This window comes from Chryseobacterium phocaeense (assembly GCF_900169075.1).
In the GTDB taxonomy this organism is placed as follows: Bacteria; Bacteroidota; Bacteroidia; order Flavobacteriales; family Weeksellaceae; genus Chryseobacterium; species Chryseobacterium phocaeense.
Window position 1 is genome coordinate 275225 of the sequence record NZ_LT827013.1, and the last position, 55618, is coordinate 330842.

A 55618-nucleotide genomic window follows, 5' to 3' on the forward strand; every position below is an offset into this window, starting at 1 on the left:
TTCAGATCCTTTTCAGTGGCTTCCCTCGTAATCATTATTGTAACAGACGGTTTATGGTTTCTTGAATTTCCGGATCTTCCGGTGAAATAGCGTAATATTTTGCGATCGAGGATTTTTGATCAATCACCATATATCTCGGGATCCAGTTGAGGTCAATATAATTGTTGAAATCGTTTTTCCATCCGGAAGCAAACCAGTAATTGTCCTTGTCTTTCATCTGGAACCGGTCAAGGCTTTTATCAAAACCATCTTTGGATCTTTCCAGGGAAAGGAATATAAAATCTACATTGGGATTGTTTCTTTCAAGTTCTCCGGCTTTCGGAAGCGCTTTTAAGCAGTCTCTGCACCATCCCGCCCAGAAATCAATTACCAGAACTTTTCCTTTATGGTGATCGAGAATCTGCTGAATTGTGATGCTTTTTCCTTCCTCATCTTCCAGCTTTTGCCCCAGAGCTTCTTTTGAGAAACCGGTTTTAAGAACTTTCGGCTGCTCCTGCGAATAACCCAGTGCGAAAATACTTAGTGTAAAAATTAATGCCAGCTTTTTCATTCTTCTATTTCATTTCTACAAATCTAAACAATGAAATACAATTGAAGCCTGATTTTTTATGAATTAGGAAAAATTTATGAATTGAAAAATTCTATAAACTTAGGTGTAATTTTTAACCAGACCTTTAACCACCGCAATCACATTCGGCATGGCTTTATTGGCGGCATTCAGAACTTCTTCGTGGGAAACGGCCAGCGCAATATCAGGTCCGCCAAGGTCTGTAATAACGGAGATGCAGAAAACATCCATATCCATATGTCTGGCAACAATCACTTCGGGAACGGTACTCATGCCCACCATATCGCCTCCGATGGCTTTGATCATGCCATATTCCGCAGGCGTTTCGAAGGTCGGCCCCTGTAAGGCCACATAAACTCCCTGATGAATCCTGATCTGATTTTCAGCTGCTGCTTTTTCAGCGGTTTCAATCATTTTTTTATTGTAGGGCTCGCTCATATCCACAAAACGCGGCCCGAACGATTCAATATTTTTTCCACGGAGCGGATGTTCAGGCATCATATTGATATGATCCTTTAAAATAACAATATCTGCAACGTTATAGGCAGGATTTACGCCGCCGCATGCATTGGAAAGAATAAGATTTTTAATCCCCAGAAGATGGAAGACCCTGATCGGAAAAGTCACTGTTTCCATGGAATGGCCTTCGTAATAATGAAAGCGTCCGCTCATCATCAGCACTTTTTTGCCTTCAAGGATTCCGTAAATCAGCTTTCCTCCGTGCCCGGTAACAGTTGTTTGCGGAAAATTGGGGATTTCAGGGTATTCCAGAATGTGGAGGGCTTCCACTTCATCCTGCAGTTTTCCCAGCCCTGACCCTAAGACAATGGCAAAATCGGGAACGTCTTTGATGATGTTTTTTATAAAATCGGAGGTCTGCTTAATTTTTTCTAACATAATCCAGGATGATTTCATTGAATTCTTCCTTTTTATCAATGATCACATTGATCGGCCAGTAGTAAACAATTTCTCTAAGATAGTCAAAAGTTTTCAGACGTACATAATCTTTTTCTGTGGTCAGGATCAGTTTGTATTCTCCCAATTTTTTGTATTCTGCTGTGATTTTTTTGATATCATCATCCGTAAAATTATGATGGTCCCTGAATTTTATATGTTTCACGCGCTGCGAAAATTTCGCAAGATGCTCAAGAAGAGGCTTCGGATTGGCAATTCCCGTGATCAGGAGAATGTCATAATAGTTCAGGTTGTTATCCGGAAGCATTTTATCTTTTCCGTACACGTTTTCGTCATAACCGATGGATGAAAAGAATACTTTTTGGTTATGGGAAGGTCTTATCCTTGAAATATAATAGCGTTTGGTTTCTTCGGTAAGCTCATCAGGACATTTGCTGACCATAATGATGTCAGCTCTCTTGGAGCCGTTTCTTGATTCTCTCAGATCCCCGGCCGGAAGAAGGTGATCTTTAAAATAAGGATCATTAAAATCGGTCATCAGGATGTTGAAGCCTGCTTTTATAGCCCTGTGCTGTAAAGCATCGTCCAGAACCAGAACATCAAGATCCATGTCCTCGATCACTTTTTTGGCCCCGGGAACTCTTTCTTCCGAAACCGCAATGACGAAACGGTTTTTGAAACGCTCAAAAAGCTGCATCGCTTCATCACCCACAATCTTATAATTGCTGTCGTAATTGGTGACTTCGTAACCTTTGGTCAGCCTGCCGTAACCGCGTGAGAGCACCCCTGTCCTGTAGTGTTTGGAAAGGTATTGAGCCAGATACATCACCATAGGTGATTTTCCGCTTCCACCCACAGAAAGATTCCCGACATTGATTATCGGAGTCTTGAATTTTGTCGTTTTAAAAATTCCCAGATCATACATTGTGTTTCGGATACCCGTTACCAAGTGATAACCGAGGGAAAAAGGATAAAGGTACCATCTTTTCATACGTTTGCAAAAATAGGGATTTTCATAAGCATTTTGTGCAATATTCTCAAAGACTTTTCATTAAATTAAAGTATTTTTGTGGAGTTATTGCAATACATTGAGATACTTTATTGAATTTTCTTACAACGGAAAAAATTATTTCGGTTATCAGATCCAGCCGGATGCTATTTCTGTGCAGGAAGAACTGGAAAAAGCACTTTCCACCATTTTAAGAGAGGAAATTAAAACGACGGGTGCCGGAAGAACGGATACCGGAGTTCATGCCAAAAAAATATTTGCCCATTTTGATACGGAAAAAGCAGTGGATGAGGTGAACCTTCCCCATAAACTGAATAGTTTTCTGCCGCCCGATATTGCCGTTAAAAGGATATTTAAGGTGAAAGATGACTTTCATGCCCGCTTTGATGCTACGTACAGAACCTACGAATATTATATTTCACTGGCGAAGAATCCTTTCACTGAGGAATCTGCCTGGCAGCACTGGAAAAGAAAGCTGAACATTGGCCCGATGAATGAAGCCTGTAAGATCCTGTTTGAGTATGAAGATTTTACCAGTTTCGCCAAGCTGAAAACTGATAATAAAACCAATATCTGCAAGATCTACAAAGCAGAATGGGAGCAGGATGGAACGGAACTTAAATTTACGGTTTCCGCCAACCGTTTTCTGAGGAATATGGTTCGTGCTATCGTCGGAACGATGGTAGAAATAGGGAGCGGAAAAATAAAACCGGAAGAACTGAGAAGAATTATCGAAGATAAAAACCGGAATGCTGCCGGAACGTCTGCTCCGGGACATGGATTATATCTTGTGGATGTGGGCTATGAATTTGAAACAGAGAATATATGATTTCAATCCTGATCGCCGTAGGAGCTTATTTTCTTATCAGAAATTAGCGGTACGCAACGGCAGAGTGGGATGGCAGTACGGCTTTCCGGGTGTGGCATTATGCTTTGCGGTTCAGTTTAGTTGTATGCTCATGTATGGATTTGCCGGAATTATTCTGGATCCCAATCATTATGTTCAGGAAATTGATTTTAATACGCTATCTTTAGTGAATATCCTGGCCTGGATTCTTTCTTTGATCGCTGCATGGATTGTTTACGGTTATCTTGAAAGAAGATGGAAAGGAAATTAAATCTTTGAAAACAAACAGAGAATTCATCAGGATCATCCTGAGATTTTTTAACAGATAAAACACAAATTATGTTATCAATTTTTATTCTTATCGGAGCGTACCGGTATTACGCACAACTTGCCGAAAGGTTCGGGAAAACAAAATGGCATTACGGAATTTTAGCGATCGGGATCTATCTTGGATCACAGCTGTTATTTGGTTTTTCTTACGGAATTTACAAAGGGATCACAGACCCTTCGTCGGTAGATAACGTAGATTATGCCGGGTTTTCTTTTGTCAACCTGATCAGCTGGATTATTTCCATTGCCGTGGTATATGGAGTGTATCAGCTTCTTGAGAAGAAATTCGTAAAAGAACATATCAGTAAACCTTCTGTTGAAATTGAAAAAATAGGAGAAAAAGATTAAGATTCTATGACAGAACCAGGTGACTGAGTTCTCAAAGTCATCATATGAGTTGGCTTCGAGTGCCTTAGTCAACGATCAGCCAATAAAGAAAAAAGTTCATTTTAGAAAGCATCAGAACAGCCAAAGAAATTAAAAACTACTGCCATGACTGAAATTGAGAAATTAGCTTTTGCCCTGAATCAGTTTGCCGGTCTTTCAGAGGATGAATTTAAAAAGTCTGAAGATTTCTGGCTTCCGAAAACCTATAAGAAAGGGGACTTCTACAATCTCCGGGGAACGGTCTGTACCTATTTCGGATTTATTGTGGAGGGCGTTTTCCGTTCCTATACCATTGAAGAAAAAACAGGAGAGGAGAAAAATGTGTTCCTGTATTCTGCCAATGGTTTTGTAGTTTCCTTTAAAAGTTTTATCAATCAGATTCCTTGTGACTATCATACCCAGGCTTTGACGGATGCCTCTATTATTTATATCCGCTACACAGATCTGCTTTCCCTGTATCACCAGTCTCATCGGTGGGAAAAGTTTGGCAGGCTTCTGGCTCAGGAAGCGTTCAATATTACCATGACCAGAATTGAAGGGTTTTTGCTGAAGTCCCCTGAAGAACGTTATCTGGATCTCATCAGGCAGCATCCTGATATTTTCAATAATGTTCCCCTGTATCATATTTCCTCTTATTTAGGGATTCAGGGACCTTCTCTGAGCAGGATAAGAAAAAGAATTTCAGGAAAATAATACGATTTTAACCGAGGTTAAAATAATCCTCATTTTATCTGCGGAACTTTGTCTCATAATTTAAAACAATATACATTATGAAAACAAAAACTATCGTATTGATTCATGGATTATTTGTGAATAATACAAGCTGGAAAGAATGGAAAACTTATTTTGAAGCTCAGGGCTATACCGTTCATACCCCTTCCAATCCCGGACATGAAGGTGATCCTGCAAAACTGAAAATCAATATTCATCCGGAACTGAAAAATGTAGGTTTTGATGATACGGTGGATCATCTGGTGAAATTTATCGATACACTTCCGGAAAAACCTATCGTGATCGGGCATTCATTCGGAGGTCTGATGGTTCAGAAACTGATTGACCTTGGAAAAGCTACGGCCGGCGTAAGCATAGACGGTGCGCCTCCAAAAAATGTAATGGCTCCTTTTTCTACCATAAAAATAGTATGGCCGGTTGTGAATTTCTTCAAAGGAAACAGTCCGTATCTGGGAACAAAAGAATGGTATCATCAGGCTTTTTTCAATAATTATTCAAAAGCTGAAAGTGATAAGCTGTATGAAACGGTCGCTGTTCCTGAAAGCCGTAAACTGGCCAGAGATCCGCTTTTCAAGTCTTCCGCGAAACTTGATATGAAGAAACCTCACAAGCCGCTGCTTTTTATTGCAGGTTCCAATGACCATATTTTTCCTGCCGCTTTTTCAAAAAAAATTGCCTCGGCTTATCAGAACAAAAACAGCATCGTAGATTTTAAGGAATTTGAAGGTAGAAGTCACTTTATCTGTGGTGAAAAAGGCTGGGAAGAAGTAGCCGGATTTATTCTTAACTGGCTGAAAAACCTTGCCTGAGCTATTCATACTGTAAATAAGTGTTATCTGGAATTTTCTATAACGTTTTGAGCAACTTCTAAAGGCTGTCAAATTATAAAGTCTTATTTTTGCATAGAATTTTAATATTCTTTCTTCAACTCGTACAATGAAAAAACAAGATACATGGGGGATTGTTAAGCGGTTGTTCTTTATCGGAATGAAATTCCGTTCCTGGTTCATCCTTACGTTGATAATTTCCGTCATACTGTCCATAGTTTCTACTTACAGGCCTTATCTTACCATGTTGGTGGTGGATAATGACATCACTAAGCTGCAGGATAAAGCTTTGATGATGAAGCATATCTATATTTTGATAGGGCTGGTGTTTGCAGAAACCATTTTAAACTTTTTCCTGGTTTATTTTTCCAATTTTATTTCGCAGAACGTGATCCGCGATATCAGGGAAAGGCTGTATGCGAAGCTGATCTATTTCAGAACTTCATTTTTTGACAAAACACCGATCGGGCAGCTGGTAACCCGCGCCGTGGGGGATGTGGAAACTATTGCTACCGTATATACAGACGGTTTTCTGATGGTTTTCGGGGATGTTCTGAGAATTATATTTGTGTTGGTGATGATGTTCAATACCAATGTCCATCTGAGTTATATTACCCTGGCGATTCTGCCTTTAATGGTACTGATCACCAGGTTTTTCCAGAAAAGGCTGAAAAAGGCATTCGGGGACGAAAGAAACTGGACTTCCAATCAGAACTCATTTGTGCAGGAAAGGCTGGCAGGAATGTCTATTATCCAGGTGTTCAACAGGCAGGATTCTGAATTTAAAAAATTTGACGATATCAATATCACCCTGAAAGGAGCTTTGCTGAGAACGGTTTTCATCTTCTCTCTGTTCTTTCCGGTGGTAGAACTTATATCATCATTATTCATAGGATTTATTCTTTTTTACGGTGGATATATCACCATCAGTGCCGGGGTGGTTATTGCATTTATACAATATATTTCCATGCTGATCCGTCCGTTAAGACAGATTGCTGACCGTTTTAATAATATCCAGAGAGGGATCGTAGGAGCAGAAAGGGTATTGGGATTAATGGATGAAGAATATGCCATGCCGAATACAGGGACTGTGAAAAAAGATCATTTTGACGGTAAAATAGAGTTTGAAAATGTACGTTTTGCCTATGATGATAAGCAGGAGGTTCTGAAGGGAATCGATTTTAAAGTGAATCCAGGAGAGACCGTAGCGATTGTAGGAGCCACCGGTGCCGGAAAATCCACGATCATCAGTCTTATCACCAGACTTTATGATATTAATTCCGGAAAAATTATAATTGATGATGTTGATGTAAAAGATTATGAACTCTACAACCTAAGAAGCCACATTGGGGTGGTGCTGCAGGATGTATTCCTTTTCCACGGAAGTATTTTCGAAAATCTCGCGTTTGGGGATGAAACCATTACGCTGGAAAAAATAAAGGCAGGGGCAAAAGAAATTGAGGTAGACCAGTTCATTGAGCAGCTTCCTGGAGGCTATGATTTTGTGGTCAGCGAAAGAGGTTCTTCTATTTCTTTAGGCCAGAGACAGCTGCTGTCTTTCCTTAGAGCTTATTTATCTGATCCGAAAATCCTGATCCTGGATGAAGCCACTTCGTCTATCGATCATGAGAGTGAAAAGCTGATCCAGAGGGCTACGGAAAAAATTACGAAGAACAGAACTTCCATCATTATTGCCCACAGGCTTTCAACCATTGAAAAAGCAGATAAAATTATTGTCATGGAGCACGGGAAAATTGTGGAAGAAGGAAAACATCTGGAACTCCTTGACCGTAACGGTTATTATGCTACCTTGTACAAAGCCCAGCTGAGACATGAAGTGGAACTGGAAGAAGAAAAGCAGAAATCTTAAACAGATACTGACAAAAAATAAAATAGAGCCCTGTGAAAACCGGGCTCTATTTTTTTAATAAAATAAAAGGTTTAGAACTTTAATTTTTTACTGATGACTTTTCCGTTTTCCATCACGGCAGTCACGGTTAAAACGGTGTTTTTTTCATTCACCGGAAATCTGAATTCAGATGATTTTATATCATTTCTGTTGCTGAGAAGCCTTCCCGAAGCATCGTAAATATGAAGTGAAGAAATTTTAAGATCACTTTTTATATAGACAGAATTTTCATCTTTAACGATATTGATGGTGCTTGTTTTAGTGGCATTGTCAACGGCCAGTAAATTCTGGCGCTCGATGATTACGGAATAATCTTCCACTTGCCCGTATTTTGGAGTAGAGCATGCTGTGACAGCTGTTCCGTTGAATTCACCAATTACCCTCATTCTCAAAGGAGTATTGTTGACTGCGGTTGCAGGAGGTGTTACAGATGCCGTAGCAAAAGAGCCGCTGCTCACACCGCTTTGATTGAGGACAAGTTCCGTGGTTTCATTAAACTGTCCGTCGTTATTATAATCAATATAGGCTTTTATAATATGGGCGTTGCTGGTTCCCGGAGCGACGGTAAGAGTGGTTGCCGATCCGGAAGGTATTGTTGTTTTTGAAACTCCGGCACAGTAATTACCCGTAAAGTTTTCATAAAAATTGTTCGCAGCCTGCTTGTAATTAGAAGAATAATTATTGATGTTCCCGAATTTCACGGAAGTCACCCCAATATTAAAGTTTCCGGGATTGGTGATCGAAGAAGGGGTACATGCCGATGTCAGCACAACACTGTTGTTTGGTGTTGTAGTGGAAGCCACCGGAGAATTGATTAAAGACTGTCTGTATTGCAGAAGCTGCGCAGTGGCTCTGTCCGTCTGTCCCTGGGTAAACAGGTCTCTGAAGCAGTAAGTATACGCCATTACATTTCTTTCTCCGCCGGCATACGTTACACTCGTGCATGGATTGATCTGTCCTGTCTGGCAGCTGCTCGGTACAGATGAATGGTAAAGGCTTTTCATGGGTTCCGTGTCACATACCAGGTCTCCCTGCAGGGTACAGTCCGTATTGGTAGGGCAGGCGCCCGTAGATTCAGTGTAGCCTTCATGGGTATGGCGGAGTCCTAATGCATGTCCGAACTCATGGGCTAATGTCTGCTTATTCACAGCAGAAGCACTGGTGGCCATAAAAGAGTAATCTTTGCTTCCTCCCGGATAATAAGCATATCCGTTCAGGGCTCCTGCATTAGAAGTGAGTTTTTTAACTACGTAAATATTGTAATATTTGCTGGTGTCCCACATTCCCAGAGCGGTAATATCAGTAGCCGGTACTGCATTGGTGGTATTGTCATCATTCACCCCACCACTTACATATTTTGGAAGATGGGAAGCATTGATCCTGTTGATTCCATTGGTAGGAGCACAGTTCGGATCTACTTTGGCAAAAACAAATTTCACCGGCAGCACCGCACTGTTAGCGGACATTCCGCTGGTTGAGCTTCCGGAGAAAACCCCGTTGGTGTAATTAACCCAGGCGATGATATCTGCATCAGATTTGTTATTGACAGTGCCAAGTGCGCTTCCGTCGCTTACAACATGCACCACAACAGGAATTTCATACACTTGTTTTTTATTGATTGTTTTGGAAAATTTTCCGCTTTTGATCAGCTTTGAAATCTCAAGATTAAAAGCATCATCCTGGGCTTTCTGTTCCGGATACCTTTCATAATGTTTCCGCATCAGCTCGTCGGTACCGCACACCTCGACTTCCAGCTTTTGTGCATAAAAACTGGAGCACAAGGTCCCGGACATTAATAAAAATAGTAGTTTTTTCATAGTATTCTGATATTATATTTAGGTCGGGTAAAAATAATAAAAAAATTAATGAAATGTAATTTATAATGCTGAATTTTTATTTTTAAATTGATTTTACGTTAAAATATTCATTAAAAAGTCAAAAATAAACAATATAACATAAAATTATTAATTTAATAATGATAAAAAGTTTTTTAGGTTAAAATTTTAAAGTTTAAATGAATTAAAGAAGTCCGGCTAATTCTTTTTAAAGTGGCAAAAGACAAAATTCTGGATCGTTCCAAACGGGGTGGTATGATCCAGGGTGAAGCATTTTATTATGCTGAAATCAGATTCAAATGTTTTGGCCAGTGAGGCTTCGTCGTATTGCTGGATATCCAGTCCGCTGCATTTCTTCGGTCCGTTCTTTGAAAAAGTTCCCAGAATCATAAATTGGGTCACGTTTTCACTGGCGGTTCTGATGTATTTTGAAACCTGGTCAGGAGCCGTCAGGAAGTGAAAGGCTGCCCGGTCATGCCAGATGTCATACGTTTGATGAGGTTCAAAAGCCGTAATATCTGAAACAATCCAGGTCACTTTCCCTGCCTTTTCTCCCAATCTTTTTTGTGCTTTTTCCAGGGCTTTTGCAGAGATGTCGAGAACGGTGATGTTTTCATAGCCTTCTTCAAGAAGGAAGTCCACAAGATGACTGTCTCCACCTCCGATATCAATAATTCGGGCATTCTTTTCCAATCCGCAGGAACGGATAAGTTCAAGAGAAGTTTCCGGCTTTTCCTGGGTCCAGCTTACCTCGTCAGGATTTTTGGTTTCATATACAGTTTCCCAGTGATTCTTATTTGGATGATTCATCTTTTAGCTGATTGTTTAATTCTTCAAATTTATCAATTAATCCGTTAATTTTTGCCTGTTGTTTACTGATGGTTTTTGGCCTTAAATAAAACCAGTTGATGCCTATCCATAGAAGTGTGGCTGTATAGGCGGTCACAGCATATATGGGTTCCATTCGTGAAGTGTACTCATACATATAAAGACCTATTCCTGTAGAAAGCATGATGAAATACAGGTTCATCATCGTGGTCTGGATGAATTTCTGCCTGCTTTTTAATGAATAAAGACCCTGAAGATATTCCGTATTGGTAATACCGCTGCTAAGTTTTTGGAAATTCTTAAAAAGTTGATTGTAAACAGCCAGAAATATGACCATAGCCAGGATAACCAGTACAATTCCAATCTTTGTGGTAAGCATCTGAGGCTGATAATGGTACCAGATCAGTCCAATCCCTGCACACGTAATGATCAGCAGGATATTGGTTAAAATCAGTTTTCTTACATTTTCACTTCTGAATTTCTTCAGTTTACCCAGCATCTCTTCTATACTGGGTTTTTGGGCGTTCTGCTGCTTCCAGAGGTTGTTGAAATCTATATTAGTAGCCATTTTCTTTAAATCTTTTGGTTAATTTTTCCTTTATCCTGTGAATTTTTACCCGTATGTTCGATTCTGAAAGTCCAACGATAGCTGCTATTTCCGCCTGTCTTACCTCTTCCAGCTCAAGAGAAATGATGATCCTGTCTGTTTCCGGCAGCTCCGAAATAAATTGGTAAAGCAGCTGGATCTGCGGCTCTGTGGATTCCTGTTTTTTTCTCTTCAAGGTTCAGGGGGAGCTCTGTTTTGGTAAATTTTTTCTCCCTTTCGATCTGCTTCAGACAATGGTTAGACGCAATCCTGAAAATCCAGGTTCCGATTCCGGATTCATTCCTGAACTTCGGAAGCTGCTGCCATACGATAATAAATGTTTCCTGTGCAAGATCCTGCGCCAGTTCGGCATTATTTACATATCCCATACATAAACGGAAAATCTTCTGCCAGTACAGCTCATATATATCTTCAAATACCATTACTGAGATGATAAAAAGTTATTCAACTGTTCAAAATACCATTCCTTATCGTCATACATGATAAAATGAAGGCCCTTCGAAGCATATCTCATATCTGCGTTTTTTAAATTTTTATACTGATTTTCAATAGCCGGTTTAAAATTAACAAAATAAGACTCCAGCAAAACAAGGGTGGGACACTGTATATTCTGAATTTTTTCGCGGAGGTCGGTATTGGAGAAATCACAGTACATTTTTGCAAAAGTAGTTCTGTCTGAATTGATGCTCCAGCCAATAACCGTTTCCTGTTTGGAGACATCGGCTACAAGGCGGGGGATCATGCCGGTTTGCATTTGTTTAAACTGTTCATCCGTCATGGATTTCATTCTGGTAATAACCGGAGTACAGTCATTAATCTCTTTGGATTTAAAATTGGGATCAGATAAAGCAGCGAGACAGGGAAGTGCATCTACGACCACTATTTTAGAGATCAGTTGAGGATAATCTGCTGCGAGCGCCATGGCAAGGCCACCGCCCATACTGTGTCCGATAATGATGGGCTTCTTCATTTTCTGGTCCTTTATGTACTCGGCAATTCCTTTTTCCCAGTCTTTAAAACTGGCGTCTCCGGCCGGTTCTAGACCTGCGAAGCCTTTCATCGTTAAAACATGGCAGCTGAAATTTTTTTCAAATTGAGCTGTAGTTTCATTCCATACTTCTCCGGAAGACGCGAATCCCGGGATAAATATAATTGACTGCCCGGCAGTTCCTGTCTTTTTAACTTCGAACGGATAGCTTTTTGTCTGTCCGGATATATGGCATGCAGCAGCAAAAACCAGCATCAGGATAAAGAAGACTCTGTATTTTTTCATGGGATAAATTGTAAGGTGGATATGCCTTTTAGAGACCTGCTTCTTTAAAATGTTACAGAATATTTTAAATTTTCTTACATATGTTGAATAAAACCGATTGCGGGTTATTTAAGGGAGAAAGAATTCAAAATGTATTTTTTTTCTGCATTAAAAACGCTTTCTGATGTTTCAGGATTCTTAATAACAAGAGCATCCATGCTTCCCTGCTTTTAATTCCATAAATTTTTCAGATAACTCATATTTAAAATGCTTGTTTTTAAGACTTTATCTTATTCGTTGAAAAAATAATTATTCGCCTGTTTTTTCCTGAATTAAACAGTGTTTCAAAAGATTTTTCTATGCTTTTATTTCCGTATGGAATTTTCTGAATTCGGGTAAAAATTATAAAATCGGTATTTAACCATTAAATTAAATAAAAAAATTACATCTGAGTGATGATTATATTGAAAAAATCATTAATTTTATTACAGGTTTTGATCATGCCCCGGATCAAATTGGGGGTATTGACATAAAGTTGATTTTTTTTTATAACTAAAATTCCAAAATAGAAATGAATAATATACAAGATGAATTTGAAGTCTTTAAAGACGAGCTGAAGAAATTAAACATCGATGTGCAGAAAGTAGTGAAAGTAGGCAACGGAAGTATGGATTTTCACGAGGTTTTTTATAAGTCACCGAGATACGACGATGTGAAAAGTGTATATGTCCAGCGTCATAATCTGGATAGCATGATTGAGAAATTCAAAAAAGCATATCACTAAAATAAATTCGGGCGCCGCAGAGAATCTGCGGCGCCCGAATTTTATATAGATTGTTAATCCTGATCCAGTGTAGAGGTTTCTTTAGTGTCCTTCATTCTGGCATACACAATCAGTGAAAATAGGATACACCCTGTAATATACCAGTAAAAATAGCTTTCTGTTCCTGCCTGTTTGAACCAAAGGGCAATATATTCCGCCGTTCCGCCAAAAATAGCCACCGTTAGCGCATACGGCAGACCTACTCCCAGGGCTCTGATTTCGGAAGGGAAAAGCTCAGCCTTTACCACCGCATTGATGGAGGTATAGCCGCTGACGATGATCAAAGCTGCCATAATCAGGAAAAATGCGGTCCACATTGATGTCGTTGTGCTTAAAGCCGTAAGTAAAGGAACTGTAAATACCGTTCCCATAATTCCAAAACCTAACAGAAGCGGCCTTCTCCCGATCCTGTCTGATATCGCTCCAAAAACGGGCTGCAAACAAGCAAAGATGAATAACGAAATAAATGATATCAGGGTAGACTGTTCTTTGGTAAGATGTACGGTATTCACCAGGAATTTCTGCATATAAGTGGTGTATGTATAAAAGGCCAGGGTTCCGCCTAATGTAAGGCCGACTACGGTAAGGAGTTCTTTGGGATGCTTCAGGAGTTCTGTTACCGTTCCTTTTTTCTTTTCATTAATACCTTGTTTATTCTCAAATGCCTCCGTTTCATGAAGATTAGCTCTTAAATATAAGGCGATAACAGATAGCAGTGCCCCAATAACAAAAGGAATTCTCCAACCCCAATCTTCAAGCTGAGCTTCAGTTAAAAGCAGTTTCTGCAAAACCAACTGTATTCCCAATGCGATCAGCTGGCCTCCGATTAAGGTCACATACTGGAAACTCGAATAAAATCCTCTTTTATCTTCCGATGCCATTTCGCTGAGGTATGTAGCGGAAACACCATATTCACCACCGACACTCAGACCCTGTAAGAGTCTGGCGATGAGCAGTAAGGCTGGTGCCAGGATTCCGATGGTTTTATAAGTTGGGGTGAGGGCAATCAGCAGGGAGCCGAATGACATCAATAATACTGATAAAGTCATGGCTTTTTTTCTTCCGATTTTATCCGCAATGCTCCCGAATATCCAGCCTCCTATTGGTCTCATCAGAAAACCTACTGCAAATATGCCCGCTGTGTTCATCAGCTGCGCATTCATGTCGGAATCCGGGAAAAATGAATTGGAAAAATAAATGGCAAATGCGGCGTAGGCATACCAGTCGTACCATTCTACGAGATTTCCTACAGAACCGCCGACGATCGCTTTGATCCTTTGAGCGGTTGTAATTTGAGTCGTATTCATAGGAGGAAGATATAAATTTTTTTAACATAATAAAAATTCATCTTCTCTGTCAATAAATAGAAATTCCATTCAGATTTTCTGAACGGAATTTGTATAAGTGATTTATCAAGCAGCAATAATTTATTAGCTGGCCGTCATTTTTCAGATGTTGAGTTTCTTCTTATTTCCCTGGTCATCTGTTTGATAGTAGATCTTGTTTTCAATAAGGAGTCCTTTGGTTTGTCCGCTGCCGAATTTCTTTCCGTGTTTGATATCGATCCTGATGACTTTTCCATTGTAACCCGGCATAATTTCATCCACAATTGAGTGGCCGATCACTACTTTGTCGGCATTGTAATATTTCAGAATCCGGTCAAGCTGCTGTTGGCTTGTTTCTTCAATATTGATTCCGTTCAGTTTGAATAATAGTTTGTATTTCCATTCAAAGTTCAGCCTGCGGTCCCAGTATGGACTGTCTGTAGAGCTTAAAATGAGTGCTTCCCTTTTATTCTCGGTATTTCCTCCATTACCATAATATTTTCTTGAAATTGTGTTCATCTCATGAATGGAATATTTACCATCGGCATGCAAGTGGTTTAATCCTCCGTGTACAAAGATCGTACGACCTGTTTTTTCAATTACATTTTTGGACCGGAGCCATTTACCCAATTCAGATTCTTCAGAATATACATATTTCAGTCCGGTCTCCCAGCCGTTCTGCTTACTCACCCTTTTAGCCGCTTCGATATATTTAAAATCATTATACGATACATCTCCGTAAAGATTCATAATTTCATGGTTTCCAAGAATGAAATGGACCTTTCCGCCTTGTTGTAAAGCCTGATCTTCCAGGTTGTAAATCAGCCAGAGTACCTGCGTTACCTGATTGCCCCGGTCTACGAAGTCTCCGTTAAGCACAAGATGTCCGTTTCCAAAAATCCATTGGCCTTTGGCGTCAATCACATGGTTGGCCACAAGAAAGCTGTAGAATGCAGTGAAATTACCTTCAATATCAGAAATGGCAATAAGCTTTTCAGGCATATTGTAGAGGTCGTTCTCTACCGGATATTGATTTCTCAGAGAAATATTGAAGACAGGAAGCTCTTTACAGTCTGTTTTCACAGGGATCAATGCTGTACGGTCAATATTTTCCTCCCTGAAGACATTGCCTTTGCTGACGGTAAACATTTTATCATTAAAAATATAAGGCCCGTCTGTGCCGTCAAAAGAAGTTTCTACAGGCTGGTTCATCCTGAATCCGAAAGGCTTGTCTTTTTTCCATAATCCGTTGATCCCCGACCAATAGAAATTATAGATTCCTTTTTTGCTGTCTATATCATCATATCCGAAGTAGAGTGTACTCAATACGTAGTAAGAGACAATCACAATGACTGTCCACTTTAAGAATTTTTTTATTTTCATATTTTATTACAAAGTGTCTGGCTGGTATTCGATCAGGTCGCCCGGCTGGCAGTTTAAAGCTTTGCACACGGCTTCCAGAGTGGAAATTTTTAAAGCCTTTGCTTTTCCGTTTTTAAGAATAGAAAGGTTGGCCTGGGTGATTCCTATTTTTTCGGCGAGTTCCTGTGACTGCATTTTGCGTTTGGCGAGCATCACGTCAATATTGAAAATAATAGGCATGCTTAAATCGTTAAATCGGTTTGTTCCTTTAAATCATTTCCCTGTGCAAATATCTCCTTTATGATCAGAAGGGTAATTCCGATGCCGATACTGAGAGAAGGTGGCGTAACATCAAAATGATTGTTATCGAGGATGAGATCAACGCATAATGTTATGAAGCCAATAATGATTAACCCATAGCTTAATATCTTGAAATTTTTAATTACAGCAGAATTAAAAACATTGTCCGTAGAAAAACCGTGGATAATTTTTGAGGCACAAACCAGGGAAAAAGATAGGGTGATTATGTTGAGGAGTGCGAGCAATACGCCTTCCTTGGAGTCATTCATGGTCAGGATCACATTGGAAAAAGGATAATGAACCTGCAGAGTGCTGTAGGTTTTCTCATTAACGGTGTATATTTTTTCTGAAATATTCGAACTGGGAACTCCTGCAAAAGCATGTGAAAACGCCAGACTGCATATCCATACTGAAGAAATACAAAAGATACCGGCAAAAATAGTAAAGGGAACCTTGATCCAGGATACCAGGGATTGTTTTCCGATTATTTTCATAACACAACATTTATTTTCTGTAAATATATAAATTTTTATTGTGTTACGATAAAAAATATTTTTTTTGAATAAATTAAAATCTATATCCGATCGATAAGCCGCTTCGGAAACCTGCCCATGGACCATCTACTTTTACTTTTGCACCGTTTGCATTGGTTTCTACGGTGTACTCTACAAAAGGAAGATCCAGGTTTTCAATTTCTTTTTTAAGCTGTGCCTGCATTTCCGGGGTCAGTGTATAGTTGCTGGTCATCGTGAAATCTCCTTTTCCGCTGCCGTAATGAGCGCCTGCGATCCAGAAATCAAGGACCAGATTCTGGCTTCGGGTAAGGAAAAACTGTACACCTACCATCAGGCCGCCGCTGTTTCCGTTGGTGCTGCCCTGGCCTTTAAGCGGGATCTGGTAGGTGTTTCCGTCGATAGCGTCATAGTCATAGTAGAAATCAAAGCTGTTCGAGGAAACATCAGAATACCGGTAATAAGGAGCAAAATAAAAGCCTTTTCCATATCCCTTCCCTATATAAAACCGGGGTTCTATGGTAAAATTCGTGGCTTTCACCCTCAGATTCTGAAATCTTTTTTCGTCTTCCTCCTTCAGAAAGGAGTTAATGAAAGGTACTTTTCCCTGTGTCATGGTTCCAAAACCGATATTTAAAGAGAACCATTGGGTAATTGCTCTTTCATAGGAAAGGTTGATGTTTCTGAATGCATAGGCTGTCACATTGGTTTTTATGATATTCATTTTATCGGCGGGAACAGCCTGAACTTCCTGAGCATCTGTCTGAGAAAACAGGAAACATGGAATGAAGATGAGTAACTTTTTCATGACTCTATATTTTGTGGTGTAAAATAGTATCAGCAAAAAGCGGGCAAATAATCAATAAAATTTCAATATGATTTTATTTTTAACTTAAAAATAATGATTTGTTTATTGTTTTGTTATCTGACCTGCGTCAGAAGGTAAAGGCTGACACCAATGACCATATAATAAAGCATCAGATTGATGAACAGGGATTTTAGTTCAGCTTTCACCATGGCTTTCCGGTTCAATGTAATGATCCCCTCAACAATCAGTGCCACCAGTGAATATAAGGTTACTAGAACAGACGCAGCAAGAAAACCCGTCACGACGGATTCGTAGAAGCTTAAGCTGAAATTGAAATCTGCAAAGAGAAAATGCTGAATCCCGAAAAGAATAATCATCACATAAACCGCAGTCTGGAGTCGGTAAACAGTTAAAATTTTCATTGAAGAGATGTTTTGTAAATAATTTTGTCAAATCGTTTGCTGACGATGATAGAGTCAAAATATTTTCTGTGCGGGAATTGTTTCCTGAAATCGTCCACAAACATTCGGATCGTATCTTTATTTTCAGGTTTTTCACCGAGATATATAAGATGGAAATGCTCCAGTTTCTGTATTTTATGCAGCTTGAGATCCCGGAAATACCATAAGGTGTCCGGCCCGTCGCTGATATCCAGGTCCGTACGGTATTTTTTTTTGAGGTTCATCATCAGTTCTGCTGTTTTCTGACTGGGCTCATATCTTCTTATTTTTCTCATACCCCAGGTAAAAGGATTCAAATAAATGACCATTGGAAGAAGAATGAGTATAATAAAAATAAAGGTCACGAATTTTTTCATGTGTGCTAAGGTATTCAAAAAATAAATATTTACGGTAAGGATAGTCATAAACAGGCTTTATCTATTCAGTTTTAATATTCTGAAAAGCAGGTATGAGATGTAATGGATCCGGAATATGGGATGTCTTATTTTCATACTATTCCAATTCTGCTATGAAAAAATGTATATGTTCTCTGTTCTTTCTTTGTGGTGTCTTTATGTTTTCACAGGAGCAGGTTAAAAATGATACCATTACCACAGATACTCAGGAGATCCAGGAAGTGATTATTAAATCCCAGCGCAAGAAACAGTTTGCAGACAGATCCGTTTATACCTTCGATAAAGAAGCATTAGAAAGGGCCAGGTATGCTAAAGACCTGCTTCAGACTCTTCCTGAACTGCAGCTGGACCCTGTGTCTAATACCATTACAAGCACAAAAGGCGGAACCTCTCTTTTCCTGATCAACGGGGTAGAGGCTACAGACCTGCAGATCCGCAGTATACCGCCCAGTGAAGTGGTAAAGGTGGAATATTATGACATCCCGCCCGCCAGATGGGCTTCGAGGGCAGATATGGTGGTCAATATCATTACAAAATCCAATGAAACAGGGTATGTTTTCGGGGCTGATCTGATGTCCGGATTAACGACCGGGTTTATCAACGGATCAGCTTATGCTAATTTTACAAAAGGGAAAAATAATTTTGGATTAGAATATTCCCTTAACTTAAGGGATTATGACAACCGTAAGGTTCGGAGTATTTATGATTATGACCTCCATGGAGAACATTACCGCTCGGAAGAAAACAGGAAAGACCATTTCGGATATACTGCCCAGAATATTGCCCTGCGCTACACCCGCCTCGTTCCTGATGATTATGCTTTTCAGGCTAAGCTTACCACAGATATTTTCAGCAGGTTTTCAAAAGGGACAGGAGAAAGTATTTTTACGAAGGATAATTCCGCTGAAGAGCACGAAATGTTTAAAAATAACGGTTCAAATTATGTAATTCCGAAGCTGGACCTCTATTACTCCAAAAAAATCGGACCTAAAGATGAGCTGAGCTTAAATCTGGTAGGTTCCCATTATAAAACCAACACCACGGAATCTGCCAGAGAATGGATCGTGCCTTCCGGAATTTCGGTATATGATAATGAGATGATCCTGAAAACGGAGCAGACTAATTTTGTCGGTGAACTCGCCCACACCCATGATTTCAAGGCTGGAAAGCTTTCTTCAGGGTACCGGGTTTCCAGCACCGCTATTTCAAATGATCTGAATAATCTTGCCGGATATTCACAGTATAAAGTTCATTATCTGGAGCAGTATTTTTATTCGGAATTCTCCGGAAAAGCGGATCAATTCAGCTACAGAATCGGGGCAGGACTTACCAATATCCATAATAAAAGTGCTGAGAATACTTTTGATGAATGGTCGTTTACACCAAAAGTTATTTTAGGCTATCAGCTTAAAAGTAACCAGAGCCTGAGGTTTACCAGCAGCTACAGCCCTACAAGCCCCTGGAGCAGTGCACTCAGCAGCAATGTGGTTCAGCTGGCCCCGAATATCGTGCAGAAGGGAAATCCTTTCCTGAAATCGCAGCAGAATTTTTCCAATACTTTAATTTATTCCTTTAACAATAAAAAGTTTGATTTTAATGCAGCCCTGTTCTACAGATATACAGACCGGGTGATCAATCAGTATTATATCCTGGATGATACGTTCGGAGGCTATGCGCTGACGTACGAAAACGGGAAAAATGCCCAGCGATATGGAGTGAAGCTGACCGGTTCTTATAAACCATTCGGAAACAATGTACTGGTGTTGAAAGCCGTGCTGACCCCTACTTCAGAAACTTTAAGGACGAGTAAAGGAGCATTGATCAGGAATGATTATTTCGCTAATAATTTTGTTGTGTCTTCAGAGTATAAGTCCTTCAGTATACAGTATATGTTCAATATGCCTGTCTACACCCTGAATGGGGCCTTCTTGAACACCAATGAGAACCAGAATCATATTTTTGCAAGCTATAAACTGAACAGCTGGAGCTTTACTGCGGGAATGTACTGGCTTGGGATGCCTTCGGAATATAAAACGAAAAGCCTTCCGGAAAGCCTGGTGGATTATAATACCCACACCCGGATTATGAATAACAAATCCATGTTTGTTCTTGGGGTAAGCTTTGATTTCTCAAAAGGGAAGAAAACGGAAATTCAGAGAAAACTGAATAATGAGACGGCTCCGGCGGCTACTTTCTAAAATGAAAACCTGTAAAATATTTAACCATTAAGATTTTTATTAAGTTGTTAAGAATATTAAGAGGAGCTTCACTTCTTCAATATTCTTAATATTTCAAATTGAATTTGTGTATTTTTTTCACGCAAAGTTTTAATGAATAGACTTTCGATTTTAAGTAATCAAAGATTCAGTCAACTGTGTTGACTGTGATGAAGGTGTGGGAATTTTCTTTGAATTTCTTAATTCCTGACTTCTTGAGTATTATTAATGTTTCACACTAGATCTGCATCATCTGCAAAATCTGCGTGAGATTTTAGATTAAAAACATCATTCTTAAAGGTAAAAGGAATATAGGATCTAAATAAAATTCCCGCCCGGCAAAGCCGGGCGGGGATTCTGTGCGTTATCTATAATGTTTAGTTGCTCATGATGGTACGATATGCGTGGATATCCTCGATAGTCACCACACACATCTCTTTCTGAATCGCAAAATCAACGATTTCCGGAAGCCTTGCCATAGAGCCGTCTTCATTGGTCAGCTCGCAAAGCACGGCATCATCACCAAGATTGGCCATTTTCACAAGATCTACACTGCCTTCCGTGTGGCCACGTCTTTCGAAAACACCTCCTTTTTTAGCTACCAACGGGAAAACATGTCCCGGACTTGCAATGTGGGCGGCTTCCGCATTTTCTGCTACGGCTGTTCTAATCGTTGTGACACGGTCTTTCGCAGAAACTCCGGATTCCACTCCTTCTTTAGCTTCTATTGAAATGGTGAATGCGGTTTGGTTTTTTGAATTGTTGGCTTCCACCATAGGACGAAGATTGAGATGTCTGCTTTTTTCTTCCGAAATGCATAGGCAGACAATGCCGCTGCATTCGCGGATCAGAAGTGCCATGTCTTTTTCTGTAATGGTGGATGCGGGAAAGATGATATCACCTTCGTTTTCGCGGTTTTCATCATCTACTAAAAGAATTCCTTTTCCCTGTTGTAGTTTTAGAAGTGCATTTTCTACACGTTCTGTGGAGGTTGCTCCAAATTGTTCTAATAATTTTTCCATGTTATTTTACTTTTAAAAGTTAAAATAGTCTTCGGTACATGGAAATGAAACACGGTACCATAAGCCCGTAAGGAATCTTACTGACCGTTTCATTTTCTTCTCCCATCCAGACTTTAACTGTCGGTTTTGGAATTTCACCAAATCAGTCCCTTCAGAAGAAAGGAGTCGCGGACTGTAACCGCCGGTAGGGAATTTCACCCTGCCCCGAAGAAAACTTATACTAAGTTTTACTGTATGTTCTGATTTAAAATTTTATTTCATTCATTATATTTTAACGCACAGGCCACAAATTTCGGGAAGTTTTTTGAATTGGGGAAGGGATTTTTGATCAGATTTACCATCGAAGGAAATTATATATAATTGCCCTGACTATCCTATGTTCTGGACAGAATTTTTGAATTCCTTGGCGGTCATTCCTGTTCCCTGTTTAAAGAACCGTGAAAAATAAGCAGGGTCTTCAAATCCCAGTTCATATCCTATTTCTTTGGTACTTAGCTTGTTGACTGCTAAAAGCCGTTTGGCTTCCAGTAGAAGCCGTTCTTTAATGACCTGGGATGCGGATTTATTTAAAAACTGTTTTACCAGGCTGTTTAGCTGGCGTGGAGTGATTCTGAGCTGTTCCGCATAATCCTGAACTTCATGATGGGTAGTGTACTGTTCATTCAGCAAGCGTTTAAAATCCAGAAGATGCTGGTGCTGCGTATCTGTCCGGAAATCCTGCTCCTGAAAATGCTGCTGCCGGATGCGCAGAATTTCCATCAGAATAATTTTCACATAGGCGGAAATCAGGGAGGTGGTTCCTGTAGTGTTGCTTCTGTATTCCATCAATGCCATATTTACCAAGTTCTGCAGTTTATCCCATTCTGCTCCGTTCACAGGAATTACGGGATGATTCTGAAAATGATCAAAAAGAAAGTAAGAATACAGTCTTGAATCTGTTCCGTTATCATGATTAAAAAAATCATCCTCAAACTGTATGGCAAAACCATGCCCGCCTTTTGTTCTTATCAGCTGATGAACCTGCTCAGGTGCCGTAAGGAATATAACAGGTCCCGAAAAAGGGTAGGCTTCGAAATCAATATGATGTATACCGGAGCTGTCCTGCACCAGGAATATTTCATAATAGCTGTGACGGTGAGGATACTGCCGGTCAAAAATTTTTGAACGGTCATCAAAATCAGCAATAACAATGTTTCTGCTATGTTCTTCAAATTTTGAAAAACTAGTATTCAGCGGGTAAGTAGGAATTTTTGATTTCATGTCAAAATGTACAATAGATGATACAATTTATCCATTTTCCGGGGCTTGTTTCCGGTATAATTTTACATAAAAATAAGAACAATGGCAAAAATTAACCGAAGAAAATGGATCAAACAAAATACGTATGCAGCTTTAGCCCTTACGATTCCCGGATCTTTCACATCTTCATTATACAAAAGTAAGGAAATGAATACAGAACATCCTATTTGCGCTACCTGTGGCGTACAATATGAGTCTGCTGCGCAGGAACATTGTCCGGTCTGTGAAGACTCAAGGCAATATGTAAATGCAGACGGCCAGCAGTGGACTACACTGACGGCACTCAATAAAACGCATAAAAACATTATAGAAAAAGTAGCTCCTAATATGTATGCAATTTATACCAGCCCCCGTTTTGGAATCGGGCAGCATGCTCATCTGGTGGTTACTCCCAATGGCAATATATTATGGGACTGCATTGCAAATCTGGATGCAACTACTATTGACATTATCAAAAAACTGGGTGGCATCAGGGCAATTGCGATCTCCCATCCTCATTATTATTCAACTATGATAGAATGGAGTAAAGCCTTTGATGCACCCATCTATATTCATCAGTCCGATAAAAAATGGGTACAGCGTAAAGGTGAAGCTGTTCAGTTCTGGGAAGGCAGGGAAAAAACGTTATGGGATGGCTTGAAGTTGGTATTATGTGCAGGGCATTTTGACGGTGCAACGGTATTATATAATCCTGATCATGGCGGACAGCTGCTTACCGGAGATATGCCGCTGGTATGTTCGGACCGGAAGTCGGTTACCTTTATGTACAGCTATCCCAATTATATTCCTTTGTCTTCCGAGGCCATTCGGTATGCTAAAGAATCTCTGGATCCTTTGAGGTATGATTCTGTATTCGGAGCTTTTGGAACTTATATCAGGGGAGATGGTAAGAAAGCAGTCGATTTTTCTATAAGCCGCTATCTCGGACAAATCAAATAGTCTTCTTTTTTTATTGGACTATCAGAAAACCGCTCTTTATGAGCGGTTTATTGTCTTGTATATGGTGTTTATACTTATGATCTCAATATCTTTTCCATCTTTTTCCCTTTCGCAAGCTCATCGATCAGTTTGTCCAGATAGCGGATATTTCTCATCAGTTCCTCTTCGATATCTTCTACACGATATCCACAGATGACGCCTTTGATGAGGGAAACATTGGGGTTGATTTGCGGGGCCTGTTCAAAAAATGTTTTGAAATCAGTTTTGTTCTCTAAGATCTCCTGCAGACTCTTTTCATCATATCCCGTTAGCCAGAATATAATTTCATGAACTTCGGCTTTGGTGCGGCCTTTCTTTTCCGCTTTTTGAATATAGTGAGGATAAACACCGGCAAAAGACATTGCATAAATTCTGGTATTATTCATAGGCTTTCATTTTTATGATGGATTTAATTCCTGAAGAATATTCTCCAGGATTCTGTTAAATTCTTCTGGATTTTCCAGCATAGGGTAGTGGCCTGTTCCGGCTATTTCACTATAGTTGTAATCTTTTAAATACTTCCTGTTGTTTTCTATGTTCGTAGGGGTATTATCGGAACTAACGGCCCTTACCGGAACCGTAACCTTTGATGCGGTATCCCTGAAGTCCGTATGATATAAAGGCCTCAGCAGATCAATCGCTTTTTCCGGGTTATTCTGAAGAAATTCGGACTGTATTTTCTGTTGTACATCCGGTGGCGTTTTTTCTGCAAAAAGATATTGGGGAAGGATATTTTCTACTGCATTTTTAAAATCATTGCGGTAATGGGTGAACAGAAACTCATCAGCCTGTTCTACGGTAAAAGTTTCATCGAGATCTTTTACAGTGTCTATCAGAATCAGTGCTTTCAGATTGGGAATCTTTAAAGCAGCTTTCAAAGCATATGCACCTGACATGGAATGGCCCACGAGAATAATCTCCTTTGAGTCAATGGCAGCTGCCACAGCTGTAATATCATCCGCATATAAATCACTGCTCCACTCTTTTCTGGATGCATCAGACTGGCCGTGTCCCGGAAGATCCATCTGAACAATTTGATAACGGTCTTTGAAATATTCCTGCTGGTTATTCCACCATTCTGCGTTCCCGAGCCAGCCGTGCACAAAAAGGAGTGCTGTATTTCCTTGTCCGCTTTCTTTGTAATGAATGTTTTGTCCGTCTGAAGACTGTGTATATTTTTTCATAATGAATATTTTCTGAGGTTGGATTATTAATTTTTAGATTCGTAAATGAGCTGTACCACTCCTGATCTGAATACATGGGTATTGATAAGTTTCAATTCCAGCCTCTCCCTGAGATTTTCAAATAAAGGTTTTCCGCTGCCCAGTGCAACGGGATGCACAGAAATCCTGTAAGCATCAATAAGATCAAGAGCAATAAAGGTTTTAATAAGACCTGCGCCGCCATACAGCCAGATGTCTTTTCCGGGCTGCTGTTTTAGTTCAGCTATTGTTTCAGCAATATCTGAGCTGATGAATACTGCTCCTGCATCTTCTCTGCTTTGGTGAGAAAAAACATATTTATTTTTCGAGTGAATGGTTTCCCAGAATTCTTTTTCTTCAGGTCCGGCGTTTTCATCCGGCTGATACGTGCCCCAGGCATCATAGCTTACCCTGCCGTAGAGGATGGTATCGATGCTGGTCAGAAATCCGCCAAAATTCATATCGTCATCCATAATGCACCAGTCTGTTTCTCCATTGGGGCCTTCAATAAATCCGTCTAAACTGACCGCCAGGTCCAGAATTATTTTTCTCATGTAAGGGTAGGGTATGATTTAGTTTCTGTAAAAATAAAGAAAAATGCCCTGTATTCAGAGCATTTTAGTTTGATAAAATTTACCATTTCCAGATCTGCGGTTCATTTTTCCAGATCAGAAGCCTGAACTCTTCATAATGGTTTCCGTTACCTATGGTATGGGTATCCCTGTGGCCTTTTCCCAACTTTAGCTTATGCAAAATTCCTGAATGAGCAGCTACCCAAAGCGTTTTTTCATCATCGGAAATCGTCATTCCGGAAATAGTGGAACCCAGGAAGTGTCTCCATACTGTATTTCCCTTTTTGTCAAATGCTTTGATATACCCATAGGCATCTCCCAGAATATAATAATCTTTGGCTGCTACTCCTGCATAGACTCTCATTTCTTCATTAATCACTACATAGTCGTCACTTTCCGTGTAAGCTTCAATATCAGCTCCCACATACTGATCGGAACTGATGCCTATCGTAATGCCGTTATAAAAATGGCAGGAATTCGTAATCAGCTGGCTGTCGTCTTTTGCGAAAAGACAGAAGTGCGGATATGAAGATTGTGCGCCGATGGTGCCCAGCGTATTGCCTTCCGGATCTAAAATTCTGTGGTCGTAGCTTTGATCACCCACTACGATATAGGAATTGTTATTGGAAAGTGCTGCGTTTTCCATATCTATATTGGGACTCCAGTCTTCTTCATCGTCTTCATTGAGCGGATGAATGAGCTTTTCCTCTCTTTGGGAAACCAGATAAATGCCTTCTGAGGTTACTAAAATGACTTTGCTTCCATCATTGAACGGAATCAGTTCTGTAATGCCAAATTCTGCGGTCTGATTAAGTTGAAATTCATTAATCAAAGCTCCATCCCAGCCTTTGTATAATGAGATCTTATGATTGGAAGCTATGGCAAAGACGTTATTTTGTTTTGATTTTCCTATCGCATGAATGTTTTCATCAAGTTCTGTAATTTCATCATGATCGAGAAGGTAAGCTTTTCGTTGTTCATAGGAAGTGCCGGTGAGGAATACGATCTTCTGATCGCTAATGAACTGAAGGTGCTCAATACTCTGCGATCTGTTTTCTAGTAGAGGAATAATCGGAGTGTGGGCAGGCGGGAAAAAGACTCTGAAGTTGTCCGTATCCCTGTTCTGGTTGGCTGATTTAAGGAGGTCAAAAATGTCCGGGGCCAGGTGAGCCCTTTTGTCTTCGGGTTCTTTGCCTTTCCAGTTCTCCCAGCCGTTTTTTTCACCGAAATCAACCATTTCATTAATTTCTGTGGCATATTGTTCTCCTTCTGAGAACCATTCTTCCTGGATTTTAGTGTTTTGCATATTTAGTGTTTGAATAAAAATTTAATGTTTTTTGAAAAGAAGTTTATCAGAATATTTTTAATCTCTGATACTGTAATCAGACTTGAGTCTTAGGTGTACACAACACAGGAATATAAAGCTTTGTTTTTACATAGCCCTGAATTTTCATCATATGATCATGGGTGACAAAGTGTACTTCCTACGCCTCCGACTTTACTTCCGAGTTTTTAAATACATTCCAGAAATTATAATCTGTCATAGGAGCATCGGTGATTCCCACATTTCTTCCCATAGTAACGATCTGTCCTCTGTGGTAGGCTCCGTGAACCACTGCATGCTGGATGTACTCGTATTTGGAAAAGTCGCACTGAAACCATGGAGATTCCACTTTTACATTTTGGGCCAGATCTTCTTCAGAAAGGCCTTCCACATATACCATTAATTTTCTGGAGTTTTCTTTTATGCCATTGAAAATTTCTTCTTTGCTGATGGCTGCAGAGATCTGTTCAAAATCAAAATCAGCATTTTCTGCGATATAGGCCCACCAGTATTGCTGGGTCTGCCATACGTGGTGCAGGGTAGATAAAATGGTAGGGAAGCTGGAGATCACCTCCTGGTTAAGCTGTTCATCAGACTTTGTAGAAAGCCAGTCGATATACATATTAACAACCCAATCATTGTACTGAACCGTGTGTGTGATTAATGTTTTTAAATTCATGATAATATTTTATTTTTAATGATTTTGGAAGGATAAAAATAAGTAAAATATTAACCTGATTTTACAAAAAATAGAGCTGCCGGAAAAACAGAAGACAGCAGTTCCTGAAAATCTGTTGAAATTTTAATGTGCTAAAATCGCATCATAATTCGCATAGTATTTTTTGAATTTAAAAGTATCCTGATCTATTACAATTTTAGAATCATCCAGTATTTTGCACTCTCGCGTATACCTGTAAATTTTTCTTCTGTTATAAGAGGTCAGAACAAAATTTTTACCTGTAAGTGAATAAGAATCTGCTTTTTTATATTCCTCTAGAAGATCTGATCTTGTCCAGCTTAAACGGTGAAATAATACATCAAAAATAAACCTGTTGTCAGGATTTGTAAGAGGAATCTGCCACATTTCACCCCTAATTCCGCGGTAAACTGCCCTGCCATCCCGGCTAAACATATATATTGACAAATGAGCAGGGTCTAATTCGGGAATATGCCTTCTTGAAATATTTCCTGAATCCGGTTCTGGTTTCCTCTGATAACAAATATATACCCCGTCATATCTCAAACCAGATTGAGCCATTGCTTCTTTGGTGACAGGTTTATAATCCATCACTGAACAATTGACTAATAAGAGAAGGAAAACAGGAAAACAATATTTTATCATTTTAATGGGCAATGTCATAAAAGATTTTAAGATGAAATGGTTTGAAAGAGAGATTTTATATTATTTGTCATTACTTTTCAGACCGGCTGATGGCATCCAGTTTTATGAAATACTCATCCAGCAGATCATAAATTGCTTTCTGATCTTTTCCGGTATTGTTTTTATCCCAATCTGTATTTACGATGAGGTATCTGCCCATTTTTTTATCTTTAAAAAACCAGATGACAGAGTTCATTCCCGGGTCACCGCCCGTGTGTCCGAAGTTTCCGGTTGACCCGAAGCCCATGCTTATTCCCATATTGTATTCATCGCTGTATTCGCTGGTGCTTCTGTCCTCGAAATTTTCGGCTTTCAGCTGAGGGGTAAAATATTCTTTATAGCTTTCTTTTGAGAGTATTTTTCCGTTTCCGTAATAGCCTTTCATGAGCTCAAGAAGATATTTGCTCATATCCTCTGAAGTAGTAAGCATTCCTCCGTCAGGATAAGTATTGAGAGAATAATAAGGGTAGGGCGTTTGCTTGTTGATGAAAGTACGCGTGTATTTTGAAAAATTGATAGCGTTAAAATTCCAGCCTGAATGGGTCATTTGCAAAGGCTCAAAAATATATTGCACCGTAAAGGCATCGTATGACATTCCGGTTGCTTTTTCCAGAACCAGTGCTGCAAGAGTGGTCCCGATGTTGGAATAATTGAAAAGTTCTCCCGGTTTTTTATCCGTGAATATATCTTTTGAGTACCATTTCCCTTTTTCATTAAGAACATTATTTAAAAATTCCTCAATGGAAATTTTGGATGAAGGAGGATTGAATTTTGTGGGTGAAATATCGATCTTTAAATGGTCTGCCAGGTTGGTGGTGTCTTTTAAAATAATGGTTCTGGTCAGATATTCGTTATTATCATTGATAGATGAGGTATGGGTGGTGAGCTGGCGGATCGTGATCGGAATATCCGGATGCTGTGGATTGATGACTTTAAAAGGGAGATATCGGCTAATGGGATCATCCAGTTTCAGTTTTCCCAGCTCCTGAGCTTTAAGGATGGCAATGCCGATCAGGGTTTTTGAAACGGATGCTATATTCTGGACTGTATGTTCATCGTATTTTTTAAAGGGCTTTATGTTGGCGGCTCCGAATCCGTTCTGGTATAAAACCTCACGGTCATTCACCAGTGCAACTCCAAATCCGTTAAAACTTGCAGTCTTGCTGATTTCTGCCAGTTTATCCGTTAATTCTTTCTGAGCTTTTCTCATTTCCTGTGACTGCTTTTTCTGTGCAGTAAAAACGTTAAGCATTAACATACAAAGAAGAAGAACATACAGATTTTTCATAATAGGTTTATTAAAAGAACAATTTTAAAGGAGTTATTGTTACATCCACAGATTAACAACTAATGCCGGATCACAGTCCGAAATGACGGTTTTGGTCAGTATTTTCAGGGTTAATCAGTGCTTTATTGCAATAGGTGGCTCGTTCAAATTCATTAATATTGACGGATAGGAAGGAAAGATCCTGAAGCAGGGCTGTCAGCTGTGTGCATATCTTGTTTGACAGGTCTGCTTTCTGTTCCGTATCCCGGCCTTCCATAATATACCCGAAAACATGAAGGAAATTTTTCTTGTGATCTCCCAATTGATAGTACTGGTATGGCTGAAGCCTGACTTTGATATCATTGGGAGCAAACAAGCCTGTTGAATCGGCTGCTTTGTAAACGGCATCCATGATTTCGTCCGGTGATCTTTGCTGAAGAACATCCTGAGAGCATTCTATGATGAAATGAGGCATAATGATTTTCTGTTCAGTGGTTTAGGATAAAGATAAATATAATATAGAGATTTAAGTTTTCTCACTTATATTTATTAACATTTTTTAGCATCCATATCAAAAGAATGGTTTTCCCGAACATATAATCTTGTTTTTTCAAGTCCAAAATTGTTAACCTTATTCGCCTGGTTATTTAATTCCCATTGGGGAAGATGGTTATAAAGTTCTTCTGCTAATTTTTCAATTCCGGGCGTCTGTTTATGATCAAACTCATAGCTTTTTTTATCGGTAATAATTTCCAGGCCTGTTTGTCTTATACGATATAAAATAGGAGCACTGAAAGAATATACAGAAACAATTTCTTTCCATTTTACGAATTCAGTTGAGTTTTTTTGTTGAATATAAAAACCGTCATCGGTATATTCAAATATTCCGTTATCCTGAAGTAAATGATCTACTTCTTTTTCAACTGATTCATAGCTATCATTATCATTAGGAAAATAGATTTTTGCAATTGTGAAAATAATAGTAATGAAACAAGCAAGAATAATAAGATAAGATATTCCCTCACTATCAAAGACAGGATAGTTGAATAAAACAACAATTAAAATGATACAGCTTATTAAAATTATTTTTTTCATCACTTGGCTTTCTCAACTGAAATAGACAATTAAAACTTTAACTCACTTTAATTTTTCAAAACAAAGACTCTCCATTTAAATCCGTAGTAAGCACTTCGCTCATATAATCAAAAAACGGACGCATGGCCAGCAGGGTGAGAAGGACTTCTTTCTGAAAACTGTCGGAGAAAACTTCTTTATCCGTAAATTTCCGCATCACTACGAATTGTTTTTTCCTGATCAGGTCAATGGCCGGATGATCTTTATCAAAACCTCTCGGTGCTGTTTTTACGCCATCACCTTTGATTTCTTCAAAATATTTGACAAAAGTGGGGTCGGAAGTGATTTTTTCAATTTCTGAAGTATTAAGCTCGAATTCTTTACGGATACGGAGCAGGTCTTGGGTGTCAGGTGCCCAGAATCCGCCTCCTACAAAGCTGTTTCCAGGTTCCAGATGGATGTAATAGCCGCCTCTCAACATCGGTTTTGAACGGGAATATCCAACCCCGAAATTATTTTTATATGGAGCAGGATCTTTGGAAAAGCGCACATCCCTGTAAATTCTGAAAATATGAATACCTTTTAACTGATCATATTCCTGGAGCTCATGATAAATCTTAGTGAAAAGAACTTTGTTTTCTTTTACAATGGAATCGTATTCCTGCTTGTTTTGGATAAACCATTCCCGGGTATTGTTTTTTTCTAATTTTTTAAGGAATTCGAATGCTTTTTTCATTTTTATGGATTTGTTTTTTCAGGAAGACTGTATTTTTCGTTTTTAAAAGGGCAATTTTTTTAATGATATCCCTTTATTTTCTGTAAGATAGTAGAATCGTTCTTATTGGTGTTTTTTTCAATAAGAAGGTCTAAAATTCCTCCATATAGTGCCTTTTGCTTTTCATTCGGAGCATTCATAGGATTGATCTGAATTAATTTTCCATCTGAATATACAATAATAATATTGGTGGACATCCCATCAATTGCCGGCTTTACATTTTTATCACTGAAGTCTTCCGATGTGAAAGAATCTGATATCTGCCGGATTTTTTCGAGATCATTTTCTGTGAGTTCAATCCTGAATGGTTCTAATTTTGGCCTTTCACTTAAATATTCCTTGTATTCAATACTCATTTTTTGTCCTTCTTCTCCTGGAGGTGGAGGTGGTGCAATGCTGTAAGCAACCGGACTGTAAAAGATTATATATTTCTCATTAAAATTTACTATGGTCTCCGCAGAATTATGAAAAGTAGGATGATATCCGATTTTTATAAGAACAGGCTTCGGTTTGCCGGCTCTGTTTTCACCATTTTGCTTACTGCAGGAGCATATGAATACAAGACAAAACAATAATGAGTTAAGGATTTTCATAGGATTCAAATATACAGGAATGTTTTAAATAAACCGTTTGCGGGATAGATCTGTTGATTACTCTATAAGTTGAATCCCTTTCCATGTTTCTACCGCCCAGCTCTCATCTTCTTCATAGTCAAAATATAAGGCTGCCTGTATCAGTTGATGGTCAATAATTGAAAAAGCATAGATAACATAATAGGTCCGATTTTCATCTGATTCTTTTATCATATAACCCAAACGGGAAACCTGATGATCGGAAAATTCAAAGGTTTTCAACATTTTTCCCAGTGATCCATCCCTGTTTGCAATCATCTGGCGGTGTTCACTGTAAATTTCAGGTTTTGATCTGTCATCATTCCAGACTGCAAGACGCAGTGACTTGTCTCCTGTTGTATAGAGTAAGTCCCCGTTCTGCTCTTTTTGCCGTTCAAATAAATTATTAATGCTCAGTTCCCATTTTTCTGTCAGTCTATGTTTCACCATATAATCGTCTTCAACCCGGAAATCTGTCACCTTGTACCAGGATGATTTTTCCGATTTTCGCTCAAAGGCTGAACCAAAGCCTCCGGTTAACAAAATATCTGCAATGGAAGGGTCAATAGCCAATAGCGTTGAAGGATTGTAGATACCTGCATTCTCAGGGTTATTTGTGTATTCATTTGATTCAAGTCCTGAAAAAATCCGCCAGCCGCTGTCTTCGGGCCTGCTTCTTTTGTCCCTGTACATGAACATGGGCTTTTTATTTCCTTCGGTGATCATTTTAGAAACCATCAGCCTGCCAATCGGTGGAAAGCTGTCAATGTCCACATTCTTTTTTTTCTTACCGAATAATCCCATAGATGTGTTTTTAAATGTTAATCATCAGTTTGCGGACAATAATTCATCTTCGCTGTCCGGTTTATCATAGGCATCTGCTTCTGTGAGATGTCCATCCTGACTGCTTATTCTGGTGAGCTGCTTTCCTTCTCTGAAAACCAGCTGAAGCCCATGTTCCTGTTCCCATTCGCATGAACAGGCAATCTGTACATATACTTTCTGATCCCTTCTGTGCCTCCTGGAAACGAGAATTTCAGAAGGATGTACAAAGTTCCATATTTCTTCATTGTCTTTGATTTCCCATAAAGGTTCATCATCTTCGTCATATCCTACAGCCTCCAGAAAATCCATACAGTTTTTATAGACCAGTCCGGAAATTGATTTTCTGTCTTCAACTGTCAGTTGCAGGAAATTGGCCAGAGCCTGGTCTGCTTCTTCAATAAAAGCTGCATCTTGCTCAGGTTCAAAATCCATAAAGGTAATATCCAGTTGCTCATGGTTAAAAAACGGAATTTCGGTCCCTGTATTTTTCCACCAGTCAGGAAAGTCTTCATCCTGTTGTAATGGTCCTATTACTTTTGAAATAATTTCTTTGCTCATGGATTTGATGTGTTTGGCAGTAGTTATTTTTATATTGTTTGTAAAGTGTCAGTCTGGAAAATTAATGTTCAAATTTTTCTTCAACATTGGCTAAAATTTCACAGTCGCAATACCCTCCATGTTCAGCTAAAGTCGGCTTTCCGTTCTCCGAAGTCTCCAAACTTCTGAACATGTTTAAGGGAATACTTTATGTAGTGCTTTCTTTGAAATTTTATTATTATCAATTCTGTACACGAAAAGTTTATTGCCCCGGATCTTGTATTTCACATGATAATTGATGCCATTTTCATTTTTTAAGTCATAGTTATGATGGCTACCTGACAAAATTTCTACTATTGTCAACGAATCACCTTTCGTTTCTATTTCTCCTTTATTTTTATTGAATTTTAAATACAGATTATTATCCTTTAGTTGATAAACTCCTGATAACTCTGTGTGCTGGAGGTCTCCTGAAAATTGATATTTAAATTGATTATTATTTCTTAGCTCAATCTTGGTAATAAAGAATCCCAGTTCAGCCTTTTGGGATCGATAAATTCCTTCCAACTCTTTTCGGGAACTGCATGATGAAAGAAATACTAACACTAAAATGAGAGTGAACATTTTCATAATGTTATTTATTATTCTCGGAAGTTTCCAGACTTTGAGCAGATGGATGTTTTTTGTATTTAATATATATAATTTAATGGTTGTCAGGTATTTGATTTTCAATTATTCTAAATTAATAAAAACTAAACTGGGAACAATGACTTTGAAAAATTTATTCTGCCGGTTCAGTTCTATTAATTTCCGGAACTGTTGATTCTTCGGCTACAGATAATCTTTCTGAAAGGTAAGTTCTGTTTTCAAGATCTTTCATAATGTTCAGAAGTTCTTTTTTCATCAGAAAATATTTTTTATGAAGAAAATAAGGTTGGATATTGATCGCTGTCATCAGAAGCTGAAGATTGGTTTCAAGGTATTGGTTGTTATTGAAATAGATCAGATCTTTTTCCACATAATATTTCAGATCTTTGATGGTTTGTTCCTCAAGATCATCAATCATTTCAGGGCTGTCCAAATAGGATGTGATTTCACTTTTCAGCTTTTCTTCATGAGGTTTAAGATTTTTAAAGTTCCTGATGATTTGTTCAAAAGGGGTGGTGGTGCTAAGGAATGCAGTTGCATTGCTTATATCAACATAGGGTTTGAACCTATCTTCAAATTCACTGTCGTACTTTGAAAATTTTGCGTATATATTCTCAAATTCACTTTTCTTACCCGCTTCACCAGCCAATTGTATGAAATAGGTATAGATATCCGAATCATTCTGATGGACCAGGTTTTTCACTTCTGCAATAGAAGTGTCGATTTCAGAAATAAGCTTTCCTGCTTCTTTTGTTACATATTTCCTCCCATCATAATCGAAAGTTTTTAAGATGATTTCTTTGTTGGCAATGGCTTCTATTGTTTTTTTATCGTTTTCAAGGGCTATTAATGTATATACCATTTCTACTTTATCCTTGCTGAACAGCTCCTCAAAAGAAAGATCTTTCGCTGCCGGGTTTTCCTGAACGCTGAAGTCCGGATTTTTGTTATCATAATAATTATTGAAAATTTTATCAAAAGAATCTTTAAAATGCTGGTTTTCAAATTCCAGGGCAAAAGTTTCAAAATCGAGATCGCTTTTCCCTTTCTGATATTTTACATTTGAAAAAATTTTAACGGTGAGCTTTTCCTGTGTTTTTTCAAAATCCCTGAAAAGATCTCTGGCAGGTCCGTTTTCAGAATCTTTGATGATATTTAGGGTCCGGAGCCTTGCAATACGGTCTTCATTGGATGGGTGGGATGCCCACTGGTTTTCAAACATCAGCTTCGATTTGTTAAAAAGTCCGGATTCGGAAAGTTTTACATTGGGAAGACCATGTTTGGTGTCCAGTTCACTTTGCTGCGCCAGAAAATTCATCACAAAAGACTGTTCCTTATAAATGTTCCGGCTGGTCTGGTTTTTTGAAATCTTTGCTTCGTAAAAACTGATGACATTCTGATACGAATTATTGGCAAGCTCCATTCTCAGCAGGGATTCTTCCAATGGAAGTGATCCGGCAATATGGGCGGCCACTTCATCGGCATGAAACTCCATTTCTCTGGAAAGGGCCATATGACGGATGTTAACAAAAGAATACATTTTGGTAAGTACCCACTGGATTTTACCGGTTATGAAAAGTGCCAGTGCTGCGAAAATTGAAAAATATCCACTCCAGCTTGCCCATTTCCCGATGGAATTACGGTAAGATTCATCGTCATTTACCAGATTGAAAATAATCTGATTAACATTATATACATAGCTTCCTACCTTCATGGAACGTTGGGAAAAATGTCCGAATTCATGGGAAAGAATAGCTTTCAGTTCCTGTTTTGTGGAAGTATTGATCAATCCAAGCCCAATGGTGAGGTTCTTTTTAATAGGATAGAACATACTCCAGAAGCTTGAATCGTAGAAAACGCTTGCATTGACGTCGTAAGATAAATATACTTTTTTAGGGAAATCAGTTTCGGCTTCTTTTACAATGTCATCAATCATGCTGAAAAGTTCAGGTTCATCTGACCTTTTGATTTCAGTAAGGTAGCTTCTGTCGTTGATGTGTTTTTTAAACAGAAATTTGATGATAAAGAAAAAGATAAAACCTCCGGTTCCTGCAAGACCTGCTCCCAGCATAATGGTCACAAACATTGGTTTTGCAGCAATAAGCAAAATTCCTCCAATAACACACCCTGCCGCCAGGGCTATAGTGAGAAGAAACATGAGGATATAAACGATAATAAAGATGGAAATGGCCAGAACAGCAGACCTGCTTTTCTTTCTGAAGTCCTCGGAAACTTGAATATACATGGAAATAATTTTTTTTACAATAATACACACATCAGTTTAAAGTGACAAGAAAAAATGAAACCGCTCTGGAAACAGGGCGGTTTAATGTTATTACAAGATTAGTTTTTAATTCTACTGTTTCATATGGTATGGCTTAAACAGTCTTATCGGAGTTTTGTTTATTTTGGTAAGTTGCTTACTCCAAACCAGACGGTAGAGTTCCTTAAGGTCTGCTTTGTCTGCAGGGGATAGGCTTGAGTTGGCGCCGTAATTCATAATGGTAAATGGAACATGCGTTCCGAAAATTTCAGCATCCCATTCTTTTTCGTCTGTTTTGGCAAAAAAATGTCTGAGTCCGAAGATATGTCCCAGTTCATGAGCCATGGTTTCTACCTGTTCCTGATAGGATTGGGCAAATAATTTAGGATAGATAACCAATTTATCCCGACCCTGTTGCGGGAAGAAAGCAGAAGCTAGAACACAGCTGTTTCCGTTACATCTGTCGGGCAGCATGGTAATTTCAAAGTCCCAGAGATCCTCGTTTTCAGAAAACCTGATAGGACAGGCATCTTCCCATGCTAAAACTGCTTCGCTAAAAAGTCTTTTTATTTCTGTTTTAGCCAGCTCCGGATTCATGAAAAAAGAGTGCATCGATCTATCAAATCTCCAGTTTAAAGTAACATTTTCTTCCCAAAGCGGTATAAATCCTTCCGAAGAATCAACAACCAGCTCAAAGGGAGATTTTTTGTGAGCTTTGTTATCAGTAATACATAATACATGCTTTCCGTACATATGCAATCTGTCTTCTGAGGGTAAGAAGTTCTGAGTTTTAAGCTCTAAAGGAGTAGAGCCGGTTTCTAAATTATCCATGATATGTAGTTGGTTTTTAGTTTTACAATAATAAGGCAGGCTGCTTTTTTTAGTAAAAGTAAAATATGTATCGGGTGTGGACAATTACCCTTTTGTGTAGTTTGTATTGTGGATATTTTGCGGAAAAACCGCTCTGGAAAACAAGGCGGTTTTTTATTATTTCAAATTAGGATACTGCGTTTTAATTTGACACAAGCGAGACTTGAGCCAGCAGAGGAACGTGGTGTAGTTGGGAAATTAGTTGGTTGAAACATTTAAAAATCCATCAATTCCACTTTTTCCATATAATCTAACTGATTGACTTTTTGGAGTATAATCGATTTGTTTAACATCCAATTTATTTAAAGTTTCTATTAGGTTTCCTTCTTCATAGTTTACTATTTGCCAATTGACCATGAGTAAAGGATCTTTTCCTAATTCGTCACTTGCAATTTTTGTTTTCATAAACTCCGACACATCATATTTTTTTGAGGAATTAGTCTCTATATTATAATAATTGGGCTTTTCAATATTTAAATGATAGTCTTCGATTAAGACCCAAAACTTTTCAGACCAATATCCGGTGTCCCAAATTTTTATTTTTGAATTTAGTATTTGTTCAATTTCGGGTTTATGCTCTTTGTTATCAATTAATAAATTCGTCAGGATATTAATATCGTAAGGGCGTTTTGATTCCCTTAGTTTTTCAATTAAAAGTGGCTCAAAAGGTTTTAATTTTATTTTAGATTCCTGTAAATGATAAATAAAATTACCTAAATCGACCCCGGTTTTAGTTTTTAAATTTGAGAAAATAAAATTATTCCGCTCATTTTTATTCATTTTTTTCAGACCAAATGCGTCATTTGTTTTACAACTTAAAATTATTGTGAAAACAGAAAAGAAAAATAATAATCTCGAATTTGATTTTATATTCATAATAATGGCTTATAGTTTTGCAATATCCAAATCTACATATTATAATATATTTATTGCATCGATGATTAGAGAGTTATTACATTTTTTTTGCCTCGGAGCATATACTTTAATAGATTCTATGATCCATTCTTGTGCTTTATTTCGAAAATCTGGATTTTTTAATATCCAAAGCTTTCCGCTTTATCCATTGTACAGCAATATCAACAGGAGCTGTATCATCGCCGGAAGAAGTATTGTGTCCAAGTTTAGAAAATAAAGTATATTCGAAAGGTTTGCCCTGAGCTTTCAGTGTATTCAGTTGTTCTATACACATCTTTACCGGAATCTGGATGTCTTTTTCACCAAAAAGCCAAAGACCGGGAATTGAAAGCGTATTCAGAGAGGTTTTTGGATCGGTTGCTGCAAATTGATATTTGTCCGGGTCATTTTTAGTATGCTCAATGGCGTCTGCTTCTGTATGGTTTTCCCAGAATTTGTTGTTTCCATTTGTGTAAAACTGAAACCGAAGCTGTTCCAGTGTTGTAATGGTAGGGCAGCTGAATAAAACCATAAAATCAATTTGTGGATTTTTGCTTGCCGCAATCGGGATAATCCATCCTGCCTGACTGAAGCCCACTAATCCTATTGATATTTTTTTATCTTTTAAATAAGTCTGGAATGTTTTTACGGCTGCATTGGCATCGTGAGCCAATAGATTAAGATTAGCAGGGTCTATATTATTCGTGCCAACGGAAGGACCAACGTATACACCTTCGGATTCTCCCACGCCACGTTTGTCATAGGTGAATACGGCAATACCTTCTTTGGCAAGGCGTTTTGCAAATTCCAGTTCTCTTTTTACCGGATCGGACCCGTGGACAATGACCACTGCCGCCAATGGTTTTTTGGGTTCTACAATTGAGCCTGCAAGCGTGATTCCCTGACTTTCAAATTTTACATCCTGAATGATAAATTCGGCCGATTGTGAAAATGCAAAATGTGGTAAAGCCAGTAGTAATAACCAAATATAGAATTTAGAAAAAAAGTTGATTTTCATTTTGGATTATTTCATGTATGGTAATTAGTTGTCAAATATAATATAAAAAACCGCCCTATAGAATAAAGCGGTTGCATTTAAATTACCTTGGTAATGCACAAATACGAGTAAAGAAGCTTGTATTTTTAGAATTAAAATTTTTTCGTCAGCGCCTTTTTTTGTTGAATTGTATTCACCTAATCCGGATGTAAAATACCTATGTCCTATTTTGGGCTTAAGACTTTTCCGGTATATTTCCAGGGAAATGAATAATAGCCAATCCCTTTAGTTACCTGTCCTGATAGGGTATCGGAGCATTTCGTAATGTAATCTTTTATTTTATCCACATTTTTACTATCCTTCATGAGAGACTGCAAGCTTGAAAGCCATGCTGCATTAACCCCCTGATCAGCCTGATGGTTAGCAAGATATTGCTCTACCTGAGTATCGATAGTTTCACCGGGAATACCGCCTCTGTTTTTATCCTCCGGAGCTCTGCAAATATTAACCGGATTCCAGGTTACAATGGAGAAAAAGCCTCCTACTTTAGTTTCAGGATCATGATCATCAAAAATAAACATGGGGGCACCAATTTTTTTTCCGTAATCATAAACTGACTGCATCCATGAATTCTTAATGAAATTTTCAACCTGGGAAATAGTATTACAATTTTTTGCCATATCCTTCATTAGAGGATTTAATACAAGATTTAGTGTGTTTTGGGGGACAATATGCCCTTGATGATCATCAACTACAGCACCAGGCCCATCAATGGTTATCCTTTGGTAGATGAAATTTTTTGGTTTGTTCTTATTATCCAGTTCAAAAGAGTGAAACTTAACGGGCTGCTGCGTGCGATAAACGGCATTGTAGCCATGTATTCTGCTATCGTCTCCTGCCATAATAATTGAATTTAATATTGTACCTACTCTCTACAGTTTTCGGCTGACCTGTTCAAGAAAAGAATTTCTTTATTGTATCTGTAAAATTAAAGGAATGTAAGCGTTGAAAATACCGTATTTATTACTCAAAAAGCATGTAAGTATTTCTACTAGTAGTGAAATAATACAATAAAAATTCTTTCTTAATTTGAAGACTTCTTTCTTTTCAGAGAGTTAATGCATAAAAAAACCGCTCTGGAAAATAGAGCGGTTTTTATTTAGATATAGAGGTTAAGACTGAATGTACAGACTTATCATATTCCTTTCAGCTAAAAGGTTATAAATTCTTCTCTTTCCCAGGTCTCAGATTTCGGAGAAGAAAGAACAGGGAAGTTTTGTATGTTTGAAATTGATGAGTCGTTTTGAATTATTAGGCGTGGGCAGGATACCTGCATCAGCATGGACCCTTATTTTTAATATTTAATCTTCATCGGCTACCATCTGCAGAAAGTACACTTTCGCTAATATCTGCCACTTGTATGCTTTTAATAGCTGAGCTGGTAAGAGACGTTGTACTTCCACCGATAATGTATAATTTATTGTTGTATACTTCCGCTGTAGCGTGTCTTCTGGGAATCATATTGGATGATAACTGGTGTAATTTATGGGTTGTTGTATCAAAATAGGCCAGGAAAGTTTGGCTATTAACACCACCTGCAATAAAAATCTTATTACCGTATACCGCTAATGAGTGTCCGGATATGCCAACAGGCATCGTATACTTATCGATCCAACGATTAGTATTGAGGTCGTAAACATTGATCAGACGGGATGGGGTCCCGTTAAAACCACCAATTACATAAAGTTTATCATTTACAATTTTGCCTTTTGCTTCTCTGGCTGTGGGCATATCCGGTAATGGATTCCAGGTATCTGAAGCGATATCATAGTACTGGAATCTATCTGAAAATACGGTAGTGGCAGCTCCATTTAATCCGCTGCCGCCAAATACATATATTCTGCCATTATGGATGGCTGAGCCTGAATTTCCCGTATAGGAACGGTTAACAGCCCCTTTCGTGACGGTGTTGGTGGCAAGGTCTATAATTTCAAGATGGCTGTTTCCCCAACCGTTAAAAATATAAATTTTATTATGGTAAGTCTCTGAATTGGCAAATCTTCTGGGAAGCAGGGTAGCATTGAGAATACTCCAGCTGTTACTGGTGATATTATATTTTTCAACATACCTTGCATCACTTGCTTTTGCCTGATACCCGTTGCTCACATATATATTATCATCTACTATTACACTGGCTGTGGCGCCTCTGCCTGAAGACATATTGGCGAGATTTTTAAATTGAAGTGTTTGTGCATGGAGTAACCATGAACCAAAAAATAAAGGGAGTAATAATTTTGTTTTCAATGGTGTTAAGATTTAGTGTTTGGTTTTATTGGTGTTAAGAATTCGATATTTTTTTAGTAGTGAAATTTAGCATTAGGATTTATTTTTCCTCATTAGCTTTTTATATCTTTTATATTCTGAATAATTATCCTTATTTATTAATTTTACGGCATTCCAGGAAACACCATCTTTTGTCCAGCTAAAATAGGGGATTTCTTCTGTGAATTTTTTTCTATTTTGCTGATAATCTATTATTTCGTCTACTTTAATTATAAAATAATTAATAATATTGGATTCTACAAATTTCTGTTGAGAAGTTGGTGTCCAGTAATGTTTGTGAGAATAATTATTCCCAGCTTTTAATTCAAATGTATAGGTGATTCCATCAAGACCAAAAGCCCAATTTTTAATCTGATTATCAGTTGGAATTTCATGAATTTTTAATGAGGCTATAAGGTTTTTTATTTCATTAACCTGTTTTTCGGTTAAACTAAATTCTTTAATAAATGTTTTTCCTGTTTTTTTACCCTCCCAGGTTTCCTCAACATACATTAGGTATTTATTGGATTCACTGGAAAGCTCCAAATAATATTTATCTGAACCAAACCTAAAAAAATCTTTCTTTTCTTTAGGTTGGATAAGTCTTAATTTTTCGATGATTGGTTTTTCATATTTATAATAATATAGAGTGTCACTGTCTTTTGTTAATTCATATTGTTGAGCAAAAAGCCCCGGTGCAAAGAATGAAAAAACTATAAAAAGTATTGATCTCATTTTATTTTGAATATAGTAGAGTGCTAGACTTTATAGGTATGTTATCTTTCTTAACTTAGTAAGTAATAAAGTCATATCCTATTTCTTTTACTCCTTTAAAATCCTGTTTTGACTCCCTTGGGATTAGAAAACCATCTTCACTAAGTTCTTTTAGGATATATTTTAGTGTTAAGATCACTGCTTTATTTTCAAGTAGGAAGTGATGTTTAGAAACAGGAAAACCACATTTTTTTAAAATTGAAATAGGAGTTACAACAAATTTCTTTTTTGACATTTGTAATTTTAGAAATTCGAGTATTTTGATTTTGTCTAATTCTTCCAACTGTATCATTTTATTTACAATTAAATTTGTTGCTTAACCGAATAGGATATCAGCACGAAGTACTCTTTAAAATTTTGTTTCAAAACCTTTTCGCAAAGCTTTTAATTCAGGTTCTGTTAAGTCCCTTTCATTAATCTCCTGCCAAAGCGATTGTGCTTTATTGATTTCTGTTATTCCTGTTTTTTTCACTGCAGCTGCCCACATTAGTATAGCAAAGTCTTTTTTGTTATACAGGATTCCATCATAATTTATAAAGGCACCTTCATACTTTTCAACCGTATTTTTAAAGTCTAACTTTCCTCCTTTAGACTCTGTTTTGATATAGTTTTCGAGATCAGAATTTTCATTATTATGATTGTTAATGAATTTTTCCTTTACAATATTTTTCACCTCTTCGATGACATCACTATACTTTAAAATTTTAAAATCTTTGTTGTTGAGTTTTAGAACGCCATCATTGATTATTGCTTTGTTTTTTTTGATGTCTGCTAATTCTTTTGCCCTGGTCTCTGTTATTTTCCCTTTTAATTTTGAAGGAATTTGAAAACTCTCATTTTTACTTGGAATGACTACATTATAGAAAAAAGAATCATCTTCATTTTTAGGAATTAGCATCAGCATTCCCTTGACATTTCCTTTATCAGCAATCATGAAATAGTAAGAGGGTAATTTGCTCGAAAAATTCCAATAGTCATCTGAAGTTGGATTTTCATTGATAAAAACAGATGATTGCTTATTGTCAATATTATCTTTTATGGTGTAATAACTTGAAATTATTTCAACATTCTCAAGAGTGAAATTTTCTATTTTTTCACTGTTAAATATTGGATTTCCATTTTTATCAAGCTGAGCGTACAGGTTTGAACCCGTTAGAAAAATCGAGAATATAAATATGAATAATTGTCTTTTCATCGGTAGTTGTATTATTTTATTTAACTTGCAAATTTAGGCAATACGCAAAGAGTAAATATATACAAATTGTATTAATTCTACCTACTTCTAGTGAAGTTACATAGCCTTTCGTAATCCTGTTTCTCATCAATCACAACCGGCGGAATTCGCAAACACCTGTGTTTATCATAAAACAACTTTTACTTTTGTTTAAAACATCTGTGTTTCTTATAAAATAAACGGTAAGGAAATCTTCTGTAGTTTGCGGGACACCAACGGAGCACTCCGGTAGGGATAAATAATAATGGATGTAACTAAATACGACAGCTTAACCTAATTATGTTACCTCGCTTTCCTTTCAAGAATAAGGTGCGCCGCATCCAGCATTTTAGTCAGGTGAATATAGGGGCATACGATATTCCTTTCCGGGAGATGGCCATACACCCGCAGTGAGAAATGGATAATCCCGGTCATAAAATAATCAAATTCCTTTGTGCTGTATTCCCTAAATGCTTTTTTAAAGACCAACAGGGGATTCCGGTATTCTTTCTCCGAAAGCAAGCCAAGAACCAACGGAGAGACCTCTTCCAAGTGAGTATTGACGGCACGTTTCTTTTCCTTTAGCGCTATGAGGTAGGCTGCATGGATGAAGGACCGCATAGTCTGGTGAAAATGAAGAATAACGGACGGATCTTCCTTGATCCAGCTATTTCTTTTAACAGCGTAATTCATAATGGTGTTTAACCGTTCTTTAGAGACTGTAAGGTCATTGAGCTGGAAAAATGTTTCCATCTGCTGTAAGCCGCAATGTTTCTTGCGGCCTTTCCCAAGCCGGGATTGAAAGTCTGTTCTGGTTTCTTTCATGAGTTTGTATTTTTAGTGATTTGTAAAATGATTATTTAGTGTATAATTTTTTTAAACCATTAAGAGTTTTTAAGTAATTAAGAATCATTAAGATCATAGCTGAAGCTATTGATGAAGCGGGCTGCTTTACCATCTTTGATGGGGCTTAACTTATCTTACTATCTTCATTTTTCTTAATGGTTTATATTTTTTCACGTATTAAGTTCTTTTCAAAATAATTAGTTGAATACAGTTTTTTCTTAACCATTAAGAGTTTTTAAGGGGTTAAGAATTATTAAGATCATAGCTGAAGCTATGGATGAAGCGGGCTGCTTCACCATCTTTGATGGTGCTTAACTTATCTTACTATCTTCATTTTTCTTAATGGTTTATATTTTTTCACGTATTAAGTTTTTTCAAAATAATTATTTGAATACAATTTTTTTTAACCATTAAGAGCTTTTTAAGTAGTTAAGAATCATTAAGATCATAGCTGAAGCTATGGATGAAGCTGGCTGCTTCATCATTTTGGATGGTGCTTAACTTATCTTATTACCTTTATGTTCCTTAATGGTTAATTTTTTTTGTGTTTCTAAAAGCCCGAAAGCCGCAATGGATTGTACACCCCATTGTACCGTATCATGATACTTTATGTGGTAAAGCAGGCTTAGAAAAAGATAATTGTAGAAGAGCGGAACGGCATGAAATAAAAACGGCATGAGACTCTACAATATCTGTAATAGGGGTACTGGTATACCTTGAGACAGATAAGAGAGCCCACGCCTAGGTCGTGAGCTTCATTACTTATCTTCTTGTCTCTTAAAAATTACCAGTTTTCTATTACAAGATTCTAAGCAATAGCTTCTATATTTCTTTGAAGTATCGCAAAGCTACATTTATTGTAGCTTATGGCACAAATATAATATAATTTCTGGGTTGTAGGTTAATTCAACTACATTTTTTTATTGTAAACTTTTCAAATTGCTTTAATAATGGTATTTGCAATGGATAAAATTGAATTTCGAATAGCTTTTGGTAAAAGAGTTGAAAAATTTAGAAAGAAGTTGGGATTAAGCTATCGCGAGTTAGCTCAGAAATGTGACGTAGACCATAGTAATATCAGCAAAATTGAAAAAGGAGAAGTTGATTTAAGGATTTCAACAATACAGGAATTGTCTAAAGGCTTAGAAGTTCATCCTCAAGAATTATTTGATTTTAAAATAGAATAAATAAATAAGCTCCGAAGTTTTCAGGCTTCGGAGCTTATTTTTAAATAAATTGGTTTTATTTTATTAGATCAATTTCGGGAACTTTGTACAGAGGTTCAATCGAAGCACTTCAGCCCCGATTTTTGGCAACCCTTGTTATGTACAGGCATTATAGTTTAATTCTGCTTAGAGATTTGACAATACCTTTGTTTGTTGGTCGTAATAAAATTTTATGGTTAATTGCAATTTCCTCTAAAGTCAATTCGCTCCTTGTTAAAAATGCTTCACTAAATGGCTCTATGATTTTTGGAAATGAAACAATTGCAAATACCTTTTTGTTTTTAGGAATAATCTCATTATTCCTAAAATATTCAACAGTACTAACAATTTGTTTAATCGATGTATTAGGGTGATCAATAATCCCCAAAAAAGCACTAGTATGATTATTAGCATACTTTGTTTCTACGAAAAGTATCCAGTCATTTTCATTTAGCGTTGTTGGAAATAATATACATTCACATTGTTTAACCTGTCCTTCAGGCGTGTTTACTTTTAAAGCGTTCTCGTTAAATGCAACATAATATATACTTATTCTATGTTCGTTTGTGAGGTGAACACAACTGTCCCCTGGTTGGTTTTCTAGCACTTCAACAATTCCATTATTTATATTCTTATAGTCAATTATGTAAATGTTTTCCGTGTTAATTGTGCTACTTCTTTGTTCAACTATAACTTCATTAATTTTCTGTATCATAGTCATAGTAACTTAACATTTCAAAATACTCATCCATTATATCCTTTGTTATTTCATTGAAATAATGTTTAGTAACTGTTTTGGTTTGTAAATCTTTAACAGAAACTAATGTGCCTTCTTGAACTTGCCATACTGAAACAACATCAGGATTTATCCAAGACTTTTCATTTTTAATCTCGTCAACTTCTTCAGGCTTGATTTTGTTTTTAACATTGTATCCCATTAAACAATTGTTTATTGCGTATAGAATATATGGGCTATGTGTGGTAAGTAATAACGAATGGTCTTTGTCATCATTCATTTTATCAAACAAATAATTAATCAAATCCCTTTGAGTAGTAGGGAAAAGATTTTGCTCTGGTTCTTCTATTATAAAGTTAGTGAAGTGATACCTTTCCAATGATTTAGCACGTTGATATGAATTAATAATTTTAATCACATCATCATTGTCTAAATCTAAATTATCTATTTTTGATAAATCATTAGAGTATTTATTGAAGTCTATAATTTTAGATAAATTTTTCACTAAAAAATTTTTCAGGGCATCTTTTTCTTCTACAGAATTTGATGTTTGTCTATTATAAATAAACTCTGTCAAATACTCAATAAGAACTATTAATGGTATAATTGATTGTAATCCACTTGAGCCTTCTCGTAGTTGTATTTCTTTATTATTTTTTAAAAGTAGAATATCACTCTCATTTTCAGATTTTGTATAAAATTTAATATCTAAATTCAAAACCTTTAAATTATTAGTATTGCTAAATATGCGTTTTGCTGTGAACCAATCATAAACAAAGCTCATAATATTGTCATTAGTTTCTTTATACTTTGATAAATTAGGTATTACCGAAACAAAATTTCTTTCTGAAGGAATGTAAATGTTTTTTGACTTTTGGTAAATTTTAGTTGTTCTTTTTTTTCTAAAGCTTTTTTTAAGTTTTCTTCCTTTATAGGAAATAGTTATAAAGTCAGAAGTATAAGTGAAAATAGAATTTTCACTGAAATAATTTTCGCTCAGTCTATGAAATTCCAGTAATTGTTCATTTACATCATATGCAAAATTCCCATCCAATAAATATCTTTTTTCTGCCCACTGGCAAAAGCTGATAATTTTGGCTATTGTACTTTTTCCACTACTTTGAGGACCCATTAGAATATTGACTTTGTTTAATTCAAAGTCAACATTTTTGATAGGTCCAATATTTTTTATTTCAATTCTAGTCATTTTGTCAAATCTATAATTGTACAAAGATACAAAAAGTGTTCTTGGGTATTCTACCGTTATTCTTTGAAAAGCTTACACATACCAACTAAATTTACGCATTGCGCCAATATACAATATATAAAATTTGCTAATGTTGTTTTGGCTTTAACCATCTATTTATTAATCATTAAAATATACTATTTCCTTATGGAAAACCATAAAAAAATAAAAAACCGCCCCACAAAAGCAGAACGGTTAGTATATTAATTTGCCTCGGTCGCTGACCGTTACATCATTCCTGGCATTCCACCACCCATTGGCATAGCTGGCTCATCCTTTTTCACTTCAGTGATTACACATTCAGTGGTAAGAAGCATTCCGGAAACAGAAGCTGCGTTTTCAAGGGCAACTCTGGTTACTTTCGTAGGGTCAATGATTCCTGCTTCAAGCATGTTTACGTACTCGTCAGTTTTTGCGTTGTATCCGAAGTCACCTTGTCCTTCAGCTACTTTAGCTACGATTACGGAACCTTCTCCTCCTGCATTGGCAACGATTTGTCTTAATGGCTCTTCGATGGCTCTTTTCACGATTTTGATCCCTGTAGTTTCGTCAGAATTGATTCCTGTAAGGTTTTCCAAAGCAGAAATAGCTCTTACCAAAGCAACACCACCACCTGCAACGATACCTTCTTCCACCGCTGCTCTTGTAGCGTGAAGGGCATCATCCACTCTGTCTTTTTTCTCTTTCATTTCTACTTCAGAAGCGGCACCTACGTAAAGTACAGCAACACCACCGGCTAACTTAGCCAGTCTTTCCTGAAGTTTTTCTCTGTCGTAGTCAGAAGTGGTTGTTTCCATCTGAGCTTTGATCTGTGCCACTCTTCCTTTGATTCTGCTTTCGTCACCACCACCGTTTACGATCGTTGTGTTGTCTTTATCAATAGTTACTTTTTCAGCAGTTCCAAGCATATCCAAAGAGATGTTTTCCATAGTGAAACCTTGCTCTTCAGAGATTACCTGACCACCTGTAAGGATCGCGATATCTTCAAGCATTGCTTTTCTTCTGTCTCCGAATCCTGGAGCTTTTACAGCAGCAATTTTAAGAGAACCTCTTAATTTATTTACCACCAAAGTAGCTAAAGCTTCACCTTCCACTTCTTCAGAGATAATCAATAGGGATTTTCCGCCCTGTGCAATCGGCTCAAGAACCGGAAGCAATTCTTTCATGGAAGAAATTTTCTTCTCTACCAAAAGGATATAAGGATTTTCTACTTCAGCTACCATTTTCTCAGGGTTAGTTACGAAGTAAGGAGACTGGTATCCTCTGTCGAACTGCATACCTTCTACAACATCTACTGTTGTATCGATACCTTTAGCTTCTTCTACCGTGATTACTCCTTCTTTACCTACTTTTCCGAAAGCTTCAGCGATCAAAGCACCGATTGTTTCGTCATTGTTAGCGGATACGGAAGCAACCTGCTTCACTTTATCTGTAGAATCACCAACTTCCTGAGACTGGGATTTTAAGTTTTCAACAACTGCAGAAACTGCTTTGTCAATTCCTCTTTTTAAGTCCATTGGGTTAGCACCTGCAGCTACGTTCTTAAGACCTTCTCTTACGATAGCCTGTGCCAGTACAGTAGCGGTAGTAGTACCGTCTCCTGCAATATCATTGGTTTTGGAAGCCACTTCTTTTACCATCTGTGCTCCCATATTTTCTACTCTGTCTTCAAGCTCGATTTCCTTTGCTACAGAAACACCGTCCTTAGTGACGTGAGGAGCTCCGAAAGATTTTTCAATCACTACGTTTCTTCCTTTTGGTCCTAAAGTTACCTTTACTGCATTAGCCAATGCATCAACTCCTCTCTTTAAAGCGTCTCTTGATTCAATATCGAATTTTATTTCTTTTGCCATGTTTAGTTGTATTAATGTACAATGTAAAATGTAGCATTGTACTTGATTTACTTTTTATTGTTTGATTTTTTTATCAGTTATGAATACATTGTACATTTTACAGTGTACAATGTACAGGTTTACCCGATTACTCCCAGTAAATCTCCTTCCTTAACGATTAAGTAATCTTTTCCTTCCAGCTTTAATTCAGAACCTGAATATTTCCCATAAAGAACTTTGTCACCTACCTGAACAGTGGTAGGCTCATCTTTTTTACCTGGACCTACTGCTACTACAGTACCTTCCTGCGGCTTTTCCTTCGCTGTGTCCGGAATAATGATACCTGAAGCTGTTTTAGTCTCTGCAGCGATAGGCTCAATAAGAACTCTGTCTGCTAATGGTTTAAAGTTTACTGACATAATATATTTATTTTTTAATTATTTCTTCCATGTAATTCTCTAAATGTATGCCACGGGAGGCTGGTGGCTGAAATGGCAGAATTTTATTTCTGAGTGTGAAAATTTGGCAGAAAAACGGAAAAAGAGAAAGCCGGAAAATTCCGGCTTTCTGTATTGAACTCTGATTATTCGGTGAATTAAGGGCAGTGTTGTCCCGGACCGATCCATAAAGTACATTTTCCCTGGTCGTCTCGTTCACAGCAAACAAGTCTGGCTCCTCCCACAATGGTTTTCTGGGCGGCTCTGCTTAATGATTTAGCATTTTTCATAATTAATATTTTGTTGATTGTACGTTCCTGAACATTTATTGTCAATCAGGACTTTGACGGTTTTGTGAATAATGGTAAACCAAAGATAAAAATAAATCTATATAAATAATACACAGTATGTAGATTTATTTTTGCTGTTTATATTTTGATAATCAGTGTGGTATAATTGAGTTTGATGCGTATTTTTATTATTTAAACCAAATTATTGGATGAAAAAGATTCCGTTTTTTCAATTGCTTGGTTTTTATTGAATCGTTTCCAGCGTCATTTTTCTTCCGCCAAGTTCCATATCCTGTTTCAGGATTTTGCGGGTTTCGGGATCAATATAATACGTAACCGTTGTTGTTTTGTCCTGGATGTCATCCGTAGTTTTTACAGCCCAGACTTTTTTTCCGTTAAGGTCGGTTTTTTTCATTTCTGTGATGTAGGCTTTTAAAAGTCCTTTTTTCGCATCCGGATTATAATCGAATATGGAGAGGTCAGCGGTATAATTTTCTTTCAGCAGAGAAAACCGGATGATCACAGGATAGCTGCTGCTGTCAAAATAATCTGCTGCAGGAATCTCTATATTGTCTTTTTTCTGTGTTTTTTTATCAAAGTAATATCCTGTTACTTTGGTTTTACCTGACCGAAGGACCACATCCCTCATCATATTAAAAGAAGAGTGGTACACAGGCTCGAAATTGGCTGTTTTTACAATCGTGGAATCCGTCCATTTGGCATCAGGAGCCTGCTTCATCTTTACCGTAGTTTTGATCAGCAGATCTGTCTTATTTAATTTTTTAAGCTCTGTAGTAATGCTTCCTATTTCTATTTTGGTTCCGGCATTATCGGCGTACCATGTCGCTTCTGAGGTTTCGTCTTTAATGAGCTTAGCATCAATTTTAACATTGGCGGGAGTGAGCAGGTTCTGGGAAAATAAATTCGCACTGCTGATGAGTAAAAGTAAAAGAAATGTTTTCATGATATTTTTTACCATGATAAGTAGTTTTGATTTTCAGAAAGTTACAAAGGGGTTGACTTAATAGGGCTGGAAGAGGGAAGAGGGAGGATGGAAGTTACTCTACATCTGATAATTTCTTGCAGTCATTTTAAAATGGGGTTATTTGCCCAAAGATTATAAAACCGTGCATAATGGGTCTTTGGAGCTCAATAACTTCCATCTTCACACTTCCTTACTTTTTTGATTCATTTTCGAAATCACCGCGCCGGAAACAGCAATACTGATAAAGTTCGTAACCGATCTTGCTTCGTTCATAAAACGGTCTACAGTGTAAAGAAGGGCAATATCGGTTAAAGGGATTTTTCCAAACCGGTTTAATGTAAAAATAAGGGCCAGAAACCCTGATCCGGGAACACCGGACGCTGTTTTGGAAGTAATGGTAATAATAGCGAAAAGCCAGAGATAATCGCTAACCGTTAATGAAATATTATAGAACTGGATCAGAAAGCAGCACGTCACCGCAATATAAATACACGCTCCCGAAAGATTGAAATTATAACCCAGAGGAATCACGAAGCCCAGGATTTTCCGGCTGTACCCCTCAGATTCCATTTTTTCAAAGATAAGAGGGAATGCCGTTTTAGACGAGGATGTGGTGATCACCAGGATAATTTCTTCTTTTAGGTCAAGTAAAAATTTCCACAAATGGATTTTAAACAGATAAGCCACAATTCCCAGAATCCCGAAGATAAAAACAATATCAGCCAGATACACCGTGGCCACCACTTTGCTCAGCGGCAGCAGGGTATTGATCCCATAGACACCAATTCCGTAAGCAATATTACAGAAAATAACGACGGGCAGAATGATATAGAGATATTTGATTACCGTGTAAAAGGCTTTCAATCCTTTGTCTAAAATATTCAGGAACTTCTCCCTTCCCGAAGAAAGATTCATAAAAATTCCTGCTGCAATGGAGATAAAAAGAAAAATTCCGTGCCGGTTGAGGTATAAAATCCCGGATAAATCTCTGTCATTGATCTCAAAGGTTTTGGGAAGGGAACTGCTGATTCTGGTGGTATCAATTCCGGTCTCAGCACCGGGTTTTACGGCAAAACCGAAAATAAATCCAATCAGAATAGCCACAGAGCTGATGACCAGAAAATACAGAATGGTTTTCCAGACAATGCTGCTGGCATTCCTGATCCCGGACAGCTGGCAGATTCCGTACATGATCGCCATAAAGATAATAGGAAGGATCAGCATTTCCAGAACCATGAAAAAATAGCGGCTTACAACGCCCAGCCGGATCCCTGCCTCAGGCGCATAATAGCCTGTAAACACACCTCCTAGAATGGCGGCAAATACATATAAGGTAAGATTCTTTAAATACCTTCCTGTGAATGTTTTTTGAGGTTCAAAAGGATTCATCTGAATATACTTCTACTTTCCGTACAAAGATCTGTTGTTTTTTTTACATCTGAAAAAGAATAATGGGGTAGGGAGGCATGAAGCTGGAAGAGGGAAGGTATTGCAGCCGGAAATAACAGCTTATATTGGCCTTAAGATGACCTTTTAATTTTTAACTGTCAGTATTATTCTGCCCGGTATAAACTTCCATCCTCCCTCTTCCAGCTTCCATCCATTAATTTAAATCACTCCAAGAATCAGCGCCGCGATCAGCATAACCAACGAAGATCCCAATGCCCATTTCAAAGTATATTTCAAATGATCTGAAAATTCCACTCCAGCCAGCGAAACCAGTAAATAAGTTGACGGAACCAGCGGACTCAGCAGGTGAGACCCCTGCCCGATAAGGCTGGCCCGTCCCAGGATCTCCGGGGAAATGCCAAGCTGATGCCCGGTTGCTATAATAATAGGCAGTATTCCAAAATAATAGGCATCATTGGAAAGGAAAAAGGTAAGCGGAATACTGAAAAGGGCTGTAACCACATTCAGGTAGCTTCCCCAGCTTTTCGGAACAATTTCAATCATGCTGTTTCCCATGGCCTGCATAATGCCTGAGCCGTTCAGGATTCCGGTAAAAATTCCGGCTCCGAAGATCATCCCGGCCACAGATAAGGCATTTCCGGCATGCTTGGAGATAATTTTCTGCTGGTCTTTTAATTTAGGATAATTGATGATGGAAGCGATACAGAAAGCAATCATAAACGCAATGCCCAACGGAACCACATCCAGGATCATCACGACCAGAAGTGTGATGGTAAGAGCGAGATTCACCAGGATCAGTTTTGGGCGGCGAAGCTTAAGATCTACCTCTCCGATGATATCATTGCTGTTGTAATTCGTGAATTTTCCGTGCTTTGCAATTCTTATTTTTTCTCTTCTCCCCAGAATATAAGCAACAAATATCACCCAGATAATGCCTATGGCCATAATGGGGATCATGGGAACAAAAATTTCTGTATGCCCCAGCTTCAGTGAGCTCATCACCCTTGCTGTAGGCCCACCCCATGGAAGAATATTCATAATCTGGCCTGCCAGCATAATGATACAGGTAAGGATAAGAGGATTCATGCCCTGTTTTTTATACAAAGGAAGCATCGCTGCCACTACTATTAAGTACGTGGAAGAACCATCGCCGTCCAGGGAAACCAATGCTGTAAGAACAGCCGTTCCTATGGTGGTTTTAATAGGATTGTCCCCAACTGCTTTTAAAATAATATTCACCAAAGGTTCAAAAAGCCCCGTGTCTATCATTAAGCTGAAATAAAGGATTGCAAAGATCAGCATGACGCCCGTCAGTGCGATTTCTTTCACTCCGTTCTTCATCATTTCTCCCAGTTCAGGACCGAAACCTGCAAAAAGAGCTATGGTTACCGGTACAATGACCAAAGCCGTTAGTGGCGTCATTTTTTTGTTCATAATCAGGACCATAAAGATCAGGATCATGAGAAATCCAAGGAATGTAAGCATAGATGATTTGATTTTATCGTTATTTATTTTTGTTTTTTCTCCAGTCGAAGCTGTTCCGGTAACCGATGTAGCCGTAGTTGCTTGTAGATCCTGTTTCCAGCTGATTAATGAAAGCCACTTCTATCGCTGAGTTTTTTCCGACCTTTATCCCGAGTCCCGCTGTTAAGCGGTTGCTGTCGAAGGGATCTTCTTTCACCACATTCATCCTTAATTCATTTTTCAGAATACCGTAGAGTTTTTCTTTCTCTCCGGCTCTGTTAAAAGGAATTCTCAGGGAAATCAGGTAGCGGAGCCTCACGATGAACTCATCAGGATTGCTGATAAAACGTTCTTCCACCCGGAAACGGTGCGAGACCGAAGTTCTTCCGATATTCCCGCCTAAAGTCACCTGCTGGAAAGGTCTTTTCTCATACCTTTCTTTTTTGGTATTGTCGGATTTATAAGAATCCAGCACCAGAAACATAAATCCGGCAGCGGGTTTCACATCATTCGCTACTTCATAATCTACATACGCAGAAACCAGGAAAAGTCTGGTGTCATATGCCAGGTCAAAAGAACGGTACTGCGAGAGAGCCGTCAGTGTACTTTTATCGGTCAGTCTTGCAGACATCAGATACTGGAACCACATATTATAATTGTCCCGGCTCTGGGCATCGATCTGTGAGATCATTCCAAGCAGTAAAATCACAATTAATTTGAATTTAATTTTCATGTAACGTTTAATTAATATCCCGATGTCTCAAATATATTTATAAGAACCAGCCGCAGATTTATTTTTCAATCAATGGCAGTTTTTATCAGTGAACTGCAGGATCGCATGAAAAAGATGGTATATTTGAAAGATTGAAAATTGGAGTTTTTAGATGTTTTTAATTATAAATATTGTATTTATATTATTGGTTTTCAGGATTTTGTTTAATGCAAAAGTTTTGAAAAGACTGATGGAATACCACTGGGGATTTTTACTGAAGTTTCAGCATATTTTCTTCTTTCTGGTCTTCATCATCATCACATTTTTTACGGAAAATTACTTTTTGGATGTTCCGGAGCTCATCTGGAGTGTTTTGTCCGTCGTTATTTTTAATGTCGGAATTTACAGTCTTGTCTACTTTTATCTCGTCCCGGAATTCTATCTTTCCAATAAATATCCCGAGTTTATTCTCTACGCGCTGATCAGTTTTCTGGTCTCAAGTCTTTTCAGGATTCTGCTGGAACCGGCTGTCTTTGATATGAATTTTAACGAAACCCTTTCCAATACGAAATTTCTTTACAACGTTTATACCGCACAGGGCATTGTTATACTGGTCGCTTCCTTCCTGGGAATTACAAAAGATAAATTCCTCATTGAGCAGGATTTTAAAGATCTGGGCGAAGAAAAAGACCAGCTGTATCTGGATCTCCTTAAATCCAAAATGAATCCCCATTTCCTGCTGAATACACTGAATAATATCTACTCCAAAAGTTTTCAGCCTTCCGAAAATACTTCGGAATCTATCCTGCAGCTGAGCAAGTTGCTGCAGTACGTGATTTATGATACGAACAAGGAAAGAATCAGTATGGCCCAGGAATTTTCATCCATAAAATCCCTAATCGGATTGTATCAGCTGAAATATAACAATGTCCTGAACATCACGTTTGATATTCAGGATGAAGAAACTCTGGAACTCATCGATATTCCTCCGTCTGTATGCCTCACGCTGTTTGAAAATGCATTGAAACATTCGGCGGTAGGGATAGAAGCAGACAGCTATATTAATGTCATGTACAAAATAAAAGACCATGAGCTTCTGTTTGAGATCCGGAATTCTGTAGCAAAGAAAAAAAATCTTGTGGGAAATATGAATAACAGTGGTCTGGGGAACGAAGCGGTCATTAATATCCTGGAAAAAAATTACGCAGGAAGCTATATTTTTATTTCCGAACCTGCAGACCTGAACAATTATCAGACGATTTTAAAAATTAAACTCTAATGGCTAACCTCACAATCGTAAGTGTAGATGATGAATATCCGGCATTGGAGCTGATCCGGAAATATTGCGCACAGATGGAA

Annotated in this window: 64 protein-coding genes, 1 pseudogene and 1 riboswitch (2 of these 66 cut by a window edge); of the genes and pseudogenes, 13 read left to right on the forward strand and 52 right to left on the reverse strand. The window is 37.9% G+C overall.

Translation table 11 applies throughout. The annotated features are described in order from the left end of the window. The 4 genes from B7E04_RS01170 to lpxK all read right to left on the reverse strand — a co-directional run. Positions 1–35: the beginning of a GNAT family N-acetyltransferase gene (locus B7E04_RS01170; protein ID WP_080776766.1), read on the reverse strand. The gene continues 421 nt to the left of window position 1, outside the view; the window shows 35 of its 456 coding nt (coding positions 1–35); the start codon lies at positions 33–35; the stop codon falls past the left edge of the window. After that, positions 35–550: a TlpA family protein disulfide reductase gene (locus tag B7E04_RS01175; protein WP_080776768.1), complete on the reverse strand. Its 516-nt coding sequence runs from the start codon at positions 548–550 to the stop codon at positions 35–37. The genes B7E04_RS01170 and B7E04_RS01175 overlap by 1 nt, the downstream gene beginning before the upstream one ends. 99 nt (positions 551–649) lie before the next feature. Further along, the gene (locus tag B7E04_RS01180) at positions 650–1465 is read right to left on the reverse strand and encodes a purine-nucleoside phosphorylase (RefSeq protein WP_080776930.1); all 816 of its coding nucleotides are present in this window, start codon (positions 1463–1465) and stop codon (positions 650–652) included. After that, positions 1449–2474, reverse strand: coding sequence for a tetraacyldisaccharide 4'-kinase (lpxK, locus tag B7E04_RS01185; protein WP_080776770.1), 1026 nt, complete (start codon positions 2472–2474; stop codon positions 1449–1451). Before lpxK ends, B7E04_RS01180 begins: the two co-directional genes overlap by 17 nt. Positions 2475–2571: 97 nt before the next feature. Here lpxK and truA point away from each other — a divergent pair, with 97 nt between their 5' ends. The 6 genes from truA (at position 2572) to B7E04_RS01210 (ending at position 7485) form a co-directional block, all read left to right on the forward strand. Beyond that, positions 2572–3321 carry a tRNA pseudouridine(38-40) synthase TruA gene (truA, locus tag B7E04_RS01190; RefSeq protein WP_080776772.1) on the forward strand — a complete coding sequence of 250 codons (750 nt, stop codon included), beginning with the start codon at positions 2572–2574 and terminating at the stop codon, positions 3319–3321. After that, complete coding sequence (locus tag B7E04_RS21880) at positions 3296–3610, forward strand: hypothetical protein (RefSeq protein WP_139785305.1); 315 nt, start codon at positions 3296–3298, stop codon at positions 3608–3610. The genes truA and B7E04_RS21880 overlap by 26 nt, the downstream gene beginning before the upstream one ends. Before the next feature lie 68 nt (positions 3611–3678). Next, on the forward strand, positions 3679–4017 hold the full coding sequence (locus B7E04_RS01195; protein ID WP_080776774.1) for a hypothetical protein: 339 nt from the start codon (positions 3679–3681) through the stop codon (positions 4015–4017). Between the two features lie 144 nt (positions 4018–4161). Then, entirely contained in the window at positions 4162–4749 is a 588-nt protein-coding gene (locus B7E04_RS01200; RefSeq protein WP_062650089.1) for a Crp/Fnr family transcriptional regulator, read from the forward strand. 77 nt (positions 4750–4826) lie between these two features. After that, positions 4827–5597 carry an alpha/beta hydrolase gene (locus B7E04_RS01205; protein ID WP_080776776.1) on the forward strand — a complete coding sequence of 257 codons (771 nt, stop codon included), beginning with the start codon at positions 4827–4829 and terminating at the stop codon, positions 5595–5597. 127 nt (positions 5598–5724) lie between these two features. Beyond that, positions 5725–7485 (forward strand): ABC transporter ATP-binding protein, encoded by a 1761-nt coding sequence (locus B7E04_RS01210; RefSeq protein ID WP_080776778.1) that lies wholly within the window; start codon positions 5725–5727, stop codon positions 7483–7485. A 71-nt stretch (positions 7486–7556) separates the two neighbouring features. Here B7E04_RS01210 and B7E04_RS01215 read toward each other — a convergent pair whose 3' ends face one another. The 5 genes and pseudogenes from B7E04_RS01215 to B7E04_RS01235 all read right to left on the reverse strand — a co-directional run bounded on the left by B7E04_RS01215 (position 7557) and on the right by B7E04_RS01235 (position 12067). Continuing rightward, on the reverse strand, positions 7557–9341 hold the full coding sequence (locus tag B7E04_RS01215) for a GEVED domain-containing protein (RefSeq protein WP_080776780.1): 1785 nt from the start codon (positions 9339–9341) through the stop codon (positions 7557–7559). A gap of 216 nt (positions 9342–9557) precedes the next feature. Then, entirely contained in the window at positions 9558–10169 is a 612-nt protein-coding gene (locus B7E04_RS01220) for a class I SAM-dependent methyltransferase (protein WP_080776781.1), read from the reverse strand. Next, the gene (locus B7E04_RS01225; RefSeq protein WP_080776782.1) at positions 10153–10755 is read right to left on the reverse strand and encodes a hypothetical protein; all 603 of its coding nucleotides are present in this window, start codon (positions 10753–10755) and stop codon (positions 10153–10155) included. Before B7E04_RS01225 ends, B7E04_RS01220 begins: the two co-directional genes overlap by 17 nt. Further along, positions 10745–11216, reverse strand: a pseudogene (locus B7E04_RS01230) (RNA polymerase sigma factor). The gene B7E04_RS01225 and the pseudogene B7E04_RS01230 overlap by 11 nt, the downstream one beginning before the upstream one ends. Further along, positions 11216–12067: an alpha/beta fold hydrolase gene (locus B7E04_RS01235; RefSeq protein WP_080776785.1), complete on the reverse strand. Its 852-nt coding sequence runs from the start codon at positions 12065–12067 to the stop codon at positions 11216–11218. The pseudogene B7E04_RS01230 and the gene B7E04_RS01235 overlap by 1 nt, the downstream one beginning before the upstream one ends. 550 nt (positions 12068–12617) lie before the next feature. Between B7E04_RS01235 and B7E04_RS01240 the strand changes: the two genes are divergently transcribed. After that, positions 12618–12830: a hypothetical protein gene (locus B7E04_RS01240; RefSeq protein WP_080776787.1), complete on the forward strand. Its 213-nt coding sequence runs from the start codon at positions 12618–12620 to the stop codon at positions 12828–12830. A gap of 53 nt (positions 12831–12883) precedes the next feature. Here the strand turns inward: B7E04_RS01240 and B7E04_RS01245 are convergent, their stop codons facing one another. From B7E04_RS01245 to B7E04_RS01275, 7 genes are all read right to left on the reverse strand, one after another. After that, on the reverse strand, positions 12884–14176 hold the full coding sequence (locus tag B7E04_RS01245; protein WP_080776789.1) for an MFS transporter: 1293 nt from the start codon (positions 14174–14176) through the stop codon (positions 12884–12886). Positions 14177–14317: 141 nt separating this feature from the next. Continuing rightward, positions 14318–15577 carry a metallophosphoesterase gene (locus tag B7E04_RS01250; protein ID WP_080776791.1) on the reverse strand — a complete coding sequence of 420 codons (1260 nt, stop codon included), beginning with the start codon at positions 15575–15577 and terminating at the stop codon, positions 14318–14320. Between the two features lie 6 nt (positions 15578–15583). Then, positions 15584–15796 carry a helix-turn-helix domain-containing protein gene (locus tag B7E04_RS01255; protein WP_080776793.1) on the reverse strand — a complete coding sequence of 71 codons (213 nt, stop codon included), beginning with the start codon at positions 15794–15796 and terminating at the stop codon, positions 15584–15586. A gap of 2 nt (positions 15797–15798) precedes the next feature. Then, positions 15799–16350, reverse strand: coding sequence for a DUF2975 domain-containing protein (locus tag B7E04_RS01260; RefSeq protein ID WP_165439393.1), 552 nt, complete (start codon positions 16348–16350; stop codon positions 15799–15801). 73 nt (positions 16351–16423) lie between these two features. Next, on the reverse strand, positions 16424–17176 hold the full coding sequence (locus B7E04_RS01265) for a DUF3575 domain-containing protein (protein WP_080776798.1): 753 nt from the start codon (positions 17174–17176) through the stop codon (positions 16424–16426). 113 nt (positions 17177–17289) lie between these two features. Beyond that, positions 17290–17598, reverse strand: coding sequence for a hypothetical protein (locus B7E04_RS01270; protein ID WP_080776801.1), 309 nt, complete (start codon positions 17596–17598; stop codon positions 17290–17292). Then, entirely contained in the window at positions 17595–17993 is a 399-nt protein-coding gene (locus tag B7E04_RS01275; RefSeq protein WP_139785306.1) for a hypothetical protein, read from the reverse strand. The genes B7E04_RS01270 and B7E04_RS01275 overlap by 4 nt, the downstream gene beginning before the upstream one ends. A 152-nt stretch (positions 17994–18145) precedes the next feature. Here B7E04_RS01275 and B7E04_RS01280 point away from each other — a divergent pair, with 152 nt between their 5' ends. Next, positions 18146–20230, forward strand: coding sequence for a TonB-dependent receptor plug domain-containing protein (locus B7E04_RS01280; RefSeq protein WP_080776932.1), 2085 nt, complete (start codon positions 18146–18148; stop codon positions 20228–20230). 395 nt (positions 20231–20625) lie between these two features. Here B7E04_RS01280 and ribB read toward each other — a convergent pair whose 3' ends face one another. Both ribB and B7E04_RS01290 read right to left on the reverse strand, forming a co-directional pair. After that, positions 20626–21270 (reverse strand): 3,4-dihydroxy-2-butanone-4-phosphate synthase, encoded by a 645-nt coding sequence (ribB, locus tag B7E04_RS01285; protein WP_080776806.1) that lies wholly within the window; start codon positions 21268–21270, stop codon positions 20626–20628. Between the two features lie 90 nt (positions 21271–21360). Beyond that, a riboswitch (FMN riboswitch) is annotated at positions 21361–21486 on the reverse strand. Between the two features lie 153 nt (positions 21487–21639). Next, the gene (locus B7E04_RS01290; protein ID WP_080776808.1) at positions 21640–22530 is read right to left on the reverse strand and encodes a helix-turn-helix domain-containing protein; all 891 of its coding nucleotides are present in this window, start codon (positions 22528–22530) and stop codon (positions 21640–21642) included. An 81-nt stretch (positions 22531–22611) separates the two neighbouring features. Between B7E04_RS01290 and B7E04_RS01295 the strand changes: the two genes are divergently transcribed. Further along, a complete protein-coding gene (locus B7E04_RS01295) occupies positions 22612–23508 on the forward strand; it encodes an MBL fold metallo-hydrolase (protein WP_228439774.1) in 897 nt (298 codons plus the stop codon). A 74-nt stretch (positions 23509–23582) separates the two neighbouring features. Here B7E04_RS01295 and B7E04_RS01300 read toward each other — a convergent pair whose 3' ends face one another. From B7E04_RS01300 to B7E04_RS01395, 20 genes are all read right to left on the reverse strand, one after another. Next, entirely contained in the window at positions 23583–23933 is a 351-nt protein-coding gene (locus B7E04_RS01300; protein WP_080776811.1) for a DUF2200 domain-containing protein, read from the reverse strand. 12 nt (positions 23934–23945) lie between these two features. After that, entirely contained in the window at positions 23946–24731 is a 786-nt protein-coding gene (locus tag B7E04_RS01305; protein ID WP_080776813.1) for an alpha/beta fold hydrolase, read from the reverse strand. Positions 24732–24757: 26 nt separating this feature from the next. Then, positions 24758–25303, reverse strand: a complete 546-nt coding sequence (locus B7E04_RS01310) for a dihydrofolate reductase family protein (protein WP_080776815.1) — start codon at positions 25301–25303, stop codon at positions 24758–24760. A 79-nt stretch (positions 25304–25382) separates the two neighbouring features. Then, positions 25383–26627, reverse strand: coding sequence for a hypothetical protein (locus tag B7E04_RS01315; protein WP_080776817.1), 1245 nt, complete (start codon positions 26625–26627; stop codon positions 25383–25385). A 178-nt stretch (positions 26628–26805) separates the two neighbouring features. Beyond that, positions 26806–27324, reverse strand: a complete 519-nt coding sequence (locus tag B7E04_RS01320) for a DinB family protein (protein ID WP_080776819.1) — start codon at positions 27322–27324, stop codon at positions 26806–26808. Between the two features lie 123 nt (positions 27325–27447). Beyond that, complete coding sequence (locus B7E04_RS01325; protein WP_080776820.1) at positions 27448–27933, reverse strand: hypothetical protein; 486 nt, start codon at positions 27931–27933, stop codon at positions 27448–27450. Positions 27934–28057: 124 nt separating this feature from the next. Next, on the reverse strand, positions 28058–29314 hold the full coding sequence (locus tag B7E04_RS01330; RefSeq protein ID WP_080776823.1) for a serine hydrolase domain-containing protein: 1257 nt from the start codon (positions 29312–29314) through the stop codon (positions 28058–28060). A 70-nt stretch (positions 29315–29384) separates the two neighbouring features. Beyond that, entirely contained in the window at positions 29385–29768 is a 384-nt protein-coding gene (locus B7E04_RS01335) for a 5-carboxymethyl-2-hydroxymuconate Delta-isomerase (RefSeq protein WP_080776824.1), read from the reverse strand. A 74-nt stretch (positions 29769–29842) separates the two neighbouring features. Beyond that, positions 29843–30388: a hypothetical protein gene (locus B7E04_RS01340; RefSeq protein ID WP_080776826.1), complete on the reverse strand. Its 546-nt coding sequence runs from the start codon at positions 30386–30388 to the stop codon at positions 29843–29845. Between the two features lie 55 nt (positions 30389–30443). Next, complete coding sequence (locus B7E04_RS01345; protein WP_080776828.1) at positions 30444–31103, reverse strand: DUF2461 domain-containing protein; 660 nt, start codon at positions 31101–31103, stop codon at positions 30444–30446. Between the two features lie 59 nt (positions 31104–31162). Next, positions 31163–31735, reverse strand: a complete 573-nt coding sequence (locus tag B7E04_RS01350; RefSeq protein WP_080776830.1) for a hypothetical protein — start codon at positions 31733–31735, stop codon at positions 31163–31165. A 57-nt stretch (positions 31736–31792) separates the two neighbouring features. Beyond that, on the reverse strand, positions 31793–32557 hold the full coding sequence (locus B7E04_RS01355) for a DUF2185 domain-containing protein (protein WP_080776832.1): 765 nt from the start codon (positions 32555–32557) through the stop codon (positions 31793–31795). A gap of 24 nt (positions 32558–32581) precedes the next feature. Further along, positions 32582–33136, reverse strand: coding sequence for a DUF6985 domain-containing protein (locus B7E04_RS01360; protein ID WP_080776833.1), 555 nt, complete (start codon positions 33134–33136; stop codon positions 32582–32584). A 61-nt stretch (positions 33137–33197) separates the two neighbouring features. Beyond that, positions 33198–33308 (reverse strand): DUF2695 domain-containing protein, encoded by a 111-nt coding sequence (locus B7E04_RS22325; protein ID WP_080776835.1) that lies wholly within the window; start codon positions 33306–33308, stop codon positions 33198–33200. Positions 33309–33310: 2 nt separating this feature from the next. Next, positions 33311–33745, reverse strand: coding sequence for a hypothetical protein (locus B7E04_RS01370; protein ID WP_139785307.1), 435 nt, complete (start codon positions 33743–33745; stop codon positions 33311–33313). A 151-nt stretch (positions 33746–33896) separates the two neighbouring features. Then, positions 33897–36008, reverse strand: a complete 2112-nt coding sequence (locus B7E04_RS01375; RefSeq protein ID WP_080776839.1) for a M48 family metalloprotease — start codon at positions 36006–36008, stop codon at positions 33897–33899. A gap of 111 nt (positions 36009–36119) precedes the next feature. After that, positions 36120–36857 carry a matrixin family metalloprotease gene (locus B7E04_RS01380; protein ID WP_080776841.1) on the reverse strand — a complete coding sequence of 246 codons (738 nt, stop codon included), beginning with the start codon at positions 36855–36857 and terminating at the stop codon, positions 36120–36122. Between the two features lie 237 nt (positions 36858–37094). Then, complete coding sequence (locus tag B7E04_RS01385; RefSeq protein WP_080776843.1) at positions 37095–37772, reverse strand: hypothetical protein; 678 nt, start codon at positions 37770–37772, stop codon at positions 37095–37097. A 136-nt stretch (positions 37773–37908) separates the two neighbouring features. Further along, a complete protein-coding gene (locus tag B7E04_RS01390; RefSeq protein WP_080776845.1) occupies positions 37909–38808 on the reverse strand; it encodes an alpha/beta hydrolase family protein in 900 nt (299 codons plus the stop codon). Positions 38809–39011: 203 nt separating this feature from the next. Further along, positions 39012–39467 carry a hypothetical protein gene (locus tag B7E04_RS01395; protein WP_139785309.1) on the reverse strand — a complete coding sequence of 152 codons (456 nt, stop codon included), beginning with the start codon at positions 39465–39467 and terminating at the stop codon, positions 39012–39014. Between the two features lie 60 nt (positions 39468–39527). Between B7E04_RS01395 and B7E04_RS22330 the strand changes: the two genes are divergently transcribed. Next, positions 39528–39698, forward strand: coding sequence for a hypothetical protein (locus B7E04_RS22330; protein WP_228439776.1), 171 nt, complete (start codon positions 39528–39530; stop codon positions 39696–39698). 457 nt (positions 39699–40155) lie between these two features. Here the strand turns inward: B7E04_RS22330 and B7E04_RS01400 are convergent, their stop codons facing one another. From B7E04_RS01400 to B7E04_RS01420, 5 genes are all read right to left on the reverse strand, one after another. Further along, positions 40156–41091: a Kelch repeat-containing protein gene (locus B7E04_RS01400; RefSeq protein WP_449384822.1), complete on the reverse strand. Its 936-nt coding sequence runs from the start codon at positions 41089–41091 to the stop codon at positions 40156–40158. A gap of 72 nt (positions 41092–41163) precedes the next feature. Further along, complete coding sequence (locus tag B7E04_RS01405; RefSeq protein WP_080776852.1) at positions 41164–41844, reverse strand: hypothetical protein; 681 nt, start codon at positions 41842–41844, stop codon at positions 41164–41166. A 55-nt stretch (positions 41845–41899) separates the two neighbouring features. Continuing rightward, positions 41900–42166 (reverse strand): hypothetical protein, encoded by a 267-nt coding sequence (locus B7E04_RS01410; protein ID WP_139785310.1) that lies wholly within the window; start codon positions 42164–42166, stop codon positions 41900–41902. A gap of 66 nt (positions 42167–42232) precedes the next feature. Continuing rightward, on the reverse strand, positions 42233–43078 hold the full coding sequence (locus B7E04_RS01415; protein ID WP_080776856.1) for a hypothetical protein: 846 nt from the start codon (positions 43076–43078) through the stop codon (positions 42233–42235). A gap of 321 nt (positions 43079–43399) precedes the next feature. Continuing rightward, positions 43400–43921 carry a hypothetical protein gene (locus B7E04_RS01420; RefSeq protein WP_080776858.1) on the reverse strand — a complete coding sequence of 174 codons (522 nt, stop codon included), beginning with the start codon at positions 43919–43921 and terminating at the stop codon, positions 43400–43402. 983 nt (positions 43922–44904) lie between these two features. On the opposite strand from B7E04_RS01420, the gene B7E04_RS01430 reads away from it, so the two are divergent. Further along, on the forward strand, positions 44905–45129 hold the full coding sequence (locus B7E04_RS01430; protein ID WP_061084653.1) for a helix-turn-helix domain-containing protein: 225 nt from the start codon (positions 44905–44907) through the stop codon (positions 45127–45129). A 148-nt stretch (positions 45130–45277) separates the two neighbouring features. Here the strand turns inward: B7E04_RS01430 and B7E04_RS01435 are convergent, their stop codons facing one another. The 9 genes from B7E04_RS01435 to B7E04_RS01470 form a co-directional block, all read right to left on the reverse strand. Continuing rightward, complete coding sequence (locus B7E04_RS01435) at positions 45278–45862, reverse strand: hypothetical protein (protein WP_080776863.1); 585 nt, start codon at positions 45860–45862, stop codon at positions 45278–45280. Beyond that, positions 45846–47090 carry an AAA family ATPase gene (locus B7E04_RS01440; RefSeq protein ID WP_080776865.1) on the reverse strand — a complete coding sequence of 415 codons (1245 nt, stop codon included), beginning with the start codon at positions 47088–47090 and terminating at the stop codon, positions 45846–45848. Before B7E04_RS01440 ends, B7E04_RS01435 begins: the two co-directional genes overlap by 17 nt. Positions 47091–47356: 266 nt before the next feature. Next, positions 47357–48982 (reverse strand): chaperonin GroEL, encoded by a 1626-nt coding sequence (gene groL / locus B7E04_RS01445; protein ID WP_080776867.1) that lies wholly within the window; start codon positions 48980–48982, stop codon positions 47357–47359. A 119-nt stretch (positions 48983–49101) separates the two neighbouring features. Further along, entirely contained in the window at positions 49102–49380 is a 279-nt protein-coding gene (locus tag B7E04_RS01450) for a co-chaperone GroES (protein WP_080776869.1), read from the reverse strand. Positions 49381–49556: 176 nt separating this feature from the next. Next, a complete protein-coding gene (locus B7E04_RS22510; RefSeq protein ID WP_262484637.1) occupies positions 49557–49688 on the reverse strand; it encodes a hypothetical protein in 132 nt (43 codons plus the stop codon). Positions 49689–49932: 244 nt separating this feature from the next. Next, positions 49933–50667, reverse strand: coding sequence for a DUF3108 domain-containing protein (locus B7E04_RS01455; protein WP_228439777.1), 735 nt, complete (start codon positions 50665–50667; stop codon positions 49933–49935). A 186-nt stretch (positions 50668–50853) separates the two neighbouring features. Continuing rightward, complete coding sequence (locus tag B7E04_RS01460) at positions 50854–52062, reverse strand: cation:dicarboxylate symporter family transporter (RefSeq protein ID WP_080776871.1); 1209 nt, start codon at positions 52060–52062, stop codon at positions 50854–50856. A gap of 219 nt (positions 52063–52281) precedes the next feature. Next, the gene (locus tag B7E04_RS01465) at positions 52282–53568 is read right to left on the reverse strand and encodes a CitMHS family transporter (protein ID WP_080776873.1); all 1287 of its coding nucleotides are present in this window, start codon (positions 53566–53568) and stop codon (positions 52282–52284) included. 19 nt (positions 53569–53587) lie between these two features. After that, positions 53588–54280, reverse strand: coding sequence for a DUF2490 domain-containing protein (locus B7E04_RS01470; protein WP_080776875.1), 693 nt, complete (start codon positions 54278–54280; stop codon positions 53588–53590). A gap of 151 nt (positions 54281–54431) precedes the next feature. On the opposite strand from B7E04_RS01470, the gene B7E04_RS01475 reads away from it, so the two are divergent. Together B7E04_RS01475 and B7E04_RS01480 are read left to right on the forward strand one after the other, a co-directional pair. Beyond that, positions 54432–55538, forward strand: a complete 1107-nt coding sequence (locus B7E04_RS01475) for a sensor histidine kinase (protein WP_228439778.1) — start codon at positions 54432–54434, stop codon at positions 55536–55538. Beyond that, on the forward strand, positions 55538–55618 hold the 5' portion of the coding sequence (locus tag B7E04_RS01480; RefSeq protein ID WP_080776877.1) for a LytR/AlgR family response regulator transcription factor. Its footprint extends 618 nt past the window's final position; 81 of the gene's 699 nt are visible here — the first part of the coding sequence; its start codon is at positions 55538–55540; its stop codon lies off the right edge, out of view. Before B7E04_RS01475 ends, B7E04_RS01480 begins: the two co-directional genes overlap by 1 nt.

What these genes read in the sequence shown, in the direction of transcription:
- B7E04_RS01470 (WP_080776875.1), bottom strand. Translation starts at nt 54,280, where the DNA reads ATGAAAATTAAATTCAAATTAATTGTGATTTTACTGCTTGGAATGATC.
- B7E04_RS01290 (WP_080776808.1), bottom strand. Translation starts at nt 22,530, where the DNA reads ATGAAATCAAAAATTCCTACTTACCCGCTGAATACTAGTTTTTCAAAA.
- groL (WP_080776867.1), bottom strand. Translation starts at nt 48,982, where the DNA reads ATGGCAAAAGAAATAAAATTCGATATTGAATCAAGAGACGCTTTAAAG.
- B7E04_RS01225 (WP_080776782.1), bottom strand. Translation starts at nt 10,755, where the DNA reads ATGGCTACTAATATAGATTTCAACAACCTCTGGAAGCAGCAGAACGCC.
- B7E04_RS01240 (WP_080776787.1), top strand. Translation starts at nt 12,618, where the DNA reads ATGAATAATATACAAGATGAATTTGAAGTCTTTAAAGACGAGCTGAAG.
- B7E04_RS01390 (WP_080776845.1), bottom strand. Translation starts at nt 38,808, where the DNA reads ATGAAAATCAACTTTTTTTCTAAATTCTATATTTGGTTATTACTACTG.
- ribB (WP_080776806.1), bottom strand. Translation starts at nt 21,270, where the DNA reads ATGGAAAAATTATTAGAACAATTTGGAGCAACCTCCACAGAACGTGTA.
- B7E04_RS01250 (WP_080776791.1), bottom strand. Translation starts at nt 15,577, where the DNA reads ATGAAAATAAAAAAATTCTTAAAGTGGACAGTCATTGTGATTGTCTCT.
- B7E04_RS01395 (WP_139785309.1), bottom strand. Translation starts at nt 39,467, where the DNA reads ATGGCAAAAAATTGTAATACTATTTCCCAGGTTGAAAATTTCATTAAG.
- B7E04_RS01310 (WP_080776815.1), bottom strand. Translation starts at nt 25,303, where the DNA reads ATGAGAAAAATAATTCTGGACCTGGCGGTCAGTTTAGACGGATTTATT.
- B7E04_RS22330 (WP_228439776.1), top strand. Translation starts at nt 39,528, where the DNA reads ATGATCATCAACTACAGCACCAGGCCCATCAATGGTTATCCTTTGGTA.
- lpxK (WP_080776770.1), bottom strand. Translation starts at nt 2,474, where the DNA reads ATGAAAAGATGGTACCTTTATCCTTTTTCCCTCGGTTATCACTTGGTA.
- B7E04_RS01460 (WP_080776871.1), bottom strand. Translation starts at nt 52,062, where the DNA reads ATGAATCCTTTTGAACCTCAAAAAACATTCACAGGAAGGTATTTAAAG.
- B7E04_RS01355 (WP_080776832.1), bottom strand. Translation starts at nt 32,557, where the DNA reads ATGGGATTATTCGGTAAGAAAAAAAAGAATGTGGACATTGACAGCTTT.
- B7E04_RS01440 (WP_080776865.1), bottom strand. Translation starts at nt 47,090, where the DNA reads ATGACTAGAATTGAAATAAAAAATATTGGACCTATCAAAAATGTTGAC.
- B7E04_RS01360 (WP_080776833.1), bottom strand. Translation starts at nt 33,136, where the DNA reads ATGAGCAAAGAAATTATTTCAAAAGTAATAGGACCATTACAACAGGAT.
- B7E04_RS01210 (WP_080776778.1), top strand. Translation starts at nt 5,725, where the DNA reads ATGAAAAAACAAGATACATGGGGGATTGTTAAGCGGTTGTTCTTTATC.
- B7E04_RS01295 (WP_228439774.1), top strand. Translation starts at nt 22,612, where the DNA reads ATGGCAAAAATTAACCGAAGAAAATGGATCAAACAAAATACGTATGCA.
- B7E04_RS01280 (WP_080776932.1), top strand. Translation starts at nt 18,146, where the DNA reads ATGAAAAAATGTATATGTTCTCTGTTCTTTCTTTGTGGTGTCTTTATG.
- B7E04_RS01205 (WP_080776776.1), top strand. Translation starts at nt 4,827, where the DNA reads ATGAAAACAAAAACTATCGTATTGATTCATGGATTATTTGTGAATAAT.
- B7E04_RS01375 (WP_080776839.1), bottom strand. Translation starts at nt 36,008, where the DNA reads ATGTATATTCAAGTTTCCGAGGACTTCAGAAAGAAAAGCAGGTCTGCT.
- B7E04_RS01275 (WP_139785306.1), bottom strand. Translation starts at nt 17,993, where the DNA reads ATGAAAAAATTCGTGACCTTTATTTTTATTATACTCATTCTTCTTCCA.
- B7E04_RS01235 (WP_080776785.1), bottom strand. Translation starts at nt 12,067, where the DNA reads ATGAAAAAATACAGAGTCTTCTTTATCCTGATGCTGGTTTTTGCTGCT.
- B7E04_RS01335 (WP_080776824.1), bottom strand. Translation starts at nt 29,768, where the DNA reads ATGCCTCATTTCATCATAGAATGCTCTCAGGATGTTCTTCAGCAAAGA.
- B7E04_RS01435 (WP_080776863.1), bottom strand. Translation starts at nt 45,862, where the DNA reads ATGATACAGAAAATTAATGAAGTTATAGTTGAACAAAGAAGTAGCACA.
- B7E04_RS01475 (WP_228439778.1), top strand. Translation starts at nt 54,432, where the DNA reads ATGTTTTTAATTATAAATATTGTATTTATATTATTGGTTTTCAGGATT.
- B7E04_RS01255 (WP_080776793.1), bottom strand. Translation starts at nt 15,796, where the DNA reads ATGCCTATTATTTTCAATATTGACGTGATGCTCGCCAAACGCAAAATG.
- B7E04_RS01380 (WP_080776841.1), bottom strand. Translation starts at nt 36,857, where the DNA reads ATGGATAATTTAGAAACCGGCTCTACTCCTTTAGAGCTTAAAACTCAG.
- B7E04_RS21880 (WP_139785305.1), top strand. Translation starts at nt 3,296, where the DNA reads ATGAATTTGAAACAGAGAATATATGATTTCAATCCTGATCGCCGTAGG.
- B7E04_RS01175 (WP_080776768.1), bottom strand. Translation starts at nt 550, where the DNA reads ATGAAAAAGCTGGCATTAATTTTTACACTAAGTATTTTCGCACTGGGT.
- B7E04_RS01320 (WP_080776819.1), bottom strand. Translation starts at nt 27,324, where the DNA reads ATGAATTTAAAAACATTAATCACACACACGGTTCAGTACAATGATTGG.
- B7E04_RS22325 (WP_080776835.1), bottom strand. Translation starts at nt 33,308, where the DNA reads ATGTTCAGAAGTTTGGAGACTTCGGAGAACGGAAAGCCGACTTTAGCT.
- B7E04_RS01345 (WP_080776828.1), bottom strand. Translation starts at nt 31,103, where the DNA reads ATGAAAAAAGCATTCGAATTCCTTAAAAAATTAGAAAAAAACAATACC.
- B7E04_RS01405 (WP_080776852.1), bottom strand. Translation starts at nt 41,844, where the DNA reads ATGAGATCAATACTTTTTATAGTTTTTTCATTCTTTGCACCGGGGCTT.
- B7E04_RS01330 (WP_080776823.1), bottom strand. Translation starts at nt 29,314, where the DNA reads ATGAAAAATCTGTATGTTCTTCTTCTTTGTATGTTAATGCTTAACGTT.
- B7E04_RS01455 (WP_228439777.1), bottom strand. Translation starts at nt 50,667, where the DNA reads ATGGTAAAAAATATCATGAAAACATTTCTTTTACTTTTACTCATCAGC.
- B7E04_RS01325 (WP_080776820.1), bottom strand. Translation starts at nt 27,933, where the DNA reads ATGGATTATAAACCTGTCACCAAAGAAGCAATGGCTCAATCTGGTTTG.
- B7E04_RS22510 (WP_262484637.1), bottom strand. Translation starts at nt 49,688, where the DNA reads ATGAAAAATGCTAAATCATTAAGCAGAGCCGCCCAGAAAACCATTGTG.
- B7E04_RS01200 (WP_062650089.1), top strand. Translation starts at nt 4,162, where the DNA reads ATGACTGAAATTGAGAAATTAGCTTTTGCCCTGAATCAGTTTGCCGGT.
- B7E04_RS01350 (WP_080776830.1), bottom strand. Translation starts at nt 31,735, where the DNA reads ATGAAAATCCTTAACTCATTATTGTTTTGTCTTGTATTCATATGCTCC.
- B7E04_RS01220 (WP_080776781.1), bottom strand. Translation starts at nt 10,169, where the DNA reads ATGAATCATCCAAATAAGAATCACTGGGAAACTGTATATGAAACCAAA.
- B7E04_RS01265 (WP_080776798.1), bottom strand. Translation starts at nt 17,176, where the DNA reads ATGAAAAAGTTACTCATCTTCATTCCATGTTTCCTGTTTTCTCAGACA.
- B7E04_RS01260 (WP_165439393.1), bottom strand. Translation starts at nt 16,350, where the DNA reads ATGAAAATAATCGGAAAACAATCCCTGGTATCCTGGATCAAGGTTCCC.
- B7E04_RS01415 (WP_080776856.1), bottom strand. Translation starts at nt 43,078, where the DNA reads ATGAAAAGACAATTATTCATATTTATATTCTCGATTTTTCTAACGGGT.
- B7E04_RS01315 (WP_080776817.1), bottom strand. Translation starts at nt 26,627, where the DNA reads ATGCAAAACACTAAAATCCAGGAAGAATGGTTCTCAGAAGGAGAACAA.
- B7E04_RS01370 (WP_139785307.1), bottom strand. Translation starts at nt 33,745, where the DNA reads ATGAAAATGTTCACTCTCATTTTAGTGTTAGTATTTCTTTCATCATGC.
- B7E04_RS01215 (WP_080776780.1), bottom strand. Translation starts at nt 9,341, where the DNA reads ATGAAAAAACTACTATTTTTATTAATGTCCGGGACCTTGTGCTCCAGT.
- B7E04_RS01450 (WP_080776869.1), bottom strand. Translation starts at nt 49,380, where the DNA reads ATGTCAGTAAACTTTAAACCATTAGCAGACAGAGTTCTTATTGAGCCT.
- B7E04_RS01385 (WP_080776843.1), bottom strand. Translation starts at nt 37,772, where the DNA reads ATGAATATAAAATCAAATTCGAGATTATTATTTTTCTTTTCTGTTTTC.
- B7E04_RS01245 (WP_080776789.1), bottom strand. Translation starts at nt 14,176, where the DNA reads ATGAATACGACTCAAATTACAACCGCTCAAAGGATCAAAGCGATCGTC.
- B7E04_RS01340 (WP_080776826.1), bottom strand. Translation starts at nt 30,388, where the DNA reads ATGAAAAAAATAATTTTAATAAGCTGTATCATTTTAATTGTTGTTTTA.
- B7E04_RS01180 (WP_080776930.1), bottom strand. Translation starts at nt 1,465, where the DNA reads ATGTTAGAAAAAATTAAGCAGACCTCCGATTTTATAAAAAACATCATC.
- B7E04_RS01430 (WP_061084653.1), top strand. Translation starts at nt 44,905, where the DNA reads ATGGATAAAATTGAATTTCGAATAGCTTTTGGTAAAAGAGTTGAAAAA.
- B7E04_RS01305 (WP_080776813.1), bottom strand. Translation starts at nt 24,731, where the DNA reads ATGAAAAAATATACACAGTCTTCAGACGGACAAAACATTCATTACAAA.
- B7E04_RS01195 (WP_080776774.1), top strand. Translation starts at nt 3,679, where the DNA reads ATGTTATCAATTTTTATTCTTATCGGAGCGTACCGGTATTACGCACAA.
- B7E04_RS01465 (WP_080776873.1), bottom strand. Translation starts at nt 53,568, where the DNA reads ATGCTTACATTCCTTGGATTTCTCATGATCCTGATCTTTATGGTCCTG.
- B7E04_RS01270 (WP_080776801.1), bottom strand. Translation starts at nt 17,598, where the DNA reads ATGAAAATTTTAACTGTTTACCGACTCCAGACTGCGGTTTATGTGATG.
- B7E04_RS01420 (WP_080776858.1), bottom strand. Translation starts at nt 43,921, where the DNA reads ATGAAAGAAACCAGAACAGACTTTCAATCCCGGCTTGGGAAAGGCCGC.
- B7E04_RS01300 (WP_080776811.1), bottom strand. Translation starts at nt 23,933, where the DNA reads ATGAATAATACCAGAATTTATGCAATGTCTTTTGCCGGTGTTTATCCT.